A 56556-nucleotide genomic window follows, 5' to 3' on the forward strand; every position below is an offset into this window, starting at 1 on the left:
AGTCGGCCATAGTGATCCGGTGGTCCCGAGTGGAAGGGCCATCGCTCAACGGATAAAAGGTACGCTGGGGATAACAGGCTGATGATGCCCAAGAGTCCATATCGACGGCATCGTTTGGCACCTCGATGTCGGCTCATCTCATCCTGGGGCTGGAGCAGGTCCCAAGGGTACGGCTGTTCGCCGTTTAAAGAGGTACGTGAGCTGGGTTTAGAACGTCGTGAGACAGTTCGGTCCCTATCTGCCGTGGGTGTAGGATACTTGAGAGGAGTTGCCCCTAGTACGAGAGGACCGGGGTGAACGTTCCACTGGTGGACCAGTTGTCGTGCCAACGGCAGTGCTGGGTAGCTATGAACGGACAGGATAAACGCTGAAGGCATCTAAGCGTGAAGCCCCCCTCAAAACAAGGTATCCCTTGAGAGCCGTGGAAGACCACCACGTCGATAGGCCGGAGATGTAAGCGCAGCAATGTGTTCAGTTGACCGGTACTAATGGCTCGATTGGCTTGATTTGATCCGGAAGAAGGCAGATCTTCTTCCAAAAGCATCCTTGGACAACCAATCCTCGCAAGAGGACAACGCTGATCTGTTTCTTTCCCGGTCTGGTGGCTACAGCACGAGCGAAACACCCGATCCCATCCCGAACTCGGCCGTTAAGCGCCGTTGCGCCAATGGTACTGCGTCCTAAGACGTGGGAGAGTAGGTCACCGCCAGACCTGGAAAGAAACAGATCTCTCGAACGATCAAAAACAACGCGCTCATCTCAACCGATCTGCGCAAATGGCGCGGGGTAGAGCAGCCCGGTAGCTCGTCAGGCTCATAACCTGAAGGTCGCAGGTTCAAATCCTGCCCCCGCAACCAAAAATATCAAATAAATCAAAGGCATGCACAGCGCCCCTCAGGGCGCTTTTTGCATTCGGACGCCGAACAACAGTAAGCGGTGCATATGACCCCCTAAGTCGGGGCTGAAGCCAGAAGAGCTCCGCTGATAGGCTACCTTCAAATGAGGGGCAGCCATGAGCCGATACGAAACTTTCCAATCTACCGATACCTCACTCGAAATCTTCGGCTTCGAAGTGCCCGTCACCTTCGACGGTCGACGGATTTGGCCGCCTCGCCTGAAAACTTACTTGCTGGAGAAGTTAAAAGCCGGTGATCTGTCTGCTGCCGAAGTTTGTAAGACATGCGATATCTCACCCTTGCAGCTCTCACGCTGGCAATTGGGCTCAGAGCCGTTCATCGCCAAGCCGAAAGCACTCTTTGCGGAGGTCAAGCTGACGGAAGCGCAGGTACCGGAGGATCTGGCAGGTCCGAGCATGAGCCTCGAGGAGATTGTTTTGCGGACAAGCCGATGTGAGCTCAGATTTCCCGTCAACTATCCTGTTGAACGTTTTGCTGTTCTGCTTGAGCTCATGGAGCGTGAAGGATGATCGCACCATCACACAATCTCAAGATTTATGTCGCAACTGATCCAGTCGATTTCAGAAAAGGCATGGACGGCTTGGCGGCGCTCGTTCAATCGGAGTTTGATCTTGATCCGTTTTCCGGAGCTCTATTTATCTTTCGCGCAAAGAGGTCTGATAGGCTGAAAATTGTGTTGTGGGATGGGACGGGCCTTGTCCTCATCTACAAACGGATCGAAGGCGCGGGCTTCGTGTGGCCGCGCATGCGCGATGGTACCGTTGAACTCAATCGTGCCCAATTTGAGGCGCTGTTCGAAGGTCTAGATTGGACCGTTGTGAGAAGTCGGCTTCATCTTCGGCCACGGGTAGCGTAACACATCACCCGGAACGGCCCATTGCGGTCACTCAACCTGGCCTCAAAATGCTGCGTAGCGGTCTGCCAGACCGGACCTTCGCTGCACTCCAAAGGCGGGTGGAGTGCTAGGTTTCGCGCTCTACATTCAAGGCAGACCATGCGTTGGCCTCATGAAGTGACACATGCAACCCCTCGGGAAACTCTGCAGTGCCGACGATCACCATTAAGAATGCATTCAAATCATGCTTTGATCGCGCGAACAAGTCAGCCATTGATGAAAGGTCAGTTCCAGAAGGGATGGGAACGTATTGTGGGTGAGTGTGCCAATCTCCGAGATAATGCAGCCCCGACTTGTGCAGCGCGCTGATCTCCAGACGTTCCGCAAGACGGTCCGCGATAAAAAAGAAGCGTCCTCGTCGGTCGGAACGCCTCGGACCTGTTGCAAGCTTGACTTTGACGCGTTGACCTTCGACCGCACCAAATAGCTGCCCACCTGCTTCAGGCATTTTCAGGTCCAGCTGTCGCCATTTAACAAAGTGATCGAGAACATTCTGTTCTAAGGTCAGAAATTGTCCACTTTCTCCAATGGGGTAGAGAATGCTCATCCTCCCCCGCAAAAAGCACAATCTCCCTTTCGCCTCCACTCGAGTTGCCTCGTTCCGCCAAATTCAGGAACATCCGGAAAGAAATTTAGAAATTCCCGGGTAAAACGTCCACCTTGCTCGACAATTTCGTCCTTAGAAGCCCAGTAAACGGCCTCGGTTCCAGGGGTCATCTCACCAAGCAGTGCTTTGGTTGTGGTCTTGGCCACCAAAGCTGCTACGCCTGACAATGATACCGGCCCGTATGGTTGGAAACTGGCCCCACAATGAGGTTGTTTGCGGGTCGTCTTGGTATCCCACTCGCAAATTGCTCGTAGGGTGCTTCCGAAATGGTCCATCCCGCAGGCAAAACACGGGCCGTCGGAGCCGATCAACGCGGCGTGTCCTGCGACAGAAAAAGGCTCTGCCCACCCATAGATCACAGGGGGAAAGTCTGGTTCGTTCCTAGCCAATTGGTTAAGCCTGCCTTCAGCCTCCCAACTACCCACCGTAGACACAATCAAATCGGTGTTGTGGAAAACCTCTGGATCTTTGCCATAGAGCGTTTGCCAGTCCTCGTTAAAATACTTGATCGAGCGCATATGTGGGAACCTGCGAGCCAACTCTTCTGCAAGTGATTTGGCTTTATACGTGCGGACCTCCGCGACCCCCAGCACATGACGACCGACATTGGGATAGTCCAGAACTTCCGGATCGACCAGTGTGATTGAGCCAACTCCAGTCTTGGCCAGAAGCAAAGCAGCCTCGCTTCCCAACGACCCCGCGCCGACCATCAGAACACGCTTGTCAAACAATGGGGCAACTGTAGGGGTATCACGTCCATGTATCCACGATGGGTCCGCGCGCACAACCTCATGGCGCTCGACCTTGTTCCCTCCGAACAGCCGCTGCATTCGGATATGCGTCGGCACCTTTCCAGGCCGAAAGCCCTTCTGCACCATGTTTGGCCTTCGCCCAGCCTTCATACCACGTTTATTGGGAGGCATAACCTCAATGGCGAAAAGCACTGGCCCGTCATCCGTACACCCCTCGAAGGAAACGGTGAACTTGTCGTCTGCAGCTTCGGCCGCATCTTCCAGTTGTTCTATGGATTCGGGGGCCAACTCTCGCAGAAAGCGTAGCACTGCCGCGCCAGACTTCGGATATTCCGAAGGCAGAATGGGTCTTTTTAGCACGATGTGCGATGCGGTGGTGAACCTGAAGTCCTCCTTGTTCCCCGGAAAGCGGTTGCGAAGCCAATTCTCCAGAGCTGCGTCGTCATCCCCTAAATAGTAATGAACCGTGCTGCACCACAGGGAAACCTTGCGAGAGACACCCCCAGGGGAAAGCAGGCTGACGATGTTCTTTCCTCCCTCCGTTTTGCTCCAATAGGAATCGAACTCGTCCGCGAAGTCACTGAGAAACGCGTCGTTGTATGAAGCGACGATCAATCGAGTAGCTTCTTTGATCGCATCCCATATTAGCCCTTTGGGGTTCACAGGGCTGTGCTCTGTCCCCGGTGGGTAAAGGCAAAATGCACCATCTTTTTCGATGTGTGGAAACTGCAAAAATTTAAATTTATCGGCGCAGTACACTCGTGGCTTTGTCCACGGGAAATGCCGAAAGAGTACTACTTGCAGATCAAAGCGGTCAGCTTGATGCTCGAATGGGACAACCCATCCGTGGATTGGGGCCTTGTCCAGCTGGCCGCAAAGCCGCCATCCGCCAGCGTCGACAGGCTGATCGCGCGCGAGGAGGCTCCGTCCGCAGCGCTGATGATCGTCTCGGTCCCCAGCCGGACCCCCGAGGCTGAATAGCGCTGCATCGCGACATAGGTCGTGACGACGCCGTTATCATCATAATTGTTGAAGTAGCTTTCCCAGGCGATCACGAAACCGCCATCATTCAAAGCCGTGATGGCCGGATCACTCTGCCAGTTGCTCTGGTAGGTGTTCACCCGAAACTCGTTGCCCATTGCACCCTCGTCACTTTTACCAGGGAAGTGGTGACAGATGGGCGCGGCACAGGCAAGAAAATGCCGGATGGGGCAAGGCGCAAAGGCGGGGCTGCGCAACGGATTGCGATTTGCATCGCGGCGCCTTCTTCGGCACAGCATCGGCTTAAGCCACCCTTAAGGTTTGACCTGCAGGGACGAGCAAATTCGAACTCACGCGGCCACATGGCCGCCTAGGAGGAACAGATGATGCAACGTCGGACCTTTATCCGTGCAGGCGCCGCCCTGCTGGCACTGCCGACGCTGGGGCAGTTCGCGCAGGCGCAAGAGGCAGGCAGCAACCCCATGCCAGCCGAGCTGCGCAAGGCGCTGGAGCGTGACCCGACCGCCCCGGTTCTGGGCAATCCGAACGGCGATGTGACCCTGACGGAATTCTTTGACTACAACTGCCCCTTCTGCCGCAAGATGGTCGAGCCGCTGCACCAGCTGATCCAGTCGGACAAACAGCTGCGCGTGGTGTTCCGCGAATGGCCCGTCTTCGGGGACGATTCCGACTATGCGGCGCGGCTTTCGCTCGCCTCGCTGAAGCAGAGGAAATACTGGCAGCTGCACACCGCCATGTTCCGCACCCGTGGCCGCGTGACCGAGGCCGCCGCGCTGCGCGCCGCGCGCGAGGTGGGTCTGGACATCGCACAGCTGGAACGCGACATGGCCGCGCCCGAGGTCGACAAGCACATCAACTCCAGCCATATGCTGGCCGATCACATGGGGCTGGTCGGCACCCCCACCTTCATCGCGGGGGATGAGGGGGCGTTCGGCGAATACAGCCTCAGCGACATGCGCGAGCTGGTGCAGCGCGCGCGCGAAACCACCTCGTAAACGCCCGCGCCGGATCGGAAGACTGCGATGCGCCTGCTGATTGTCGAAGACGACCCGGTGCTGGCCGACGGGCTTTCGGTGGGCCTTGGCCTCTCGGGCTTCACCGCCGATGCCGTGGGCACGCTGGCCGATGCCCGTGCGGCGCTGGCGGCGGGGGGCTTTGCCGGGATCGTGCTGGACATCATGCTGCCCGACGGCTCGGGCCTCGATCTGCTGGCAGAGCTGCGGCAGGCGGGCTCCCGGCTGCCGGTCCTGCTGCTGACCGCGCGCGACCGGGTGCGCGACCGCGTGACCGGGCTGGATGCGGGCGCTGACGACTATCTGGGCAAGCCTTTCGACCTTGAGGAACTGGCCGCCCGGCTGCGCGCCATGCTGCGCCGGCATGAAGGCCGCGCCTCGGCGGTCATCGAATGGAACGGGCTTTGCCTTGACCCCGCCACGCAGAAGGGGCGGCTGGAAGGGCGCGAGTTGCGCTTTTCCCGGCGCGAATTCACCATCCTGCAGGCGCTGGCTGAAAACCCCGGCCGGATCATGTCGAAGGCCCAGCTGGAGGAACGGCTTTACGGCTGGCAAGAGGATGTCGAAAGCAACACGGTCGAGGTGCATATCCATCACCTGCGCGCGAAGCTGGGCCGCGACTTCATCCTGACGGTGCGCGGTCTGGGCTATCGGCTGACGGAGGGCTGACCCCATGTCGATCAAGCTGCGCCTCTTTCTGATCCTGATCCTCGCCACCGGGGCGATCTGGCTGTCGGCGCTGTTCTGGATCGACCGCTCGACCCGGACCGAGGTCGAGCGGGTGTTGGACGCCCGTCTGGCCGAGGCCGCCAATATGGTCAGCTCGCTGATCTCGGATCGGCGGATCGCGGTCGGCGCGGTCGAGGAATTGCGGCCATGGTCCCCCGATGCGCCCGACTATTCGCGCCAGCTCTTCTGCCAGATCTGGTCGCTGCATGGCGATCTGGTCAGCGCCTCCTCGGGCGCGCCGGATGAGCAGATGACACATGAGGAAGGCTTCTCGACCAACCTGATCGAGGGCGAGGAGTGGCGTGTCTATTCCGTCCACAATCAGGAACTGGGCGTCTGGGTCATGGTGGGTGACCGCATGCTGGTCCGCGACCGGCTGGTCTTTGACGTGGTGAAGGGGCTTTTGAAGCCCGCGCTGATGATCGTGCCGCTTCTGGCGCTGATGATCTGGATCAGCGTCAGCCGGGGGCTGGCCCCTCTGGCCCGGCTGGAAACTGCGCTGAGCGGCCGTTCCTCGCATGATCTGGGGCCGCTGCCCGAGGGTCCCGCGCCGCGTGAAATTCGCCCGGTGCGCCACGCGCTGAACCAGCTTTTCGCCGCCGTCGAACGCGCCCGCCATGCCGAGCGTGACTTTACCGCCTTCGCCGCGCATGAGTTGAAGACCCCGCTGGCCGGGCTGCGCACGCAGGCGCAGATTGCCCGCATGGCGCCCGATGCCGCGACCCGCGACCGCGCGCTGCAAAGCATGATCGCCTCGGTCGACCGTACCGACCGGATGGCGCGGCAGCTTCTGGAACTGGCCACCGTCGAAGGCGATCAGGCCGAAATCGCACCCCTTTCGCCGCAAGATCTTGCAGAAGAGGTGTGCGAGGAACTGGCCGCGCTGGCCGCTGCGCGTAAAGTGACGCTGGACCTTCGCATCCCCGCCGATCTGCGGGTGCGCGCCAACCGGTTGCTGCTGTATGCTGCCCTGCGCAATGTGGTCGAAAACGCGGTTCTCGCCTCGCCCGCAGGGGGCGTGGTCACGGTCGACAGCGCGCAATCGGGCGGCATGTTGCGGCTGTCGGTCCGCGATCAGGGGCCGGGCATCGCGCCCGAAGAGCGCGACCGGATTACCGAGCGCTTCTATCGCGGCCCTCAGGCGGTCGCGGGCGGCAGCGGGCTGGGCCTTGCCATCGCCTCGGCGGCGATGGAGCGCATGGCCGGGCGCGTCGAGTTCAGCCACCTGACCCCGGGGCTTGAGGTCGGGCTGGTCCTGCCGCTGGCCTGATGGCCCTTGGGCAAGCGCCCCGGGGGTGCGATAGTCGCGCATGGGGGCAATCGGCCCCGCTACCTGCTGGGAGGCAATGGCATGGCACGCGGTTACAAGGAAATGCTGGACGAGGCCGACGCCCAGGTCCAATCCGTCACCACCGAGGAAATGGCCGCGCGTCTGGGCGACGACGGCCTCGTGATGGTCGACATTCGCGACCCGCGAGAGTTGGAGCGTGAGGGCATGGTCCCCGGCGCCTTCCACGCCCCGCGCGGCATGCTGGAATTCTGGATCGACCCGGAAAGCCCCTATCACAAGCCCCGTTTTGCCGAGGGGAAGACCTATGTCTTCTATTGCGCCTCGGGCTGGCGCTCGCTTCTGGCGGCGAAGCTGGCGCAAGAGATGGGGCTGGAGGCGCGCTCGATGCGGGGCGGTTTCAAGGACTGGCATGCCTCGGGCAAGCCGGTGGCCGAGATGCCCCGGAAATCCTGAGATCCGACGCCGGGACGGTCGGTTTCCGCTGGTCGCCGAGGGCCCGGGATGACTTTGGCGGCATCCCGATGCTAGGCTGCCCTCGACAGCCAGTTTGCGGAGTGCCGATGATGCGCGAACCTTCTTGCTTGCCTTGTCCGTGGCGATGCCTCTGGCCGCCTGCGTGCCGACCGAGGGGGCGGTGACCTCCCCCGATGATCTGCGGTTGCGGCAACAGGCCGCCTGCAGCGCCCAGATTGCCGCCCATATCCGCCGTCCGGTGGCCGAGGTGACGTCCCGCTGGATCTCGGAAACCGACGGCATTGCGACCATCGAGGCGCGGGACGGCAACCGCCCGCATCTGTGCCGGGTGGACGCGACGGGGCACGTTCTGGGCTTTGTTCACCCCGGCGCCTAGCCGGTCGCGCCGCTGGCTGCTGCCGGTTCCGGACTTCGAGCCTTGCCCATCGGCAGCATGACCGCACAGGCGGCCAGCGTCATCAGGATCAGCCCGGCGAAATCGGTTGCCGTGGGCCGCTCTCCCAGCAGCAGGACCGAGCTGATGACCCCGATGGCCGGGACCAGCAGCGTCGAAAGACTGACCGTGCCCGCAGGCAGGCGGCCCAACAGGTTATACCAGATCAGGTAGGCGAACGCCTGAGAGAAAACAACATGATGGAAAAGTGCGATCCATGTTCGGGTCTGGAACCCCTGCCAGTCCAGCCCGTCCCGCAGCACCTGAGGCTCGAACAGTGCCATTCCGATGGCCGCGACGAATGAGCCCGCTGCCAGCTGCCATGCGGCGGCCGAGATCGGCGGCACGCTGACCGGGAAGCGCTTGATGACGATGGTGCCAAGCGCCCAGCTCATCCCCGCGATCAGCGCCAGCACCAACCCGTAGGAGAATGTGCCCGCAAGGATCAGCGGCCAGCCCAGACAGATCAGCCCGGCGACGCCGAAGGCCAGCCCGATCTGGCGTCGGCGGTCCAGCCGCTCGCCCAGAAACAGGCGGGCAAAGATCACCGTCCAGACGGGCAGGGTGAAGGTCACGATCACCGCCCGCGTCGTCGGTGCGGCCAGCTGGGCAAAGGCCAGAAGCAGGTTGAAAAGCGTGATCGTCAGGAAGCCCGCGCCCAGAATGGGCAGCCATTCGCCGCGCTTCAGCCACAGCCTCTGGCCCTGGATCAGGGCGACGATCAGCAAGAACAGCGCCCCCGCGCCCATGCCGATGGCGCGCAGGGTCCAGGGTGGCAGGTCAAACAGCGCCGCCCGCACGGCAGGCCAGTTCAATCCCCAGAACAAGGCCAGCATCAGGATGGCAAGCTGGTCGAACCCTTTCCGGGGGGCTGTCATCGCAGGTCCTTTCGGAAGTCTTCCTGCCTGCAAGGACATGCGCGCGACCCGCCCGGGTCAAGGCGGATCGCATCAGGTCTTATGGATTGGCGGCAACTGGACCTAAACGCTCGCCTCGCGTTCCAGCAGCGCGCGCTTGCGCTCGACCCCCCAGCGATAGCCGGACAGCCCGCCGTCATGGCGCACGACCCGGTGGCAGGGAATGGCCACCGCGATCTTGTTCGAGGCGCAGGCCTGCGCCACCGCGCGCACCGATTTCTCGTGGCCGATCTGGCGCGCGATGTCGGAATAGCTGGCTGTCTGGCCTGCCGGGATCTCGCGCAGGGCCTGCCAGACGCGTTCCTGAAAGGCCGTTCCGCGAATATCCAGCGGCAGGTCCAACCCGATGGCCGGAGCCTCGACAAAGCCCACGACCTGCGCCACACGCTGCTCGAAAGCGGCATCGCCGCCGATCAGGCTGGCGTTCGGAAAGCGGTCCTGCAGATCGCGCACCAGAGGCTCGGGGTCGTCGCCCAGGGCAATCGCGCAGATGCCCCGGTCGCTTTCCGCGACCAGAATCGCGCCCAGCGAGCCCTGCGCCACGGCAAAGCGGATCACACTGTCCTTGCCGCCCGCGCGATAGGCCGTGGGCGTCATCCCCAGCATCTGGTCGGAGTTCGCATAGAAGCGGCTGGAGGAGTTGAAACCCGCATCCATGATGGCGGTGGTGACGCTGCCGCGCCCCTCGGCCAGCCCGTCGCGCAGCTTGCGGGCGCGGTTGGCCTGCGCCCAGGCTTTCGGCGTCAGTCCGGTGATGGCCTTGAACTGGCGGTGGAAGTGATAGGGGCTCATCCCGATCCGGGCGGCCAGCGCGTCGAGCTGCGGCGGCTCGTCGCTGGCCTCGATCAGGCGGCAGGCCTCGGCCACCAGCGCGGCATTGGCCTGCGCCGGGGATTGGCCGCGCGGGTGGCAGCGCAGGCAGGGGCGAAATCCGGCGGCCTCGGCCTCATCGGGGGTGGCGAAGAAGCGGACGTTCTTCGGCTTGGCCGTGCGCGAGGGGCAGGAGGGGCGGCAATAGACCCCGGTCGTGCGGACGGCATAGACGAAATCGCCGTCGGCCGAGGCGTCGCGCCGCAGCACCTGCTGCCAGCGCGGATCAAGTTCGGTGGTGGGCATGAGCATCTGCATGACGATGGTCCTGATGAATGGTTATGCCCTGACTCTAGCCCCCGGGGGAACCCCGCTCACTCCGCTGCTTGCGGTCAAATCCTAGGGGTCGCGGTTCAGGCGGCGCAGGATCTCGGTCGCGGCGGTGGGGTTGCTGACCTTGTGGCCGCTGATGACATACAGAAACACGTCGCGCGCCGGGGTCTGTGTCGCAGGGGCCGCGACATATTCCAGCCCCTTGGGCAAGCCGCCTGCGGCCCATGTCTGCGCCCGCCCGGTCCACAGATCCAGCGCGTCCGGCGCGTATCCGGCCGCGTGATCGGGCTTCGTACCCATGATGCGGGCATAGGTGAAATCGGCCGTCTGATCGGCGAATTGCGGAAACTCGCCATCCGCAGACAGCACGATGGCCACCCCGCGATCACGGGCCATGTCGATGAATTCGGAGGTGCGGAAGCTTTCATGCCGCACCTCGACCGCATGGCGCAGGGGTAGCCCGCCCAGATCGGGGGGCAGCAGTTGCAGGAAGCCCTGAAAATCCTCGGGGTCGAACTTCTTCGTCGCCATGAACTGCCAGTTGATCGGCCCCAGCTTGCGGCCCAGCCGCTGGAGGCCGGAATCGAGGAAACGCTGGATCGATTCGCCCGCCTCGCGCAGGACCTTGCGGTTGGTGGCAAAGCGCGGAGCCTTCAGCGACAGGACAAAATCCTCGGGCGTTTCGTCATGCCAGCGGGCGAAGCTGTCGGGCGTCTGCGTGCGGTAATAGGTGCCGTTGACCTCGATGGTGGTCAGCAGATGGCTGGCATATTCAAGCTCTCGCTTCTGGGGAAGCTCGGCGGGGTAAAAGCTGCCGCGCCACGGCTCATAGGTCCAGCCGCCGATACCGACGCGGATCCTGCCCTGACCTTCTGCCGTCATGGTCCATCCTTTCCCGAAAGCTGCCGTTGGGGAATGCACGGCGGCCCGCGCGGTTCCATCGGGGCACCGTGTCCCGGCAAAGATCCGCAGAGGGGTGGTTGCCCCCGGGCCACATTTCCTGCTCAAAGCCAAGCCGGGCACGCGCGCCCCTTCGACTTTGCGTGATGCCGATGCTAGATGCAGGTCATGACGCGTCGGCTGGCCGACGACCTCCGGTGGGACGACCCGCTTGGCAGACTCATCCGGGGACGGCCCCTCACATGAGGAGCTATCTGTTGTCGACCACCATCCGGGCCCCGCTGCCCTCACTGATCCCGCCTTCGACCATCCTGCGCCTTCTGCTGTCCTGGGGCGTCGTTGCGGCCTTTCTGATCTTTGGTCACGGCTGGCTGGCCGCGCCCGTTCCGACCGGCGTGGCGGTGACCTGCTTTGTCGTGCTGTTCGCGACCATCCTTTACGCCTCGTTCGGCGTGGTGGCCGAGGCCGACCATCTGGCCCATCAACTGGGCGAGCCCTACGGGACGCTGATCCTGACGATCTCGGTCGTGGCCATCGAGGTCATCCTGATCTCGGCCGTTATGCTGGGACCGGGCGAGACCGCGACCATCGGGCGCGATTCCATCTTTGCGGTCATGATGATCATCATGAACCTTGTCACCGGGCTGTGCCTGCTGCTGGGCGGGCTTCGCCATGGTGAGCAGGAGTATAACGCGCAAGGCGCGGTCAGCTATCTGTCGATGATCGCGCTTCTGACCGGGACGGCGCTGGTGGTGCCGAACCTGCTGAGCGGCACGGGCAGCTTCCTGCCGGTGCAGGCGGTGGTAATCGCGGCGCTGACGATCCTGCTTTATGCGGCGTTTCTGGCGATGCAGATGCGGGGCTATCGCCGCTTCTTCGTCCAGCCCATGCCGGGCCAGATGACTGTTCCCGCAGGCCAGTCGCAGGACAGCGTTCCGCGCGCGGCCATTGACGGGCGTGCCTGCGTCGTGCGCTCGGTCCTGCTGATCGCGCTGATCCTGCCGATCGTGCTGCTGGCGCATGACATGGCGGTGCTGATCGACATGGGGGTCAGCATGGCGGGCGCGCCGGTCGCGGTGGGTGGCGTGCTGATCGCGATCATCGTCTTCACCCCGGAATCGATCACCGCGATCCGCGCGGCGCTGGGCAATGAGATGCAGCGGGTGGTGAACCTCTGCCTTGGCGCATTCGTGTCGACCGTGGGGCTGATGGTGCCTGCGCTGCTGGTGATCGGGCTGATCACCGGCAAGCAGGTGGTGCTGGGGCTTGCCTGGCTGGATGTCTCATTGCTGGTGATGACGGTCCTCTTGAGCATGCTGAGCTTTCTGGGGCAGCGAACCTCGCCCATACAGGGGCTGATGCACCTGATGCTGTTCGCGGTCTATGCGCTGGTGCTGTTCCTGCCCTGAGGGGCTCAGGCCAGCAGAAGGATCAGCCCCAGCCCGGTCACGGCGATGAACGCCGTGGCCAGCGCGCCCAGAAGCAGCGGGCGCAGGCCCTTGCGGCGCAGCTTGTGGACGTCCGTCTCCAGCCCCATGGCGGCCAGCGCGATGGTCAGCAGGAATGAGGTCGCCGTGACGATCTGCCCATGCGTGGCCGGGGGGATCTCGATGACCGAGTTCAGCACGACCACCGCGATGAAGCCGAAGACGAACCACGGCAGGGGCGCGCGGGCCTCGGATTTGCGCCCGTCGCCCTGCGCCCGGCGCGAGGCCATGACGCCCAGCCCGATGATCAGGGGTGCCAGCATCATCACGCGCGAAAGCTTGGCGATGGTGCCGCTTTGGCCGGCCAACTCGCCTTGGGTGAAGGCGGCGGCGACCACCTGTGCGACCTCATGGATCGTGCCGCCGGCCCACAGGCCGAAGCTCTGTGGCGACAGGCCCAGCGGCCCCGCCAGCAGCGGATAGCCCAGCATCGCGATAGAGCCAAAGACGGTGACGCAGGCGATGGCATAGGCCACGTCCTCATCCTGCCCCTGCGTCACCGCATTGCAGGCGACGACCGCCGAGGCGCCGCAGACCGAGGTGCCAGCGGCGATCAGCTCGCTCAGCTTCCGGTCGACGCCAAGCGCACGCCCGGCCAGCTTGGTGAAGACAAAGGTCGACAGCAGCGTCAGCACCACCGCCGCCAGCGCGCCCGGGCCGATGTCGGCCAGATCGCCCAGCGTGATCTGGAACCCCAGCAGGATGATCGCAAAGCGCAGGATCCGGCGCAGCGAGAAGGCGACGCCCGGTGCCGTGCCCGGAACCGCGCCCAGCGTGTTGCGCAGGACCAGCCCCATCACCATCGCCACGACCAGCGGGCTCAGCGCCGCCAGACCCGATCCGCGCTGGACCACAAAGGCCAGCACCGCGATGCCCGTTGTCAGCAACAGTCCCGGCAGCAGCGGGGCGATCTGTTTTTGGCGGGGCAGGGGCGCTGGCGCGGAGGTCGGGGTGGAAAGGGAATGGTTCATCTGTCTGGGCCTTCGAATCTGGATTTATCTTCTTTGCACCCTCGGGCTATCAACAGTAAAACGAGTTATTCTTGTTTGATTGATCGATTGGATTGATGAATCGTGACGCTGGAGCAGCTTCGCATCTTTCTGGCCGTGGCCGGGCAGTCGCATATGACGCGGGCGGCGGGCATGCTGAACCTGACGCAATCGGCGGTCTCGGCTGCGATTGCGGCGCTTGAGGCGCAGCATGGCGTCCAGCTTTTCGACCGCATGGGCCGCGGCATCCGCCTGACGGCCGAGGGTGAGGCTTTCGTGCCCGTCGCCCGCGCGGTCCTGTCCGAGGCCGAAACCGCCCGCATCGTCTTGCAGGATCTGTCGCGCGAAACGCGGGGCACGCTGCGCATCCACGCCAGCCAGACCGTCGCCAGCTATTGGCTGCCGCAGCGTCTGGCGGGCTTTCGGCAGACCCATCCCGGGGTCGAGGTCCTGCTGCATTTCGGCAATACCGCCGAGGTCGCGCAGGCTGTTCTGGCCGGAGAGGCCGATCTGGGGCTGGTCGAGGGCCAGATTGCGCAGACCCAGCTTCTGCGCCGGGTCGTGGCGCAGGATGAGATGGTCCTTGTCATGGCCGAGGGGCATCCGCTGGCCAGCCGCCCCCTGTCGGCGCGCGAGTATACGGCGCTTGACTGGGTGCTGCGCGAACCCGGCTCGGGCACCCGCTCGGCCTTCGAGGCGCATCTGGGGCAGATGGATCTGACCGTGGCCGATCTGCGCATCGCCATGGAAATGCCCTCGAACGAGGCGGTGCTCAGCGCCGTTCTGGCTGGGGATATGGTCAGCATGGTCTCGCAGCGGATGGCGAACCGCTGGCGCGGCGTCCATGCGCGCCAGGTCGACTGGGCACCGCCGCCCTTGCGCAGCTTTACCGTGCTGACCCATCCGCAACGCCACAGCACGCGGGCGGCGCAGGCGCTGCTGGGCATCCTTTGACCGATGCGGTTTCGTCGCGGGTGGTGCGCTGCATCGCGGCCTGCTAAGCCTGCACGGATCAAGGCATCGACCAAGGATGAGGCCCAGATGACCGCGCCGCAGGAAACCCGGTTTTGCACCAATTGCGCGACTTCGCTTGAGCGGATCTCGATTGACGAGGACGGCGGCCCGAAAGAGCGGCTGCGCTGCCCGGCCTGCGGCTGGACCCATTGGAACAACCCCACGCCCGTGCTGGCCGCGGTGATCGAAAACGATCAGGGACAGGTGCTGCTGGCCCGCAATGCGCTGTGGGTCGAAGGCATGTTCGGCCTGATCACCGGCTTCATGGAGGCAGGCGAATCGCCCGAAGAGGGGATCTGCCGCGAGGTGTTCGAGGAAACCGGCCTGCGCGCTATGGCCCTGCGGCCGATGGGCGCGTGGGAGTTCCTGCGGATGAATCAGGTGCTGATCGCCTATCACGTCCGCGCCGATGGCGAGGTGACGCTGTCGCCCGAGCTGGTGGAATATCGCTGGCAGTCCCCGGCCGAGGTCAAATGCTGGCCCGCAGGCACCGGCTATGCTTTGGCCCAATGGGTGCTGGAAAAAGGGCATCAGCCGCGCTTTGACGCCTTCCGCCCCGGCCAAAGCCCCGAGCCCGATCCGGGGAAATGGCCGCCCCGCCCGTGGCAGGCCGACGCCCGGTTTTTCGACGCGCCCGAACTCTGACGGCCTCAGCCGCAAAAAGGGGATGACAGCGGCGTTTCAAGTGCCTATGTTCTGGGGCATGTCGCATATCGCCACCTACACCGCATCGTTTTATTGGTTCCGCTGTCCCCAGCGGATGCGGATTGCTGTGTAAGCTCGATAGGCGCGAAACACCCGATCCAAACAGCCGCTGGTCTGACCGGCGGCTTTTTTGTCAGATGCCCCCCGGTCCGACCTCAGAAACCTCAGAGAGTATGACCCATGGCCCCCATTCAGACTGACAACCTTCGCATCGCCGAGCTGCGCCCGCTGCCCGCCCCGGCGGATCTGGCCCGAGAGATCCCGCGCGATGACGCGATATCGCAGACAGTGACCGATTGCCGCCAGGCGGTGCGCGACATTCTGGCCGGGCGCGACGATCGCCTGCTGGTCGTCGTCGGCCCCTGTTCGATCCACGATCCGAAATCGGCGCTGGAATACGCCCAACGCCTGACCGAGCTGCGCCAGCGTCTGGCCGACCGGCTGGAGATCGTCATGCGCGTCTATTTCGAAAAGCCGCGCACCACGGTCGGCTGGAAGGGGTTGATCAACGACCCGCATCTGGACGGCTCGGGCCGGATCGAGGAAGGGCTGCCGCTGGCCCGCCGCTTGCTGTTGCAGATCAACCAGCTTGGCCTGCCCGCCGCGACCGAATTCCTTGACCCGATCATGCCGCAGTACTTCGCTGACCTGATCGCCTGGGGCGCCATTGGCGCGCGCACCACGGAAAGTCAGATCCACCGGCAGTTGGCCTCGGGGCTGTCCTGCCCGGTGGGCTTCAAGAACGGCACCGATGGCGGCGTGCAGGTGGCGCTGGATGCAATCCGCTCGGCCCGCTCGTCGCATTCCTTCCCGGCCATCACCGCCGAGGGGCGCGCGGCGATTGCGACCACCACCGGCAACCCCGATTGCCACGTCGTCCTGCGGGGCGGCAACAAGGGGCCGAATTTCAGCCCCGCTCATATCGACCAGCTGGCGGCTTCGGCCGCAAAGGACGGGATCGATCCGGGCATCGTGGTTGACGCCAGCCACGCCAACAGCGGCAAGGACCCCGAGCGTCAACCCGAGGTCATCGCCGATATCGCCGCGCGCATCCGCGAGGGCGAAACCCGCATCCGGGGCGTCATGCTGGAAAGCCATCTGGTCGGCGGACGTCAGGATCAGGTGCCGGGCCAGCCGCTGACCTATGGCCAAAGCATCACCGACGGATGTCTGGGATGGGAGCGCACGGTCGAGGTGCTGGAGCTTCTGGCCGAGACGGCCGGATCGCGCCTGCAGCAGGCCGCCTGAGGGCAATGCCCGCTTGCCAAGCGGACTGACCGCTCCTAAGCCAGCCCTGTCCCCTTGGGGGCAGGGCCGACCACTTCTGGGGCCGCGCATGATCTGTGAGAGCTTCGATGACTGACAAAACTCCGGGCTGGGGGGCGCTGCTCTCGGGCAAAGATGGCATTCGCTCGCTGGCACTGGCCGGAGGCGTCGCGCTGCATGCGATCAACGTCTATCTGGTGACGACGATCCTGCCCTCGGTCGTGCGCGACATCGGCGGGTTGGACTATTATGCGTGGAACACGACGCTGTTCGTCATCGCCTCGATTGTCGGGGCGTCGCTGGCCTCGCGTCTGCTGCGCCGGGCTGGTCCGCGCCGCGCCTATGTCATGGCGGCGGCGCTGTTCGGCTTCGGCACGCTGATCTGCGCGCTGGCCCCCAGCATGCCGGTCATGCTGGGCGGGCGGCTGGTGCAGGGCGCGGGCGGAGGCGTCTTGCTGGCGCTGACCTATGCAATGATCCGCATCGTCTTTCCGCCTGCGCTGTGGCCCCGGGCGATGGGGTTGGTGTCGGGCATGTGGGGCGTGGCCACGCTGATCGGCCCGGCGCTGGGCGGCATCTTCGCCGACCTGGATGCGTGGCGCTGGGCCTTCGGCAGCGTCATCCCCGCCGTGATCCTGTTCGCCGTTCTGGCCTTCATGGTGCTGCCTGCCGAAAACCCGGCCGAGACGCCGGACGACCGCCCCGGCCGCCTGCCTGCCTTCCAGCTGGCGCTCTTGTGCGTGATCGTGCTGACCGTCTCGGTCGCCAGCGCCAGCAGCAGTCTGGCGGTGAACCTGTCGGGCATGGTCATTTCGCTGCTGCTGATGGCCGCGCTGGTCATGGCCGAGCGGCGGGCCGAGGTGCGGCTGTTCCCGCGCGGCTCGCTGTCGCTGAAGACCCAGCTTGGCCTTGTCTTTGCCACCATGTCGTTCCTGTCGATCACCGTCACCTCAAGCGAGATTTTCGTGCCCCTGTTCCTGCAGGTGCTGCACGGCCAGTCGCCGCTGGTGGCGGGCTATCTGGCGGCGATCATGGGCGGGGCGTGGAGCGTGGGCTCGATCGCTTGTTCGGGCGCGCGTGGGGCGGCGGTGCCGCGCATCATTCTGGCCGCACCGCTTCTGGCGATTGCCGGCATGGTGGGGCTCGCGATCCTTGTGCCGCCCGGCAGCACCGGGGGCTTTGTCGCCATCGCCTCGATTTCCGTCGCGCTGTCGCTGGTCGGTCTGGGGGTCGGCAGCGGCTGGCCGCATCTGCTGACGCAGGTCCTGCAGGTCGCGCCCGCGGATGAGCAGGTGCTGGCCTCGGCCTCGATCACCACGGTGCAGCTGTTTGCCACCGCCGTTGGTGCGGCGCTGGCCGGGATGGTGGCGAATATGGGCGGGCTGACCGATCCCGGCGGGTTCACCGGGACCAGTGCGGCCTCGCTGTGGCTGTTCGTGGTCTTTGCGATTGCGCCGGTGCTGGGTCTCTTCACCGCGCTGCGCGTGGCCCGAGCGCTGCGCTGAGACCTAAGCGGCGTCGTGAAAGATGATGCCCAGCGTGTGCCGCAGGCCGCTGCGCAGGCTGCTGACTCCGTGGCGCATGTTCACGCGATAGGTGCCGCGCGTGCCCTGCACGGGGCGGTGGTGGACGGCGAAGGCCACGGCATCGCCTTGCTGCAGCGGCACGACCTCGACCCGGCTTTGCATGCGCGGGCGCTGCTCGGTCAGCACGAACTCACCCCCGGTGAAGTCGCGGCCCGGTTCTGACAGCAGGAACGCCACCTGCAGGGGGAAGGATAGGTCGCCGTAAAGGTCCTGATGCAGGCAGTTGAAATCGCCGGGCACGTATTGCAACAGCAGCGGCGTCGGGCGCTGCTGCCCGGCGGCGTGGCAGCTGTCCAGATAGGTCTGATGCGCGGGCGGATAGCGCAGATCAAGGCCCATCCGCTGGTTCCAGCCATTCGCGACCAGTACCAGCCGGGGGTAGAGCGCCTGACGCAGCTCTTGCACCAGCGGCGGCAGCGGATAGCGGAAATAGCGGTACTCGCCCTTGCCGAAGCCGTGTTTCGCCATGTGGATATGGCTGCGGAAATGCTGTTCCTGCGGATAAAGGGCGGCCAGATCGCGGCATTCAGCGGGGCTGAGGACAGAAGGCAGGCGGGCCCAGCCGCGACTGTCCAGTTCCTGCTGAAAACCCTGCCAGTCCATCGCCTGAAAGCGGTCTGCGGAAAATTGGCTGCTGTGGTCCATGGCGTGATCCCTGACATCTGACGGGATCAGGGATGGCATGGGCGCGGGGCGCGGACACCTCGTTCCTTGCGGTCAAACCGCAGGGGGGTGGCCCCGCCTGTGACGGCGGGGCCGGTTTGGATCAGTTGAATTCCATGAACATGCCGGCATGGAATTTCGCGCGCTCGACAAGGCTTTCCTCAAGGATATGTTCGTTGAGGGTGTGCAGCCCCGCCCCGCGCACGCCGGTCGAGTCGATGGTCGGGATGCCCAGAGCGCCGGTGAAGTTGCCGTCCGAGCCGCCGCCCGAGGGTTCGTGCTTCAGCTCGAACCCGATGCGCTTGGCGACATTGGCGGCCACATCGAACAGCGCCAGATCCTGCGGCTGGCCGGGCTTCCAGACCGGGCGGGTGACGCCGCGCGTGACGATGAATTCGACGTCATTCGCGGTTTCGCCCAGATCCAGCATGGCCTTGACGCCGCGCTCCAGATCCTCGTCGGTCTTGGCCATCGACAGCACCTCGGCAAAGCACGAGGAGGACACGCAGTTCACCCATTGCCCGGCATGGATCACGCCGACCGAGAAGGTGCAGTCTTCGGTGGTCATCGCCTCGATCTCGGGGATCTTGCGGGCCATCATGGCGATGGCCGAGCGGCCCTCTTTCAGCGCCCAGCCCGCATGCGAGGGCACGCCGCGGGTTTCCAGGTTGAAGCGGGCGATGGCGAAGCGGCCGATGACGCAGGAATGGTCCTTATGCGCAGGTTCGGGCACGACGACATACCGGTTCATCAGCGCTTCCTGCTCGATCAGGTCGCGCGTCGCGGGGGTGCCGATTTCCTCATCCGGGGTCAGCAGGAAGGTGACGGGCAGGGGCGTGACGATGCCTGCGCGCATGATCTGGCGCATGGCCTCCAGCGCCACGAAATTGCCGCCCTTCATGTCCTGAATGCCGGGACCGTACAGCTTTCCGTCCTCGCGCCGCCAGGGGTTCTGGCTCAGCGTGCCGACCGGATGCACCGTGTCCAGATGGCCCGAGACCAGAATGCCCGGCTTGCCCTGATCGGGGTGCGGGAACTTGACGCGCAGCGAGGGGCCAAGGCCCATGCGGCCCGGAATAACCTCAAGCGAGGCGCCCGCAGCGGCGCAGTCATAGGCCACCACATCGACGACGCGGGCCAAAGCGGCGGCGTCGAAAGTGGGGCTTTCGGTCTCGATCCAGGGCCGAAGACGGCGGATCATGTCCTCATTGTCGAATTTCAGGTCGAGAAATGACATTTCAGGCGGCTTCCTTGCTCAGCGGCATGCGGTGTTCGACAAGACGGGCATAGATGGAGGATCCAATCGGCAGGATCGCGGGATCCAGCACGAAGGCGGGGTTGTGCAGCGCGGCCTGACCGCCATGCATCACGTTGATATAGGCCCCCGGAACGGCGGCGGACATGTCGGCGAAATCCTCGGACCCCATGACCTGCGGGCCGTCGTCCGAGACATTCTCGGCGCCCAGCACATCGGCGGCGGCGGCCAGATAGGCGTCCGAAAGCTCGGGCTCGTTCACCAGCACGTCGAAGACGTTGCGGATGTCGACCTCGATCTCGATGCCATGGGCCAGCGCCAGACCGGCGCAGAGCTCGCGCATGCGCTTGGCGACCAGATCCATGACCTCCTGGTCGAAATAGCGCACGGTGCCGGTGATCGTCGCGGTTTCCGGCACGATGTTATAGGCCGAGCCGGTGTGGAACTGGGTACAGGACAGCACGCAGGGCTTCACCGGGTCGATGTTGCGCGACACGATCGTCTGCAAGAGGCCCACGAGTTCGGCCCCGATGACCAGCGCGTCCTTCGACTGGTTCGGCTGCGCCGCATGGCTGCCCTTGCCCTTGACGTGAATGTCGAAGAATGAGGCCCCGGCCATCATCGCGCCCTTGCGGATGCGCGCGGTCCCCAGTTCTGAAAACGGGGCGTTGTGCATGCCGTAGACCTCATCGACGGGGAGACGCTCGAAAAGGCCCTCGGCGATCATCCGGCGCGCGCCGCCCAGACCCTCTTCGGCGGGCTGGAAGATGAAAACGGCGGTGCCGTCGAAATCCCGCGTCTCGGCCAGATATTGCGCCGCGCCCAGCAGCATCGTCGTGTGCCCGTCATGGCCGCAGGCGTGCATGCGGTCGGGGTTTTTCGAGGTATAGGGCAGGCCCGAGATTTCCTGAATCGGCAGCGCGTCCATATCGGCGCGCAGGCCGATGCGGCGGTTGCCCTGTCCCTTGCCGCGCAGGATGCCAACGACGCCGGTTTCGGCGATGCCGGTGTGGACCTCGTCAAAGCCCCATTCGTTCAGCAGCTTTTCGACCACGCCCGAAGCGTGCTTTTCCTCGAACCCGATCTCGGGATGGGCGTGCAGGTCTTCGAACACCGCGCGCATCTGCGGGGCGTTCTCCTCGATGAATTTGATCAGTGCCATGTCTTTCCTCTCAAATCAGGCAACCAGCGGCTTGTGCGCCGCGAAATCCCAGAAACGGCCCGGGGCCGCGTTGATCAGCGCGCGGGTGTATTCGTGCTGCGGGGCGTGCAGAACTTGCCCGGCGGGGCCCTGTTCGACCACCTCGCCGCGCTTCATCACCAGCACCTCGTCGCAGATCTGGGCGGCGACGCGCAGGTCATGGGTGATGAAGATGATCGCGATGCCGGTCTGGCGCTGCAGTTCGTCCAAGAGGTCCAGCACCTGCGCCTGAACCGAGACATCCAGCGCCGACACCGCCTCATCTGCGACCAGCACGTCGGGGCGCAGCATGACGGCGCGGGCAATCGCGATCCGCTGGCGCTGCCCACCCGAGAACTGGTGCGGATAGCGCTTCAGCGCATCCTCGGGCAGCGAGACGATCTGCAACAGCCGCTTGGCCTCGGCAATCGCCTCGGCATAGGGCACGCCATAGTTCAGCGGCCCCTCGGTCAGCGAACGGGCAATCGTCCAGCGCGGGTTCAGCGAGCGGAAGGGGTCTTGAAACACCACCTGCAGCTTCTTGCGCTTGGGCTTCATGGCCGAGGTCGACAGATGCGCGATGTCATCGCCTTCCAGCAGGATCTGCCCCTCGGTCGGCTCGATCAGGCGCATGATCGAGCGCGCGACGGTCGTCTTGCCCGAGCCGCTTTCGCCCACGATCCCCAGCGTCCGGCCCGGCGACAGGTCGAAATTCACCCCATATGAGGCGCGCACCTCGGATTTCTTCGCCAGAAACCCGCCCGAGCGGTAGGTCTTGCCCAGATCCTTGGTGACCAGCACCGGCGTCGCACCGGCGTCGGGGCGGGGTTCGCGCGGGATCAGGCTGGGCACGGCCGAAAGCAGCTTCTTGGTGTAGTCGTGGCGCGGTTCCTCCAGCACCTGCCGGATGGTCCCCGTCTCAAGGATCTCGCCATGGCGCATGACGCAGACGCGGTCGGCGATCTCGGCCACGACGCCCATATCATGGGTGATGAACAGAACGGCGGTGCCGTGCTTTTCCTGCAATTCGGCGATCAGCGACAGGATCTGCTTCTGCGTGGTCACATCAAGGGCGGTCGTCGGCTCATCCGCGATCAGCAGGGCAGGCTCAAGGATCAGCGCCATGGCGATCATGATGCGCTGGCGCTGGCCACCCGAAAGCTGGTGGGGGTAGCTTTCGAAGATGCGCTCGACATCGGGCAGGTGCACCTGCTCCATGATGTCGATGACCTTCGCCCGCTTTTCCGAGGCCGACAGCCGCGTGTGCAGGTCCAGCACCTCCATGATCTGCGCGCCGACCTTCAGCACCGGGTTCAGCGCGGTCATCGGTTCCTGAAAGATCATCGCCAGATCGCGCGCGCGGCGCTGTTTCATCTGGCCGGGCGACAGGGTCACAAGGTTTTCGCCCTTCAGACGGATCTCTCCGCCCCTGACCTTCAGCGCGTCCTTGGGCAGAAGCCCCATGGTCGCGAGCGAGGTGACCGATTTGCCCGAGCCGCTTTCGCCCACCAGACAGACGGTTTCGCCGTGGCGGATGTCGAAGCTGATGCCCTTCAGGATCGGCGGCAGGACGGATTTGCTGCCGACCTCGACCACCAGATCCTTGATTTCCAGCACGATGGGCTCGGCCGAGAAGTCCTTGTTACGAAGCTCCATCTCAGGCCTCCCGTTTCTTCATGCGCGGGTCAAGGGCGTCACGCGCCGCATCCCCGATGAGGTTGATCGACAGCACGCAGATCGTCAGCAGCAGGCCGGGCCACAGGATGATGCCGGGGTTGATGCGGAAATATTGACGGCCCTCGGCCATGATGTTGCCCCAGGTGGGGATCTCGGTCGAAATGCCCGCGCCCAGGAACGAGAGCAGCGCCTCGGTCAGGATCGCCGAGGCGACGATATAAGTGCCCTGCACGATCATCGGCGCCATGGTGTTGGGCAGAAGATGCTGGAACAGGATCTTCGGCGTCGATGAGCCAAGGGCGAGTGCGGCCTCGACATAGGGTTCCTCGCGCGCGGTCAGCACGACCGAGCGGACAAGGCGCACGACGCGCGGCACCTCGGGGATGGTGATGGCCATGATGACCGACCCGATCGAGGGGCCGTTCAGCGCCACCAGCGCGATGGCGATCAGGATCGAGGGCATCGCCATCAGCGCATCCATGGCGCGCATGATGATCGCATCGGCAATGCGGAAATAGCCCGCAACCAGACCGATCAGGATGCCAAAGCCAAGCGCGACCACCGCCGCGCAAAGGCCGATCAGCAACGAGATCCGCCCGCCCAGCACCATGCGCGAAAAGAGGTCGCGGCCAAAGCCGTCGGTGCCCAGGATATGCTCCTCGGAGGGCGGCTTCAGCCGCATCAGCGGGTCCATGGCCAGGGGATCATGGGTGGCGATCCAGGGCGAGAAGATCGTCACCAGCACGACCGCCAGCAGCATGATCGCGGCGATGAACGGCCCGAAGCCGGTGTGCGAGGGCGAGATCTGGGAAAGCAGACGCAGCGTCAGAGGCTTGTCCGCAGCGGAACGAGACGTGTTCATCAGTAGCGGATCCTCGGGTCAAACAGTGAATAGGACAGGTCGATCAACAGGTTGACCGCGACGTAAAGGGTCGCGGTCAGCAGGATCAGCGCCTGAATGACGGGATAGTCGCGCGCCAGCACCGCATCGACGGTCAGACGCCCGATGCCGGGGATGTTGAAGATCGTCTCGGTCACCACCACGCCCGAGATCAGCAGCGCAAACCCCGCGCCGACGATGGTCGCGATGGGCACGGCGGCGTTCTTCAGCGCGTGGACGAACAGCAGCCTGCGGTCACCGACGCCCTTGGCGCGGGCGGTGCGGATGTAATCCTCGTTCAGAACGTCCAGCATGGCGGCGCGGGTCATCCGCGCGATCAGCGCGATATAGATCGAGGCCAGCGTCAGCGCGGGCAGGATCGCGCGCTCCATGAACGGGGCGATGCCTGCGCTGAGCGGCTTGAAGCCCTGCGGCGGCAGCCAGCCCAGCTTGACCGAGAAGATCAGCAGAAGCACATAGCCCACAAGGAAGACCGGGACCGAAAAGCCCAGCACCGAGAATGACATGACCAGATAATCGACCCAGGTGCGGTGCTTCCAAGCGGCGATGACGCCCATTGGAATGGCCACGCAGATGGCGATGATGATGGTCAGCACCGCCAGCGAGATCGACGGGCCCACGCGCTGTGACACAAGGTCCAAAACCGGCACGCTGGAAATCAGCGAGGTGCCGAAGTCTCCATGCAGGATGCCGCCGATCCATTTGACATATTGGGTCAGCAGCGGCTCGTTCAGGCCCATCGCGTCGCGGATGCGCTCCAGCGTTTCGGGGGTGGCGTTGTCGCCCGCCAGAATCGCGGCGGGGTCGCCCGGCGTCAGGCGCAACATCAGGAAAACAAAGACGGATACCAGGAACAGGACCGGAATGACCGACAGGATCCGTTTGAGAATATAGGTCAGCATGAAGGGCTCCGCTGATCTGGAATGAATGAGGATGAGGGGCGCGCGCGGGGGGTGGAGTGCCCGCAACAGTCAGGGCTGGGATCTGGGTCCGAACCGGCCCCGTTCGGTGATGAACGGGGCCGGAAGGGGTCAGGCGGTGATCATTCCTCGGTCTTCTTCAGGCCCCAGAACACCGGCACGGCGGTCGGCGCCATATCGGTCAGGACCGCGCGGCGCGCCTGCGGGAAGTTGTATTCCCCCAGCGGCACATAGTTCACCACGCCGATGGCATGGGCCTGGATCTTGTCGGTCACGGCCTTCTGTTCTTCCGGGGTCTTGGCGTCGATGAATTCCTGACGCAGTTTTTCCATCTCGGGGTCGTCCGGCCAGCCGAACCAGGCCTGATCGCCGCGCCCGTTCAGCATGACGTTGTTGATCGGGCTGGCGATTTCCGAGATCTGCCAGTTCGTGAAGAACATGTTCCAGCCGCCCTGCGCCGGCGGGTCCATCGAGGCGCGGCGGGTGACCAGCGTCTGCCAGTCCATCGGCTGCATGTCGACGGTGAAGCCCGCATCGCGCAGCTGCTGGGCGGCGACGACCGGCTGGGCCTTCAGCGTCGGGCCGTCGGTCGGCTGCATCAGCACGACGGGGGTGCCGTCATAGCCTGCCTCCTCCAGCAGCTTCTTGGCCCCGGCCGGGTCGCCTTTGGCCACCAGCGTCTCGGTTCCGGTGGTGTTCTCGAAAGGCGTGCCGCAACCGAAAATCGCGCCGCAGACCTTGTAATACTCGGGGCTGCCGGTCAGCGCGGCCAGCACCGGTTCTTGCGACATGGCCATCAGCGCCGCCTTGCGGATCTGCGGATTGTCGAAGGGCGGATATTTGAAGTTCATCCGGCCCATGGTCTGGAAGCCGTATTCGGCACGCTTTTCGACGACGACCGTATCATCGCCCTCCAGCAGCGGGATCAGGTCGACCGGCATGGATTCGATCAGGTCGATATCGCCCGATTGCAGCGCGTTCACCGCCGTCTGGCTGTCCGACATGGTGACCCATTGGACCTTGTCGACATTGACGACCTTGCCGCCCGCATAGCCCGAGGCGGGTTCGCTGCGCGGCACGTAATCCTCGTTCTTGGTATAGGTGACGCCGACGCCGGGCTGGAACTCCTCGGGGACGAATTTGAACGGGCCCGAGCCGATATGTTCCTGAATCGCCTGATCGGCGGGGGTTTCGGCGATGCGCTTGGGCATGATGAAGGGCGGCACGCCCGACTGTTTGCCGACCGTCGCAAGGAAGGGGCCGAAGGGCTCTTTCAGCTTCCAGACGATGGTTTTCTCGTCCGGCGCCTCGATCGATTCGGTGACGTCCATGATCATCTGGCCGCCGGTGTCGCGCTTGCCCCAACGCTGCAGCGAGGCGACCACATCCTCGCCGGTCACGGGCGCGCCATCGTGGAACTTCAGCCCCTCGCGCAGGGTGAAGGTATAGGTCAGCCCGTCGTCCGAGGCCGCGACCTCGGCCATCTGCGGCTGGATGTTGAACTGCGCATCCTCGGCCAGCAGCACGTCATAGATCATATAGCCGTGGTCGCGGGTGATATGGGCGGTGGTGATGATCGGGTCCAGCACCCGCAGGTCCGAGTGCATGACCGCGGTCACGGTCGTCTCGGCCAGCGCGCCACCGGCGGCCAGCGCCAGAACGGAGGCGAAAACTCCGGTTTTCAGGGAAATCGTCAGGGGTCGGTTCATTGGCGGTTTCTCTCTCTGTTGGTAGGCTCTTGGTTATTTCTGCTGGCCGAAGACCGGACCCAGCGGGCGCAGCCGCATGCCGGGGCGCAGGCTGGTCCATGGCAGCGACGAGGGGCAAAGCGGCATCGCCCCCGGCGCGGTCGCGACAAGGATGGTTTCGGCAATGGGCTCAAAATCGGCGCGGAAATGGACCGAGCTTTTGTTCACCAGAATTTTCTGGGCCTCGGGCTCGATCCCGACCATGCGGTAGAAGTTGCGGTCGGCCATCTGGGCGATGTGGCTGGTCACCACGACCCGCGTGCCGCCGATCTGCAGCGCGGCCGAGGGGCCCATGTCGATATGCGTGCCGCCGTAATAGGGCCCCGTGGCATGCACCTTGCCGTCTGACAGCGCCGCGACCGTCGCCCGCGTCAGGAAGGGCGCATCCCCCGCAATGCCCGAGCGTCCGCCCAAGGCCACCTCGATCTGCGCGCCGACACCGGCGGCATGGGCGGCCTTGGCGGCTTCGGGGTCGTGGAAATTGCCAAGGGCAGCATCCTGCGCATCGCAGGCGACCAGCGCGCGCAGCATGCCCGTCGTATCGGACGAACCGCCCGCACCGGGGTTGTCCTGCGTGTCCGCGATGATGACGGGCTGGCGGGCCTCGGCCGCCAGTCGCATAGCCACGCGCACGGCATCCTCGGGGTCGAAGGCCTGACCGGCGAAATCGGGCTCGTGCGCCAGAAGCGCGCCCGCGATGGCGTCGGCATGCGCCTCGACCGCCGCCGCGTCGGGGCCATAGGCAAAGACCGCCGGGCCGCAGCCATCGAAATCCGAGGCCGGGAAGCCCATGAACAGCGATGCCGTCGCGACACCTGCGGGCAGGTCGCGGGTCATCTGATAGAGGCCCTGCGCGGGCTGCATATTGGTGTATTGCCAGCTGATCGGGATCAGGTAATCGACCGCGCGCATGGCCTTCGCCCAAAGCTTGCCCGAGCGCAGCATCTGGTCCAGCGCCTCGGCGGCGCGCCAGCCGGTCTCGGCCATGTCGATATGCGGATAGGTGCGGAAGCCCACCATGATGTCGGACAGATCGAACATCTGCGGCGTGATATTTCCGTGCAGATCCAATGAGATCGAGATCGGCACCTCCGGGTGGATCTGGCGGATGCGGGCCAGCAGTTCCCCCTCTCCGTCGGGGTGATGCTCGGCCACCATGGCGCCGTGCAGGTCCAGATAGATCGCGTCCAGCGGCCCGGCGTCGCGCAGGCCCTGCAGGATCTCGGCGGCGATCGCCTCATAGGCGTCGCGCGTCACCGGGGCCGAGGGGATGGCCCCCGTCCACAGAATCGGCACGACCTGCCAGCCGGCCTTTTCGGCAAAGTCGAAGGCACCCGCCATGCCCAGATTGACGCCCCGGATCGCCTCGCGCAGCGCCGCGCCCCTGGTCATCGGGATATATCCGCCGCCTTGCTGAAACGCAGGCAGATCTGCGGGCGCGCTGGCGAAGCTGTTACTTTCGTGCAGGAACCCGGCGAAGGCGACTTTCATGGGCGGTGCGGAACCTTTTCATCAAAATGCGAGATATGTATCGACAGGCGATACAAATATATCGAAGATGATTCCTGTAGACCGACGCTCTGTCAACAAAATTTCCCTGAGGTCAGTTAGGAGGCAGTTTTGTTTCGTGAATTGAACGGCGTACCGGCATTTGACCCGCAGGAAGCCGAAAAATTCGGCAATGATCCCTTGTTCGTTCGTGCCGCCGCGCGGGCCGTTGCCGTCATGTCGGTGTTTGAGTTCGCGCATAAGCCCTTGACCCTGAACGAAATCGGAGAGCTTGCAGGACTGGACCGCAGCGCCGCGCAGCGCATGGTCCACACGTTGCAGCAACTGGGCATGATCGTGCGCGATGAACAGGATCGGGGCTATCTTCCCGGTCGGCGGGTGCTGACCATGGCCTGCTCTCACCTGCGGATGAACCCGGTTCTGCGCCACGCGACCCCGATTCTGCTGGAGTTGCGCCGCCGCACGCGAGAGCGGGTGGATATGTCGCTCTGGGACGATACGCGGATGATCTATGCGCTGCGGATGCCCTCGAAGCATGAAATCTTCACCGCGACGCTGACCGGGAATACGGTGCCGGTCTATTGCACCGGGGGCGGCCTTGCGGTGCTGGCCCATCTGCCCGATGACGAGATCGCCTCGATCTTCGAGCGTTCCGACCGCACGCCCTTCACCGCCGACACCTTCACCACGCTCGACGAGGTGATGGCCGAGGTGACCCGCACCCGCGAGCGCGGCCATTCCGTCGCCGTCAGCCAGCTTCTGCGGCATGAGATCGCCATGGGCGCGGTGGTGACCGATCATTCGAACCGGCCTCTGGGTGCGATCCATCTGGCGGGCTCGCTGGACGAACACACGCCCGAGGAATTCCAGGCGAAATTCGCCCCCCTGCTGCGGCGCGCGGCCCATTCGATGCGCGACTATCGCTGAATGTCGTACTGAGGGGCGGCGGCAGGTTGCGGGGCGCTTCTCTTGGCAAGGGCGCGCGCTTGGGTTAGCGCAGGCTGACCTGACACAGCCGATGAGGGCGCCAGTGCGCATGGAGAACGCCAAGCAGGGCCAGGACGAACTGTCCGGGCAACCGCACGACCTTCGGGACGTGGCTGAAAAGCTGCGCCTGATGCGGACGACCTCATTGCATCAGCGCTATTCGGGGAAACCTGCCCCGGCCCTGCCGTCCCGGTTCGAGATCATGGCGATCTTGACCGATGTGATCGGCGTGCTTTACCCCCGCCATCACGGGCCTGCCGGGCTGCACCCGGATGAAGTTGACGGTTATGTCGATCTGACGCTGCCCTTGATCCGCGACCGGCTGGCCCGGCAGATCGAACTGGAGCTGATGCTGGACGTGACCGCTGACCCGGTCCTTTGCCGCCAGCGGGGCATCGAGGCCGCCGCCAGCTTCATGGACAGCCTGCTGCGCATCCGCGACCTGCATGACACCGACATCACCGCCGCCTATGCGGGCGATCCCTCGGCCAAAAGCCTGGATGAGGTGGTGTTCTGTTTCCCCGGCGTCTCGGCCGTGCTGCGCCACCGCATTGCGCATGAGATCTTCCTGCTGGGCGCGACGATGATCGCGCGGGTGATCTCGGAATATTCGCATTCGGTCACCGGTATCGACATTCATCCCGGCGCACAGATTGCCGCCGCCTGTTTCATCGACCATGGCACCGGCGTGGTGATCGGGGAAACTGCGATCATCGGGCGGAATGTGCGGCTTTATCAGCAGGTCACACTGGGCGCGAAACGCTTCGAGGCGGATGAGGACGGCACTCTGGTCAAGGGCCAGCCGCGCCACCCGGTCATCGGCGATGATGTGGTGATCTATGCGGGCGCGACGATTCTGGGCCGCATCACCATCGGGCAGGGCTCGATCATCGGGGGCGGGGTCTGGCTGACGAATGACGTGCCGCCCGGGTCGAATGTGATTCAGGCGCGGCCCAAGCTGACGACATTGCGCAGCAAGGGCTGACGCGGACAGTTAGTCCTGAAACTTCAACCTGTTGCGGGTCCGGAAAGGTGACAAAAACCACCCACGCGGCAGCAGGGATCGTGTTTTCTCACAATAAAGACGATAAAAGCGATAGACATTAACATAAATTCAGAGAATACTTTTCCCCGCCAAGACCGACTACGCAGGGAGCGAGGGGCAATGACCGACCTGGATCTGATCGACCGCAAGATCGTCGCGGAGCTTATGCAGGATGCGTCCCTGCCCATCGCCCAGATCGCGGACAAGGTCGGGCTGTCCCAGACCCCGTGCTGGAAGCGCATCCAGAAGCTTGAGGCGAACGGCATCCTGGTCAAGCGCGTCGCGCTGGCCGACCCGCATCAACTGGGCTTCGGCATCGTCGTCTTTGTGGAAATCGAGGCGCCGAACCATACCAGCGAATGGCGCGAGACCTTCACCACCGCCGTCAACACCCTGCCCGAAATCATGGAGGTTTACCGCATGGCCGGGCATATGGATTATCTTCTGCGCGTGGCCGTGCCCTCGATGGAGGCGTTCGATGGGTTCTACAAGCGGCTGACGGATGCGGTGCCGATCAAGAATGTGACCTCGCATTTCTCGATGGAGCGCATCCATTTCACCACGGCCTATCCCGTCGACACCCGCAACCGCTAAAGATCCTTGACCAGCCGCAGCGCGTCATAGATTGCGGCATGGGTGTTGCGCGCCGCGACCGCGTCGCCGATCCGGAAGACGCGGAAGCTGCCCTCGGGATTGGCCGCCACCGTTTGAGGCGCGCCCGCGATCAGCGCGTCATAGTCAACCTCGCCCAGATTGCGCGACAGCGGCTTCAGGTCGAAATAGAGGTCATCCAGAGGCCGCGTGCCGTGGTTCACCACGACCTGATCGACGATGCGGTCGCGGGTCATGTCACCGTAATCGCTGCCCAAAGTGGCGCGCAGCTGATTGCCCTCGCGCACCACCGATTGCAGCCGCCAGGTGACGGTGAAGGTGGTGTCCAGCCGCTGCAGGCTGCGCATATAGGGCACAAGGTTCATCGCCATCACCTCGGGCGAGAAGGCGCGGTCGGGGGTCACGATTTCCACCTTCGCGCCGGTCTGCGCGATCAGATCGGCGGCCTGCAGCGCCGCATGATCGCCCGCATCGTCATAGACCAGCACATTGCTGCCCGGCTTCACATCGCCCGACAATATGTCCCAGGCCGAGCAGACAAGGTCATTGCCCGCGCCCAGCACCTCGGTATGGGGCAGGCCGCCGGTCGCGATGATGACCTCATCGGGGGAGGTCGCCAGCACCTCATCGGCATCGGCGAAGGTGTTGAAGCGGAAGTTCACGCCATGCTTTTCGCATTGGGCCATGCGCCAGGCGATGATCGAGATCATCTCGCGCCGCCGTTCCTGCAGGGCGGTCAGGCGAATCTGGCCGCCGGGCTTGTCGGCGGCCTCCAGCACGGTGACCGCATGCCCGCGTTCGGCGGCGACCCGCGCGGCCTCGACCCCCGCCGGACCCGCGCCGACGATGGTCACGCGCTTTTTCTCAGGTGCCACCGGGATTGTGTGCGGCATGGTCTCTTCGCGTCCCGTGGCGGGATTGTGCAGGCAGAAGGCCAGCCCGCCCTGATAGATCCGGTCGAGGCAATAGTTCGCGCCGACGCAGGGGCGGATGTCATCCTCGCGCCCCTCGATCACCTTCCGCACCAGATGCGGGTCGGCCATATGCGCCCGCGTCATGCCGACCATATCCAGCTTGCCGCTTTCGATCGCATGGCGCGCCGTGGCCACATCGGGGATTTTCGCGGCATGGAAGGTCGGGAAGCCGGTGGCGGCGCGAATCTCGCCCGCGAAATCCAGATGCGGGGCGTTCTTCATGCCCTGCACCGGGATCACATCTGTCAGGCCCGCGTCAGTGTCGATATGGCCGCGAATGACGTTCAGGAAATCGACCAGACCGCTGTCTTTCAGCATCTGGGACACCTGCACGCCCTCGGCCTTGGTCATGCCGCCCGGTTGCGCCTGATCGCCGGTATAGCGCAGGCCGACGATGAACTCCTCGCCGCAGCGCTGGCGGATCTCGCGCAGGACGTCGAAGGTGAAGCGCAGCCGGTTTTCCAGACTGCCGCCATAGGGCGCGTCCAGATCATTGGTCAGCGGCGACCAGAACTGCTCCAGCAGGTGGCCATAGGCCTCCAGCTCGATCCCGTCGACGCCCGCGGCCTTCATCCGCTCGGCGGCATCGCCGAAATCCTTGATGATGCGGGCAATGTCCCAATCCTCGATGCGCTTGGGGAAGGCGCGATGGGCGGCCTCGCGTTCATGGCTGGGGGCGACGACCGGCAGCCAGTCGGCTTTGTCCCAGCGGGTGCGGCGGCCCAGATGGGTCAGCTGGATCATCACCGCCGCGCCATGGTCGTGGCATTCGTCGACCAGCTTCTTCATCCAGCCGACGACCTCGTCCTTATAGGCGAGGATATTGTTGAAGACCGGCGGGCTGTCCTTCGCGACCGCAGCCGAGCCCGCCGTCATGGTCAGCGCCACCCCGGCCTTCGCCCGCTCGACATGATACAGCCGATAGCGGTCCTTCGGCATCCCGTCCTCGGGGTAGGCCGGTTCGTGGCTGGTGATCATGATCCGGTTGCGAAGCGTCAGATGCTTCAGCTTGTAGGGCTGGAGAAGAGGGTCGTTCGTCATCTCTGGCTGCCTTGGATAGGGGTGATTTCGGAACGCTGCCGGAAATGTTCACTTGTGTCAATTTAAACTACGCATGTGTACCCTGCTTGGGCGGCGACGCACATTCCGGTTGCGCGCCGGGGGCCGCGCCATTAGCGATAGGGCATGGCAGAAGATGCACCCTCCGAGACGGGCTGGCGCGGGTCGCCGGAAGGCTGGCTTGAGGCCGCCTATGAGGCGCTGATCGACGGCGGCATCGACGCGGTCAAGATCATGCCGCTGGCGCAGCGGCTGCGGCTCTCGCGCACCAGTTTCTATTGGTTCTTCAAGGATCGTGAGGCGCTGCTGACCGCGCTTCTGGATCGCTGGGACCAGCGCACCACGCAGCCCCTGATCGCGGCGGCCACTGCCTATGCCGAAACCCAGGCCGAGGCGATCCTGAACGTCATCGGCAGCTTCCTTCCGCCCGAGACCTTCGATGCCAGGCTGGAATTCGCGGTCCGCAGCTGGGCTTTGCAGGATGCAGGCGTCATGTCGCGCCTGCATGCCGCGGATGAGCACCGGCTGACTGCGCTGCGCGATCTCTTGATGAGATGGGGTCATGCGCCGCTTGACGCCGATGTTCGGGCGCGCACGATCTATCTGGTGCAGATGGGCTATATCTCGATGCAGCAGCGCGAGCCTCTGGCCCTGCGGCTGGAGCGCATCCCGGCCTATGTCGAGATCTATGGCGGCATCCGCCCCGAACCGCGTGAGATGGCGCGGTTCCACGCCCGCCACAGCGAAGCGGATGACATTGCCACAAGCGGGGTCGCTGGTCCAAGCTGATCCGAACAACCGGACAGGGGGACAGATCCGATGCGGCTTCGGCAGAAAACCATTCTCGTGACAGCGGCGGGTCAGGGCATTGGTCGCGCAAGCGCCATCGCTTTGGCCGCCGAGGGTGCAAGGGTCATCGCGACCGACCGCGATGAGGGCCTGCTGGCGGGCCTCGACGGGATCGAGACCCGCGTGCTGGACGTCACCGACGCGGGCGCGGTCAGCGCCATCGCCGCCGATCTGGGGCCGCTCGACGGGCTCTTCAACTGCGCGGGGGTGGTCCACAACGGCACGCTGCTGGACATCACCGATGCCGATTGGGACTTCGCCTTCAGCTTGAACGTCACCGCGATGATGCGTCTGGCGCGCGCCTGCCTGCCGGGCATGCTGGAACGCGCGTCGCAGACCGGGACGGCCTCGATCCTGAACATGGCCTCGATGGCGTCATCGGTGAAGGGGTTCACGAATCGCACGGCCTATGGGGCCTCGAAAGCGGCGGTGATCGGGCTGACCAAGGCCATCGCCGCCGATTTCGTCACGCAGGGCATCCGCTGCAACGCGCTGTGCCCGGGCACGGTCGACACGCCCTCGCTTCAGGGCCGGATCGCGGCCTCGGCCGATCCGGTGCAGGCCCGGCGCGATTTCATCGCCCGCCAGCCCATGGGGCGGCTGGCAACGGTCGAGGACATCACGCCGATGGTGGTCTATCTGCTGTCCGATGAAAGCCGTTTCGTCTCGGGTCAGGCGGTTCTGGTGGATGGCGGCGTGACCATCTAGGGCGGGCCGCTTGCGCATCGGCATCGCTTGTGAGGTAATCGCCCGATGCCACGAGCGCATGCAACCGATGAAGGCTTCGATGACCACTGATTTCAACGCGACCCGCGCGATGTTCGACCTGCCCGAGGGCGTGGTCTATCTGGACGGCAACTCTCTGGGGCCGTTGCCGCGCGGGGTCGAGGCGCGGCTGGCCTCGGCCGTGCGCGAGGAATGGGGGCGCGAACTCATCAAGGCCTGGAACACCGCAGGCTGGATGGAGATGCCGCGCCGCATCGGTGACCGCATCGCCCGACTGATCGGGGCCGAGGCGGGCCATGTCGTCATGGGCGACACGCTGTCGATCAAGGTGTTTCAGGCGCTGGCGGCATCGCTGAAGATGAATCCGGAACGGCGGGTGATCCTGTCGGACACCGGGAATTTCCCGTCCGATCTTTATATCGCGCAGGGGCTTAGCGAATTGCTGGGGCAGGGCTATATCCTGCGCACCGTCGCGCCCGAGGACGTGATGGCGGCGATTGACCCCACCATCGCCGTCACCCTGATTACCGAGGTCGACTACCGCACCGGTCGCCGCCACGACATGAAGGCGCTGACCGCACGCGCGCATGAGGTGGGGGCGCTGGCGATCTGGGATCTGGCGCATTCGGCGGGCGCCGTGCCCTTGCAGGTGGCGGCGGATGGCGCGGATTTCGCCGTGGGCTGCACCTATAAATACCTGAACTCGGGCCCCGGCGGTCCGGCCTTCATCTATGTCGCGCCGCGCCATGCCGATCTGGCGCGCCCGGCGCTGGCGGGCTGGATGGGGCATGAGGCGCCCTTTGCCTTCGATCAGGACTATCGCCCCGGTCACGGGATCGAGCGGATGCGCGTCGGCACCCCGCCGATCCTGCAACTGGCCGCGCTGGATGCCGCGCTGGATGTCTGGGACGGCGTCGACATGCAGGATCTGCGCGCGCGCTCATTGCAGCTGGCCGACCAGTTCATCGCGGGGGTCGAGGCCGCTTGCCCGGATCTGGTGCTGGCCACGCCCCGCGATCCGGCGCAGCGCGGCTCTCAGGTCAGTTTCGCCCACCCCGAGGGTTATGCCATCATGCAGGCGCTGATCGCCCATGGCGTGATCGGCGATTTCCGTGCGCCGGACATCCTGCGCTTCGGCTTTACGCCGCTGTATCTTGGGACCGAGGATGTGGCGAAGGCCGTCGAGATTCTGGCGCGCATCATGGCCGAAAAGCTGTGGGACCGGGATGAATACAGGACCCGTGCCCGCGTGACCTGAGGAAGACGCCCACCGGCCCGAAGAAAGCGTGGAAATCGCACAGGTTGAGGCCTAGTGCGATTTCCTGATGGCGCTTTAGCCCTTACTTCCCGGCCAACCGGGTCGCGAGGCTTTGCTTCGTCCAGTCGTCCAGCGCCTGATCCGAGGCAGCGTTGCGCACGGCCAGCCACGCCGGATCATTGCCAAAGCGCTGGTCGATCCGCTTCAGCAGCGATTGCGACGGGCCGTCGCCCGCGGCTGCCGCCAATGAGCCCAGCCGCCATGCCAGCGCGTAGCTGCGCGGCGCGCCCTGACCGTCCTCATAGGCGCGGGCCTGATCGCGCAGGCTGATCACTGAGGCGAAGGCGGTGTCCGGCAGATCGGCATCCGCCGCCAGCTGCGCCTTGAACAGATCCGCCGTCGCGAGGCGAGCTTCGGCGCGGTCAAGTGCGGCGGCAGCGCCGATGGCCTTGGCCTCGGCCGCACGCAAGGCGTGCTGATAGGAGGCGGCGGCATCGCTGTCGGCGGTCAGATCGGCCAGCGCCAGCGCGACCTCTCCGTCCTCTTGCAGCGGCGTCAGCAACTCGATGGCGCGGCCAATGTTCTGCGGCACGCCCTGACCGGTGGCGAAGGCCAGGCCCATCGCGCGCGGGTCGGTCTGGTCCGACGGGTCGGCGATCAGCGGCAGCGGCGGGGTGGGCGCCGCGTTCGAGATGACCGGCTGAAGTGCAGCAACCGCATCCTGCGGCGTCTTCCAGGTGGTCGTGCTGATCTCGACAGGCTTCGCGGGCCGGATTTCGGCGGTGACGCGGCCGGGGGTCGCGACGAAATTGTTCAGCGCTGTGGCCAGCTGACTGGTGAAGGCGGGGTCGATCACGGCGGGATCGGCCTGCAGGGCCTCATTGATCGCGGCGGGGGTGATCATGTCGGGCGGGATCATCGGCTGCATGCGCTCCCAGATGCCCAGATTCTCGACCGAGACATGGGCCGCGCGCAGCGTGCCATGCACGCCGAAGCTGGGCTCGCGGGCCGAGCTGTCATAGGTGTAATTCGGGTCCGAGTAATCCGGCGTATAGTTCAGCTTCTGGAAGAAATCGGGCGAGAACAGGCTGAAATAGTCGAAGTCAGCGGTCCCTTCGATCCGCGCGATCGAGGGGCTGACAATCTCGAACGCCAGCGAGGCCGCGCCGCTGCCGACGGTCTGCGTCGATTCAATCGTCAGATCCGAGATCTGGATAAGGTCGCCGCCCGCCACCATGCCGATGACCGGGGCCTGACGGCCGAAGCAATTCGTCGAAACCACGATGTCCGAGGCGTCAAGGCGCGAGCGCGTATCCTCGGCCAGCCAGAACGAGATGCCGTTCATGGTGATCTGGCCCAGCGTGACCGTGCATTTCCCGTCCGGCCCGATGCCCGAAACCGACAGGTCGCGCATGGTCAGCGCGCCGCGCTTGGCGTCAATCTCAAGCGCGCCGTATTTCACATCGGCCACCACACGGGCATAGGTCACCAACAGGCGAATTACGCCGCCAACGACATTGGCGGGGGCAAACATGCTGGTCGATTCAGGCTGGGTCTGGGCAGAGACGGGGGTGGCCAAAGCCAAACCCAATGCAGTGCTTGCAACCAGACCGCGGGTAAACAGGGACATCAACGCTCTCCAACGAAACATGGCAGCAAGGGTGCACAGACCGCCGGGAATTGCCACCGCCAATTTGCCCGAATTGTTCAGGTCAGGCACAACCCAAAGGCGCAACCGGGAATCAGCGCGGCGCCCGCCGATGGCGGTGCGACAACCGGCGGGCGTGTTGAATTTGCTACCCTTGGCCTGTTTGGGCTGGAAACTCGCCAAAATATGCGGCTTTGAACGCCCGGATCGGCTTTGCTATCACCTCGGTGTCATGCGGCAATGTTGTTCAGGTGGCGAAGGCGTCACTGATTTTTACGAAGGTTTTAGGTTATGGGCGTACGCAATCCGGGACTCGATCAAGCTCAGATGGCGATCGTGTCCCATCAGGACGACGATATTCTTTTCATGAGCCGGGATCTGCAGGCTCAGATCAATTCGGGCAATCCGATGACCACGGTCTTCATGACGGCGGGCGACGCGGGGCTGGACCCGAACTATTGGCAAGAGCGGGAAAACGGGGCCAAGGCCGCCTATGCCGCGATGGCGGGCTGCGACGCCTGGGTCGATGAGACCATCCAGATCATCGTCGACGGCGAGATTTTCGAGGTCGCGACCTCATTTCTGGCCGACCGGCCCGAGATCCGCCTGTATTTTCTGCGCCTGCCCGACGGCCCCGGTGGCAATGGCACGGAAACGCAGGGCTATCAGAGCCTTGAGAAGCTGTGGATGGGTGAGATCGAGCATGTGACCTCGGTCGATGGCACCACGGAATACAGTCGGCAGGATCTGCTTGACGTGCTGAACGTGCTGATGGACACGCATCAGCCGGGCGGTCTGATGGTGCAGGACCCCTACAGCCGTTTTTCGGCGGGCGATCACTCGGATCACCAATATGCCGCGCGGTTTTCGATGCTGGCGCAGCAATATTACGACGCCCCGCATACGGTCACGTCCTATATCGGCTATGCGATCCGCAACCTGCCCGAGACGGTGTTCGGCGCGGATTACGAACGCTCGCTGTCGATCTTCCGCGAATATGCCGTGCATGATTACCGCACTATCCGCGGCTATGACATCTATGACACGCCGCTGGTCCGGCGCAGCTATGAGGGCTATCTGGCGCGGCAGCATGTGGTCGACGACTATGGCACCTATTGGCTGAACGAATTCGGCGTGCTGTCCGGCAACTGGAGCCGCACCAATACCGAGCGTCTGCTGGCCGATGTCAGCGGTGATGGCGTGGCCGATCTGGTGGGGTTTGGGACCACCGGCGTCCGGGTTTCGGGCGCGACGATGATCGGCTTCAACGAAAGCCGGGAATGGAGCGCCGATTTCACCCAGCGGGCCGGGTGGCGCGTCACCCGGCATGAACGAGAGCTGGGCGATGTGAACGGCGATGGTCGCGCCGATGTCGTGGCCTTTGGCGAACATGGGGCCTATGTCGCGCTGTCGAACGGCGCGGGCTTTGATGCGGGCCAGCTTTGGCTGAATGATTTCGGCTATGTCGCGGGCTGGCGCGTGGGTCGCAACGAACGGCTGGTGGCCGATGTGAACGGCGACGGGCTGGACGATATCGTGGGCTTTGCTGCGCAGGGCGTCCGCGTGGGCCTGTCGACCGGCACCGCCTTTGGGCGCGGGACGCTCTGGACCGACGAATTCATGTTCCGCGCCGCCAATATCGACCCCACCCGGCACGAGCGTGAGGCGGCAGATGTCAACGGCGATGGCCGCGCCGACCTGATCCTGTTCGGAGAGCAGGGCGCCTATGTCGCGCTGTCGAATGGCACGGGCTTTGACGCGGCCGAGCTGTGGATCAACAATTTCGGCGCGCAGCCCGGCTATGGCGGCTGGAAGGTCGGCACGAATGAGCGGCACGTTGCGGATGTGAACGGCGACGGCATGGCCGATATCGTCGGTTTCGGCGCGGGCGGGGTCTGGGTGGCGCTGTCGAACGGCCATTCCTTCGAGCCCGGGACGCGCTGGCAGGTGGGCGCCTTTGCCCGGGCCGAAAACTGGGACCCTGCGCGCCATCTGCGGCAGGTTGCGGATGTGAATGGCGACGGCATGGCCGATATTGTCTGGGTCGACGACTATGGCGCCCGGGTCTCGATCTCGACCGGGAATTCCTTCGTGCTGCAGACCTACGACGATTTCGTCTTCTGAGACGGAAAAGGGTCCGCCCGACGCTTTGTCAGGCGGCCCCGGTTCAGATCAACGCTCGGGCGCGGGGATGAATTCGTGATCATCGCCCGGCGGCAGATGGAACATGCCGTTGCGGAAATCCTCGTTCCGCCAGGCTTCCTTGGCCTCCTCGATCTTTTCCATCGAGGAGGAGACGAAGTTCCACCACACATAGCGCGGACCGTTCAGCGTCTCGCCGCCAAGGGCCATCAGCCGCGCGCCCTGTTCGCCCGCGCGGATGGCGATGCGGTCGCCGGGGCGGAAGACCATCATCCGGCCCTTCTCGAACACTTGCCCGGCCACGACGATGCTGCCTTCGGTCACATAGATGCCGCGATCCTCGTGATTGTCGGGCAGCGGCAGCACGGTGTTCGGCTGCATGACGACATCGGCATAGAAGATCTCGCTATGCATGGTGACGGGGGCCTTTTCGCCCCAGGCGTCGCCCAGGATCAGCCGCGCCGAGACGCCGTTGTCGTTCAGGAAGGGCAGGGCGCTTTGCTTGTGATGCTCGAACGAGGGGGCCAGATCCTCCTTGTCCTCGGGCAGCGCCACCCAGGTCTGGATGCCGAACAGCGAATGCTGTTTGACCCGCGTTTCGGGGCTGGTGCGCTCCGAATGGGTCACGCCCTTGCCGGCCAGCATCCAGTTCACCTCACCGGGATAGATCATCTGGCTGGTGCCAAGGCTGTCGCGGTGCTGGAATTCGCCTTCATAGAGGTAGGTCACCGTGCCCAGCCCGATATGCGGGTGCGGGCGCACGTCGATGCCGCCTTCGGTCAGGAATTCGGCAGGGCCCATCTGGTCGAAGAAGATGAACGGCCCGACCATCTGCCGCTTCGGAGAGGGCAGCGCACGCCGCACGTCGAACCCGCCAAGGTCGCGGCTGCGGGGAATGATCAGCGTCTCGATGCTGTCCATCGAGGTCGTGTCGGGGCAATCGGGGGCGAGGGTCGGGTTCCAGCTCATCTTGCGTCCTTTCCTTGACTTGGGGATCGGCGGGGCGGCTGTGGATCAGCCCCGCCGGTCGAGAGTGTCGTTCAGCCTTGGCCCTGGCCGAAGAATCTGGCGATGGCCTGAACCTCGGGCTGGTCGATGCCGTGGCCGCCCTCGCTCCAGTATTCGGTCAGATCTGCGCCTTGCGCGGCCAGATAGCTGTTCAGCTGCCGCGTCAACTCGGGCGGGCAAATCGGATCGCGCTTGCCTGCGGTCACCAGAATGCGTCGTCCGGCCAGACCCGGCTGCGGTTGCGGCTGCCACGGGATCAGCGGGTGCAGAAGTGCGGCCTCATCAACCACCTCGGGATGGGTCAGCATCACCGAGGCCAGGATGTTGGCGCCGTTCGAGAACCCCATCGCAATCACGCGGCTTGCCCCTGTCCTTTGCTTCTGCTCGGCAATGAAACGCGCCATCGCCCCGGTTCGTTCAGCAAGATCCTTCATATCATACACGCCCTCGCCGGTCCGGCGAAAGAAACGTGCCGCGCCATGCTCTGACACGTCCCCGCGCGCAGAGATCACATGCGCGCCCGGAACCAGCTGCGAGGCAAAGCCGTGAAACTGGTTTTCGTCGCCGCCGGTGCCGTGGAAGGTCAGGAACAGCGGTGCGCCTACTGCGGCGCCTTCGGTCTCGATATAGTGATAGCTGGCCATGACTTAACCTTCGATCGGTTGCAGGTTCTGTTCAAGTTTCGCACGAAGATGTTCGTGCTGGCGGGGCAGTTTCAGCGCCTCGCCCAGATGCGCGGTATCCTCGTCCCGGTCGAAACCCGGTTCATTCGTGGCGATTTCGAACAGCACACCACCCGGCGTGCGGAAATAGATCGCCCAGAAATAGTCGCGGTCGATGACCGGGGTCACCTGATAGCCGGTGTCCATCAGCGCCTTGCGCACCTCAAGCTGCGCGGCCCGGTCGGGCACGGCGAACGCCAGATGGTGGACCGAGCCCGCACCTTGCCGGGCCGCTGTCGCGCCGGGCAGCGTCTCGATATCGACGATATCAGCGCCGTTGCCGCCTTCGCGGATCAGCCGGGTCATGTCGCCCTGATGGTCAAGGACCTGATAGCCCATGTATTTCAGCAGTTCCGAGGTCGCGCCTTCATCCCGCAGCCGCAGCTGGGCCGAATGGAAGCCGCGAATGGCGGCCTCGGCCGGGACATCGGTGCCTTCCCAAGGGGCGCGGGCGTCATCCTCGACCTCGATCAGCGCGAAGTCGTCGCCGTCGGGGCCCTGAAAGCTCAGGCGTTCCTGCCCGAATGAACTGCTGCGGGCCAGCCCCGCCGTGCCCATCGCGGCCAGACGGTCCTGCCAATAGGGCAGCGCGCCCTTCGGCACGGCAAAGCCGGTCAGTCCGACCTCACCCGCGCCACGCTTGCCGCGCGCCGCATGGGGGAAGGGGAAATAGGTCATGACCGTGCCGGGCGTCCCCTGCTTGTCACCGTAATAGAGGTGATAGACGTCGGGGGCGTCGAAGTTCACGGTCTTCTTCACCCGCCGCAGGCCCAGCTCATTGGTGAAGAAATTGTTGTTCGTCCGCGCGTCACTGGCCAGCGACGTCACGTGGTGCAGGCCCTGAATCTGATTGATCATGATTGGCTCCTGTTGTTTTGGCATCATGGCGATGTCCTTGCTGGCAATGTGGGCGCAGGCGTGCCGGCAAGCCAGTCGCGGATTGCGAAAGATGGTGTTGCGATATTTGGAACGGCTCGGGTCGCTGGTATTTCGCCCGGAAACCGGCAGAGTGGTGCCGATTTCCCTTCCATGAGGCATGACATGGGGCTTCCTTTGCACGCGCGCGTCGATCTGGGGCGCTTCTGGACCACGATCGAGCGTTCCGCCCAGATCGGGCAGGGCCGACCGGGCGGTCTGGCGCGCCTGACCCTGACCGATGACGACCGCGAGATGCGCGACCAGTTCCGCGACTGGTGCCATGAGGCGGGGCTCGAGGTCACCGTCGACCGCATGGGCAATATCTTTGGCCGCCGCACGGGGCGCGAGGATGACCTGCCGCCCATTCTGATCGGCAGCCATCTGGACACGCAGGTCAACGGTGGCCGCTTCGACGGCATCGCGGGCGTTCTGGCGGGGCTGGAGCTGGTGCGCAGCCTCAACGATCTGGGCCATGTGACGCGCCGCCCCATCGTGATCGTCGACTGGACGAATGAAGAGGGGGCGCGCTTCTCTCCGCCCATGGTCGCCTCGGGCTGCTTCGTCGGTCGCTATGAAGAAGCCTGGTGCCACGACCTGACCGCCGATGATGGCGCGCGCTTCGGCGACGAATTGCAGCGCATCGGCTATCTGGGCGATGCGCCCAGCAAGGGCGGCCCGGTTGACGCGTATTTTGAGTTGCACATCGAACAGGGCCCCATTCTGGATGCCGAGGGGCGGCAGATGGGCGTCGTCACTGGCGGCTATCCCAGCCACGGCATGCGCGTCCGCTTCGAGGGTGAGACCGCCCATACCGGCCCCACGCCCATGGACCTGCGCCACAATGCGCTGATCGCGGGCGCGCGCTTTCTTACGGCGGTCGATGACATCGGCTGGGATTTCGCGGTGCATGACGGCAAGGCCACGGGCTCTCGCCTGACGGCATGGCCGAACAAGGCGGGGATCCTGTCCGAGACCGCCGAATGCGTGGCCGATGTGCGCCATCCCGACCTGATCACCGCCCGCGTCATGGCCGAGAAGATGCGCCGCGCCGCGCAAGAGGCCGCCGCGCGGGCAGGCTGCACAGCGGTGGTCGAGGATGAATGGTTCTGGGGCGGCGACATCTTCGATCCGGCGCTGATCGCGCTCGTGCGGGATGAGGCGGTGCGGCAGGGCTGGAACTGGCGCGACATCAAGTCTCAGGCGGGCCATGACGCCTATCACATGGCACTGCATTGCCCGACGGTGATGATCTTCACCCCCTGCAAGGGCGGGATCACTCATAACAACCGCGAATCCTGCGAGCCCGAGGATTTGGAGGCCGGGCTGAACGTCCTGTTGCACGCGGTCGTCCAGCACGCCGACCGCTAGGCGGACATGAAAACGGGCGCCGCAAGGGCGCCCGTTCGATTTTGGCCGGTCCGCTTACTGCAGGTCGAAGCGGTCCGCGTTCATCACCTTGGTCCAGGCAGCGGCGAAATCACGCAGGAATTTGCCGCGATTGTCGGCCTGGGCATAGACCTCGGCCAGCGCGCGCAGGATCGAGTTCGCGCCAAAGACCAGATCGGCCCGGGTCGCGGTCCATTTCTGCTCGCCCGTCTTGCGGTCGGTGCCGTTGAACAGGTCCGCCCGCTCGGAGGTCGGGGCCCAGGCGGTGCCCATGTCCAGGATGTTGACGAAGAAATCATTCGTCAGCTGGCCCGGACGATGGGTCAGCACGCCATGCGCCGTCCCGCCGTGGTTCGCGTTCAGCGCCCGCAGACCGCCAACCAGAACGGTCATCTCGGGTGCGGTCAGGTTCAGAAGCTGTGCGCGGTCGACCAGCATTTCCTCGGTCGGCGTGCGGTAGGCGCCGCGCTGCCAGTTGCGGAAACCGTCGGCCTCGGGCTCCATCGGCTCGAAGCTTTCGGCATCCGTCTGCTCCTGCGAGGCATCCATGCGGCCCGGCGCGAAGGGCAGCTCAAGGCTGTCGCCCGCGGCTTTCGCCGCCGCCTCGATGGCCGCATTGCCGCCCAGCACGATCAGATCGGCCAGCGAGACCTTCTTGCCGCCAGCGGCGCTGGCGTTGAACTCGGCTTGAATGGCCTCCAGCGCGGCCAGCACCTTCTGCAGCTGCTCGGGCTGGTTGACCTCCCAATCCTTCTGCGGTGCCAGACGGACGCGGGCACCATTGGCGCCGCCGCGCAGGTCCGAGCCGCGGAAGGTCGAGGCCGAGGCCCATGCGGTCGCGACCAGCTCGGACGTGCTGAGACCCGAGGCGAGGATCTTGGCTTTCAGCGCCGCGATATCGGCCGCGTCGATCAGCGCGTGATCGACCGCCGGGATCGGGTCCTGCCAGATCAGGTCCTCGGCCGGGACTTCCTTGCCCAGATAGCGCGATTTCGGCCCCATGTCGCGGTGGGTCAGCTTGAACCACGCGCGGGCGAAAGCCTCGGCAAAGAGGTCGGGGTTTTCATAGAAGCGACGCGCGATCGGCTCATAGACCGGGTCGACCTTCAGCGCGATGTCCGAGGTCAGCATCGACGGCGCGATGCGCTTGTTCGGGTCATGCGCATCCGGCACCGAGTTCGCGCCCATGCCGTGCTTGGGCTGCCATTGCTTGGCGCCTGCCGGGCTGGTCGTCAGTTCCCAGTCATAGCCAAAGAGGTTCCACAGGAAGTTGTTCGACCATTTCGTCGGCGTCGAGGTCCAGACGACCTCCAGCCCCGAACCGATGGTGTCGCCCGCATTGCCGGTGCCCTGAGAGTTCTTCCAGCCCAGACCCATCTGCTCGATGGGCGAGGCCTCGGGGTCGGGGCCGACCTGCGCGGCATCGCCCGCGCCATGGGTCTTGCCGAAGGTGTGGCCCCCGGCGATCAGCGCCACGGTTTCCTCATCATCCATGGCCATCCGGGCGAAGGTTTCGCGGATGTCGCGGGCCGAGGCCAGCGGGTCGGGGTTTCCGTCCGGGCCTTCCGGGTTCACATAGATCAGGCCCATCTGCACGGCGGCCAGCGGGTTCGCCAGATCACGCTCACCGCTGTAGCGGGTCGATTCCAGCCATTTGCCCTCATCGCCCCAATAGATGTCTTCCTCGGGGGCCCAGACGTCTTCGCGGCCACCGGCAAAGCCGAAGGTCTTGAAGCCCATCGACTCCAGCGCGACGTTGCCCGCCAGAATCATCAGATCGGCCCAGCTGAGCGCATTGCCGTATTTCTGCTTGACCGGCCACAGCAGGCGGCGGGCCTTGTCGAGGTTGACGTTATCGGGCCAGCTGTTCAGCGGCGCGAAGCGCTGCGTGCCCGAGCGCGCGCCGCCACGACCGTCGGCGGTGCGGTAGGTCCCGGCGCTGTGCCAGGCCATGCGGATGAGGAAGGGGCCATAGTGACCCCAGTCCGCCGGCCACCAGTCCTGGCTGTCGGTCATCAGCGCGGTCAGGTCGGCCTTGACGGCGTCCAGATCCAGCGCCTCGAAGGCCTTCGCATAGTTGAAATCCGGGTCCATCGGATTTCCCTTGCGGTCATTCTGATGCAGAATCGCGATGTTCAGGGCATTGGGCCACCAGTCGCGGTTGCTGCGCCCGCGCGAGCCCGCAATCGGGTTGCTGCCGTGCATGACCGGGCAACCGCCCGTCGAAGCTGGGTTCTGATCCATTGTTCTCTCCGTTCACATGTCGCCGCCACCGGGGGGGAATCGTCCTGAAACCGCCCGGCTGGAATTCATTTGACGACAGGCTATCAGCCCAATTCGATTGCGATAAGTTAATTGTTGTGATGCCAATGATAGCTGCAAGTTATCGACGCGGCAGGCTTGCGCGCAGGCGGCGATCCTGCTTGGCTGGGGCGGTCCAGCACAGCCGAAAGCCATAGCCATGTCCGACAACCTCTCGATTCTTGAACGCCGCCGCATAGAGGCGATGATCCTGAAAAACGTCCATGAGGTGATCGAGGCGCGCTCGGGCCGGGATGAGGCTGATGCCGTCATCGGCGCGGCGGTGACGCAATCGGCGATCCAGCAGGGGCAGGCCTTTGCGGCGACGCTGGATCATGCGCCGGACCTTCAGGACTTCGCCGATATCCTGCCCAACTGGACCCGCGATGGCGCGCTGGAGATCGAGACGCTGCATGCCTCACCCGAGCGGCTGGATTTCGACGTCCGCCGCTGCCGCTATGCCGAGATGTATCAGGAAATGGGTCTGGGCCGGATCGGCCATCTGCTGTCCTGCAGCCGCGATGGCGATTTCTGCATCGGCTACAATCCCGACATGAAGCTGACGCGGACGCAGACGATCATGAAGGGCGCCAGCCATTGCGACTTCCGCTATCGGATGGAAAGCGACGAATAGGCAGCGAAAAGGGGCCTTGCGGCCCCTTCCGGAAACTCAGTTTTTGGCGCGTTCCACATAAGAACGGTCTTCGGTGTTGATGACCACCCGGGTGCCCACGTCGATATGCGGGGGAACCATCACGCGCACGCCATTGGTCGCCATCGCAGGCTTATAGCTTGACGATGCGGTCTGGCCCTTCACCACCGGCTCGGTCTCGGCGATTTCGACGACGACACGCTGCGGCAGTGACATCGAGATCGGGATGCCGTTGTGGACCTGCAGATAGACGCGCACGCCTTCGCCCAGGAAAACCTCATCGTCGCCGATGACGTCATTGGCGGCGACGACCTGCTCGTAGCTGACCGGCTCCATGAAGTGGAAGCCCTCGTCATCGTTGTAAAGATAGTCGTATTCGCGTTCGTCGACATGCGCCTTCTCCACCTGCTCGGTGGTCTTCCAGCGTTCCGACACCTTGACCCCGTCCGAGATGCGACGCATGTCGATCTGGGTGGTCGGGGTGCCCTTGCCGGGGTGGAAGCTGGCGGCGGTCAGGACGACGTAAAGTTTGCCGTCGAGTTCGACGACGTTGCCTTTGCGAAGGCTCGAGGCGATGACTTTCAAGGTGTTTCCCTTGTCTGCTTTTCAATGAACCGATGGTCGGCTAGGTGAAACGCCGACGAAGATGCCGCCCTTTAGCCTATTCGATGCGAAATCGCCAGCGATTAGCGTGCGCCACGCAGGAGGCCTTTGATGAGCAAGCCCGCAGATCTTTCCAGCCCCTGGTGGGACCGCAACCGCCACGCCGACCGGCGTCCCTTGCTGCTGGCGCGCAACCGCATCCAGCGCGCGATCCGCGACTGGCTGGAGGCGCAGGATTTTCTGGAGATCGACCCGGCCGCGCTGGTCATCAGCCCCGGCAATGAGGTGCATCTGCACGCCTTCCAGACTGTGCAGATCGGCAACGATGGTGCGACGCGGCCCATGTATCTGCACACCAGCCCCGAATTCGCCATGAAAAAGCTGCTGGCGGCGGGCGAAGAGCGGATCTTTTCCTTCGCCCATGTCTGGCGCAACCGCGAACATACCGTCACCCACAGCCCGGAATTTTCCATGCTGGAATGGTATCGCGCGGGTCAGGACTATCGCGTGCTCTTTGACGATTGCGCGCATTACCTGCGGCTGGCCGCCGAGGCTGCCGGGGCCGAGGAGTTGCGCCACCGCGAGGCGAGCTGCGACCCCTTCGCTACGCCCGAGATCGTCAGCGTGGCCGAGGCGTTTCGCGAATTCGCCAAGATTGACCTGCTGGCCACCTGCGACGGGGCCGAGACGGATGAGCCCGCCCTGCGCGCCATGGCCGAGGCGCAGGGCATCCGTACCGCGCTCGATGACAACTGGTCCGACATCATGTCCCGCATTCTGGTCGAGAAGGTCGAGCCGCATCTGGGCCATCACCGTCCGCTGATCCTTGACCGTTATCCCGCTGCCGAGGCCGCTCTGGCCCGCCGCGCCGCCGATGATCCGCGCGAGGCCGAGCGATTCGAGCTTTACGCCTGCGGGGTCGAGCTGGCGAACGGCTTTGGCGAATTGACCGACCCGGCCGAGCAGCGCCGCCGCTTCATTCTGGAAATGGTCGAGAAGCAGCGCGTCTATGGCGAACGCTATCCGCTGGATGAGGATTTTCTGGCCGCTCTGGCCTTCATGCCGCCCGCCTCGGGCTGTGCGCTGGGCTTTGACCGGCTGGTGATGCTGGCCACCGGCGCGCCGCGTCTGGATGAGGTCATCTGGACCCCGGTTGCGGGCTAGGGGCAGCGCCGGAAGGCCTCCGGCGCTGCGATGGGCAACGGTTCAGCCCGCGCTGAAGCGGTTCCAGCGATCGGCGTGATCGCGGCGGAACTCGGTCACCAGATCGATGCAGGCCGGGTCCTGATAGACGGCCAGCTCGACCTCTTGCGTCTGCAGCCAGTCATGCGCGCCGCTGTAGTGATGCGTCTCGCCAATCACGATCCGCGACACGCCCGCGACGATGGCCGCGCCTGCGCACATCGGGCAGGGGGCCTCGGTTGCGGCCAGCACCACATCGCCCTTCAGCGGGCCGGGGTGGGACTTCAGGAACGCACCCAGACAGGTCATCTCGGCATGGGCCAGAAAGTCGCCGTCCTGGATCTGCCGGTTGTGACCCCGGCTGACGATCCGATCGCCGATGACCAGCACCGCGCCGAAGGGCATCCCGCCCGAGGCGACGCCCTTGCGGGCCTCCTCCAGCGCTTCCGCCAGCAGGTGCTGATCGCTCAGGGTGCCGCTCATGCCCGGGCCTTCTGGCCGGACAGCAGATAGTGGAAGAGGCCACCCGCCGCTGCGCCGAAGAACCACGAGAATGCGGCCAGCCCGCTGAACTCCGACAGCTGCGAGATCGACAGCGCAACCGCCGCCGCCAGCACCAGCGCGATGATGGCGTTCACGTTGAAGCCGCTGGAATACCAGTATTTCCCGCGCGGATCCTCGCTATAAAGGCTGTCCAGATCGATCTGCTGCCTGCGGATGAAGTAGTAGTCGCAGATGATGACGCCGAAGATCGGCCCGATGAAGGAACCCAGCGTGCCCAGCGTGTACTGCACCATGACCGGATCGGAATAAAGCTTCCACGGCATCACGGCGACCGACAGCAGCGAGGCCAGCACGCCCGCCCGGCGGAAGGTCAGGTATTTGGGCGCAAGGTTCGTCAGGTCCATCGCGGCCGACACGAAGTTCGCCACGATATTGGTCGCGATCGTCGCCGTCATGAAGGTCAGCGCGCCCAGCATGATCGCGGTCACGTTGTCCAGACGCGCGACCAGATGCACCGGGTCGGTGATCAGCTCGCCAAAGACTTTCAGCGCGCCCGAGGTGGTCACGACCGTCACCAGCGCAAACAGCGCGAAGTTGATCGGCAGGCCCAGGAAGTTCGCCTGCTGCATCGCCTTGCGCGATTTCAGGAAGCGCGAGAAGTCGGCGAAGTTCAGCGTTGTCCCGGCAAACCATGCCACGGTGAAGGCGACCGCCGTGAACCAGGCCGAGATCGCCTGCCCGCCGGTCAGTTGCTCCGAACTCAGGCTGAAGTCGATGTGCTGAAGCCCGCCGGCTTTCCAGACGATCCAGCCCGCCAGCAGGAACATCACCAGATAGATGGCCGGACCGGCCCAGTCGGTGAATTTCCGGATGGCCTCCCAGCCGTAGTAAAAGACCGCGAGTTGCGAGAACCACATCACGAGGAAGCAGATCCAGCCCAGCGTCGACATGCCGAGGATCGAGTTGTCGTTCAGCGCAGCCGAGCCGGGGGCCAGCCGCAGCGTGACCACGACCAGCGCGGTCGAAGCGACCCAGGTCTGGATCCCGTACCAGCAGGTCGCCGTCGAGGCCTTGATCATGCTGGGGATGTTCGCGCCGAAGACGCCGAAGGCGGGGCGGCAGAAGGCGGCGAAAGCGATGCCGTATTTCTGCCCGGCGCGACCGGCGAGGTTGGTGAAGACATAGATCAGCATGATCCCGGCGATCAGCGCCGAAAACACCTGAAAACCGCCCAGACCCAGCGTGAACAGGCTGGCGGCGAACACATAGCCCGCCACGCTGTGGACGTTCGACATCCACATGGCCGAGAGGTTGTAGACCCCCCAGTCCTGATTTTTCACGGGGGCGATGTCGTGGTTTGACAGGCGGTCGCTGACGGGCAGCGCGGGGGATGAGGGTGAGTTTGAATGCAAGTGGGCTCTCCGCGGCCGTATGACGGCGCAAATGTTGGAAGAATCGCAATGGCGGGAAAGGCTGTGCGCGGGCTAAGTCGGGTTCAGGTCGACCTCATGACAATGGCGGCACCAGCCCATGTAACAGACTGATCGTGATGGCCCCCGCGTTCACGAAGGCGAGAGCGCGCCGACTTAGCCCTAAATCCGCAAGGCTGACCAGAGGGAAATATAAACAGCTTATAAAAATAGAAGATAATTGGTACGGGCCGCGATTTTCCACGACCTAGGTATGGGAACGCCGGTCGGTTTCCCTGCCCGGCGCGTTGTTTTGCCTCTGTCAGAGGGGTCGAATCGCTACAGGCTGCGGGCGATGACCAGCCGCTGCACCTCGCTGGTGCCTTCGTAAATCTGGGTCACGCGGACGTCGCGATAGATGCGTTCGACCGGGTAATCGCGCAGATAGCCATAGCCGCCATGGATCTGGATCGCGTCCGAGCAGACCTTCTCGGCCATTTCCGACGCCACCAGCTTCGCCATCGAGGCTTCGGTCAGGCAGGGCAGGCCCGCTTCGCGCAGGGCGGCGGCATGCAGGACCATCTGATGCGCGGTCTCGATCCGGGTGGCCATATCGGCCAGCATGAAAGAGATCGCCTGATGCTGGGCGATGGGCTTGCCGAAGGTGATGCGTTCCTTGGCATAGGCCTTCGCATGCTCGAACGCCGCCCGCGCCATGCCGACGGATTGCGCGGCGATGCCGATGCGCCCGCCTTCAAGGTTCGCAAGCGCGATCTTCAGCCCCTCGCCTTCCGCGCCCAGCAGGTTCTCTGCAGGCACGCGCATGTCGGTGAAGGAAATCGCGCAGGTGTCCGAGCTCATCAGGCCCAGCTTCTTCTCGACCGTCATCACCTCATAGCCGGGGGTGTCGGTTTCGACGATGAAGGCGGAAATGCCCTTCTTGCCCGCCGCCGGATCGGTCACGGCAAAGGTGATGATGACCTTGCCGTTCTTGCCCGAGGTGATGAACTGCTTCGAGCCATTCAGCACGTAATGGTCGCCGTCCCTGACCGCGCGCGTCTTGATTGCGGCGGCGTCCGAACCGGTCGAGGGTTCGGTCAGCGCGAACCCCCCGATCCATTCGCCCGAGGCCAGTTTCGGCAGGTATTTCTGCTTCTGCGCTTCGGTGCCGTATTTCACGATGGGCATGCAGCCGACCGAGCTATGCACCGACACGATGGTCGAGCAGGGGCCGTCGCCCGCCGCGATTTCCTCCAGCGCCAGCGCATAGGCAATCGTGCCAAGGTCCGAGCCGCCGTATTCCTCGGGGACCAGCATGCCAAGGAAGCCAAGCTCGCCCATCTCGGTCAGTTCTTCGCGCGGGAAGCGGGCCTCGGCGTCGCGTTCGGCGGCACCGGGGGCCAGACGCTCCTGCGCAAAGTCACGGGCTGCGTCGCGGATCTGTTCCTGCAGTTCGGTCAGTAGCATCAGATGATCCTTTCGATGGCGACAGCGGTGGCTTCGCCCCCACCGATGCAAAGCGAGGCGACGCCGCGCGTCAAGCCATGCGTTTCCAGCGCATTGAGCAGCGTCACCATGACGCGCGCGCCAGAGGCCCCAATCGGGTGGCCAAGGGCGCAGGCGCCGCCGTGGATGTTCACCTTGTCATGCGGCAGGTCCAGATCGCGCATCGCGGCCATGGCGACGACGGCAAAGGCCTCGTTCACTTCGAACAGATCGACGTCCGAGAGGTTCCAGCCGGTCTTCTCGGCCAGCTTCCGCATCGCGCCAATGGGCGCGGTCGGGAACAGGTTCGGCTTGTCGGCATGGGTGGTGTGGCCGACCAGCACGGCGCGCGGGGTCAGGCCGCGCTTTTCGGCCTCGGATGCGCGCATCATCACCAGCGCCGCCGCGCCGTCCGAAATGGACGACGAGTTCGCCGCCGTCACCGTGCCGCCTTCGCGGAAGGCGGGGCGCAGCGTCGGGATCTTGTCCAGACGCGCCTTGCCGGGCTGTTCGTCGATGCGGATCACCGCCTCGCCCTTGCCGGCGCGCACGGTCACCGGGGCGACCTCATTGGCGAAAAGCCCGTCCTCGATGGCCTTCTGCGCCCGCTTCAGCGAGGTGATGGCGTAATTGTCCTGAGCCTCGCGCGTGAACTGGTAGGCTTGCGCGCAATCCTCGGCAAAGGTGCCCATCAGGCGGCCCTTGTCATAGGCGTCCTCAAGCCCATCGAGGAACATGCTGTCCATGACCTGACCGTGGCCCATGCGGAAGCCGCCGCGCGCCTTCGGCAGCAGATAGGGGGCGTTCGTCATGCTTTCCATGCCGCCCGCGACGATCACGTCAGCGCTGCCTGCCAGCAGCAGGTCATGCGCCAGCATCGCGGCCTTCATGCCCGAGCCGCACATCTTGTTCACCGTGGTCGCGCCCGCGCCCAGCGGCAGACCGGCTTTCAGGGCCGCCTGACGGGCCGGGGCCTGACCCTGACCTGCGGGCAGGACGCAGCCCATGATGATTTCCTCGACGGCCTCGGGCGCAAGGCCCGCGCCTTCCAGCGCGGCGCGGATCGCGACCGCGCCCAGATCGGCGGCCTCGGTCGAGGCGAAGTCGCCCTGAAAGCCGCCCATGGGGGTGCGGGCTGCTCCGGCGATGACGATGGGGTCGGAATTTGCCATGATCTTCTTCCTTATTTCGCGGCCATGCGAAGGGCACCGTCCAAGCGGATGACCTCGCCGTTCAACATCTGGTTCTCGGCGATATGCCGGACCATGGAAGCATATTCCGCCGGATCTCCCAGGCGGGGCGGGAAGGGGACCGAGGCCCCCAGGCCATCCTGCACCTCTTGCGACATGCCCGCCATCATCGGGGTCTTGAATATGCCGGGGGCAATGGTCACGACGCGGATGCCATGGCGCGCCAGTTCGCGCGCGGCGGGCAGGGTCAGCGCGGCGACCGCGCCTTTGGACGAGGCATAGGCCGCCTGTCCGATCTGCCCGTCATAGGCCGCAATCGAGGCGGTGTTGATGATCACCCCGCGTTCGCCGCTGGCGTCGGGCTGGTTTTTGGTCATCGCCTCGGCGGCCAGACGCAGCATGTTGAAGGTCCCGATCAGGTTGATCGAGACGGCGCGCGCGAAACTCTCCAGCCGATGCGGACCATCGCGACCGACGATCTTTTCGCCCGGCGCGACGCCTGCGCAATTCACCAGCCCGTCGATGCGGCCAAAGGCGTCCAGTGCGGCCTTGATGGCGGCCTGACCGTCCTCGTCGCTGGTCACATCCGTCTTCTGGAACCGCGCATTCGCGCCCAGTTCGGCTGCAGCGGCCTCTCCGGCCTCGGCGTTGATGTCCAGCAGCACGACCTTGCCGCCATTCTCGACCACCATCCGGGCGACCGCATTGCCCAGACCCGAGCCTGCGCCGGTCACCAGAAATACCTTGTCAGTCAATTGCATGGCTCAGGCCTTTTCTGCTTGCTGTTTCTCGACCTCGGCCTTGCGCAAAAGGAAGCGCTGGATCTTGCCGGAGGGCGTCTTGGGAAGTTCGGTGACGAAATCGATCAGGCGCGGATAGGCATGGGCCGAAAGGCGCTTCTTGACATGCTGGCGCAGCTCTTCGGCCAGCGCCTCGCTGCCCTGCTGGCCTGCGGCCAGAATGACATAGGCCTTCACGATCTCGGTCCGCTCGGGGTCGGGGACGCCGACGGCGGCGGCCTCGGTGACCGCAGGATGCTCCAGCAGCGCGCTTTCCACGTCGAATGGCCCGATCCGATAGCCCGAGGAGGTGATCAGGTCATCCGCACGCCCGATGAAGCTGACCGAGCCATCGGGCTCGAACTCCACGCTGTCGCCGGTGCGGTAATAGCCGCCTTCAATCGCGGGCGTGTCCTTCTGGTAATAGCCGGTGAACCACAGGATCGGAGAGTTCGCGATGTCGATGGCCAGGACGCCCGGCTGGTTCGGCCCCTGCTCATTCCCGGCCTCATCCAGCACGGCCACGCGATAGCCCGGCATGGCAAACCCGGCCGAGCCCGCGCGCACCGCATGCGACAGGCCGTGGTGGTTGTTGACGACCATCCCGGTCTCGGTCTGGCCGTAATGGTCAAAGATCGGCACGGCCAGATTTTCATCGAACCAGCGGATGACTTCCGGGTTCAGAGGCTCGCCCGCCGAGGACACGACCCGCAGCTTGCCCTTCACCCGCAGCGCGGCCTCAGGACCCGCAGCTAGCAGCAGACGGAAGGCAGTCGGTGAACCGGCAAGGCTGGTGACGCCCAGACGCTCGATCAGGTCATAGGTCGATTCGGCGGTGAAGCCGCCTTCGTAAAGCGTCGTCGCGACGCCCAGCAGCAAGGGGCCGGTCACGGCATAGTAAAGCCCATAGGCCCAGCCCGGATCGGCGATGTTCCAGAAGATGTCGTCGGACCGCAGCCCGACCGCCTCGCGCATATAGGCACCAAAGGCCAGCAGCGCGCGCAGCGGCACCGGCACGCCCTTCGGCAGCCCCGTCGTGCCCGAGGTCGACATCATCATGAACAGATCATCGCCCTTGCGCATCACCGGCGCGAACTCGACCGAGGCGGTCGCCAGCGCGGCCCCAAGGTCCAGATCTCCGGTCCGCGGCGCATCGCCCGAGGCCAGCACCGTTGCCACGCGGGGCAGATCGGCGATCTCGTCCAGCTTGCTGCGGTTGGCCGAATTGGTGACCACCAGCCGCGTGCCGCCAATCTGGAAGCGGTGCTCGATGGCCTTCGGCCCAAACGCGGTGAACAGCGGCTGATAGACCGCGCCCAGACGCCAGGCGCCCAGGATCGTCGCCACCAGATCGACCGAGCGCGGCAGCAGTCCCGCGACCACATCGCCCGCCTTCACGCCCTGCGCTGCCAGCACATTCGCCATGCGGGCCGACAGATCGCGCAGATCCTCGAAACTGTATTCGCTCAGCGTGCCCTCGGCCGAGATCGCCCGCAGCGCCAGACGGTTCTGCCCGGTGTGGCGGTCGACGCATTCGACGCAGGCGTTCAGCGCGTCCAGATTGCCGGACAGGCGCGCAATCTCGGTCTCGATGCGAAAGTTACGGCTGGCATCTGCATAGCTTGGCGTTGCCGCTGCAACTGGCGTGTCGGTCATCCGTTGATCCTCCAATGCCGCGCCTTTCCCCTCAAAGGCGCAAGATGGCGAAAGGTTAATGGCAACTGTCTTGCAAACAATGACATTGAGTGGCCAAATACCTGATCGGTTTTGCAATAGGTGAGGAATGGCCGAACGCCACAACATCGCGCCGGGCTTCGTGCAGGATGCGCTGGATTGCCTCAGGGCGCGGCAGATCCCGACCGCGCCGCTGCTGCGCGCGGTGGGCCTGCCCGAGACCGTCACGCAGCCGGTCACCAATGTGCAATACGGGCGGTTGTGGTGGGGGATTGCGCAGGAAATTCAGGACGAATTCTTCGGCCTCGGCGCGCGCGCCATGCGGCCGGGCAGCTTTGACCTGATGTGCCACGCGGTGCTGCATTCGGGCAATCTGGAACGTGCGCTACGCCGCTCGCTGCAATTCCTGAACGTCATCCTGGATGAGCCCTCGGGCGAGATGCGCATCCGTGACGGGGAAGCCGTCATCACCCTGACCGATGCCCACCCCCGCCCGGCCTTTGCCTATCGCGCCTATTGGCTGATTCTCATGGGCGTGGCCTGCTGGCTGATCGGCCGCCGCGTCCCGCTGCGCCTTCTGGACTTCGCCTGCCCTGCGCCGCAGGACCGTCAGGATTATCGCAGCTTCTTCGGCGCGCCCGTCCGGTTCCAGCAACAGACCACCCGCCTTGTCTTCGATTCCTCCTACCTCACCCTGCCGGTCGTGCGCAGCGAAACCGCGCTGGAAACCTTCCTGCGCGAGGCCCCGGCCAATATCCTGATCCGCTACCGCCACGACCACGACATGTCCTCGCGCGTGCGCGCACGCCTCGGGGCAGAGCCGCCCGTCGACTGGCCCGACTTCGACACCATGGCCGCGCGGCTCGGCATGTCCGCGCCCACCCTGCGCCGCCGCCTTCAGGCCGAGGGGCAAAGCTTCGGCGCCATCAAGGATGAGCTGCGCTCGGTCCTGGCCCAACGCCTGCTGCCCGACGCCAGCCTCAGCGTGGCCGAGGTCGCCGCACGGCTGGGCTATAGCGAGCCCAGCGCCTTCCACCGCGCCTTCCTGAAATGGACCGGCCAGACGCCCGGCTCCTATCGCCGCAGCGCCTGACTTCTTTCATGCCGCAAATATCCTCGGGGGTCCGGGGGCAGACAGCCCCCGGCGCGGCCGCTCAACTGGCCTGCTTCTGTTCCAGATAGCGGGTGTGCTTCCAGATCGCGTCGACAAATTCGAAGATCTCATCGGGCGTCAGCGCCGCATCTTCAGCGGTCTCGGGATAGCTGGCGAAGCTTTCGTCAAATAGGGTGGCCCGGTCCAGATCGGCGAAGAAGGTCTCGCGCACCCAGGCGTTCCCCTCGGTGAAGGCGGCATAGAACGCCTCGGCCTCGGGCCGTGCCGGACGGTAGGGCGCGGATTGCCCGACCTTGCTGATCACGCTGAAAATCGGCCCGCGCTGCGGGTTGATCTTGTTGTTGACCACCAGGGGA

Annotated in this window: 52 protein-coding genes, 1 tRNA gene and 2 rRNA genes (2 of these 55 running past the window's edge); 26 read left to right on the forward strand and 29 right to left on the reverse strand. The window is 64.6% G+C overall.

From position 1 onward, the window contains the following. The 5 genes from IQ24_RS10370 to tnpB form a co-directional block, all read left to right on the forward strand. Positions 1-510: ribosomal RNA gene (locus IQ24_RS10370) — 23S ribosomal RNA — on the forward strand (it extends 2324 nt beyond the left edge of the window). A gap of 87 nt (positions 511-597) precedes the next feature. Further along, positions 598-712, forward strand: a 5S ribosomal RNA gene (gene rrf, locus IQ24_RS10375). A 68-nt stretch (positions 713-780) separates the two neighbouring features. Further along, a tRNA-Met gene (locus IQ24_RS10380) sits at positions 781-857 on the forward strand. A 155-nt stretch (positions 858-1012) separates the two neighbouring features. Beyond that, positions 1013-1426 (forward strand): helix-turn-helix domain-containing protein, encoded by a 414-nt coding sequence (locus tag IQ24_RS10385; protein ID WP_145397893.1) that lies wholly within the window; start codon positions 1013-1015, stop codon positions 1424-1426. Next, positions 1423-1773: an IS66 family insertion sequence element accessory protein TnpB gene (gene tnpB, locus IQ24_RS10390; RefSeq protein ID WP_145397894.1), complete on the forward strand. Its 351-nt coding sequence runs from the start codon at positions 1423-1425 to the stop codon at positions 1771-1773. The genes IQ24_RS10385 and tnpB overlap by 4 nt, the downstream gene beginning before the upstream one ends. 106 nt (positions 1774-1879) lie before the next feature. Here the strand turns inward: tnpB and IQ24_RS10395 are convergent, their stop codons facing one another. Genes IQ24_RS10395 through IQ24_RS10405 form a run of 3 tightly spaced genes read right to left on the reverse strand, consistent with a single transcriptional unit; the run spans position 1880 to position 4310 of the window. Beyond that, positions 1880-2359, reverse strand: coding sequence for a Mov34/MPN/PAD-1 family protein (locus tag IQ24_RS10395; RefSeq protein ID WP_145397895.1), 480 nt, complete (start codon positions 2357-2359; stop codon positions 1880-1882). After that, positions 2356-4038: a ThiF family adenylyltransferase gene (locus IQ24_RS10400; RefSeq protein ID WP_338419473.1), complete on the reverse strand. Its 1683-nt coding sequence runs from the start codon at positions 4036-4038 to the stop codon at positions 2356-2358. Before IQ24_RS10400 ends, IQ24_RS10395 begins: the two co-directional genes overlap by 4 nt. Then, positions 3966-4310, reverse strand: coding sequence for a hypothetical protein (locus tag IQ24_RS10405; RefSeq protein WP_145397897.1), 345 nt, complete (start codon positions 4308-4310; stop codon positions 3966-3968). Before IQ24_RS10405 ends, IQ24_RS10400 begins: the two co-directional genes overlap by 73 nt. A gap of 228 nt (positions 4311-4538) precedes the next feature. On the opposite strand from IQ24_RS10405, the gene IQ24_RS10410 reads away from it, so the two are divergent. The 5 genes from IQ24_RS10410 (at position 4539) to IQ24_RS10430 (ending at position 8056) form a co-directional block, all read left to right on the forward strand. After that, the gene (locus tag IQ24_RS10410) at positions 4539-5168 is read left to right on the forward strand and encodes a DsbA family protein (RefSeq protein WP_145397898.1); all 630 of its coding nucleotides are present in this window, start codon (positions 4539-4541) and stop codon (positions 5166-5168) included. Between the two features lie 27 nt (positions 5169-5195). Continuing rightward, the gene (locus IQ24_RS10415) at positions 5196-5855 is read left to right on the forward strand and encodes a winged helix-turn-helix domain-containing protein (RefSeq protein WP_145397899.1); all 660 of its coding nucleotides are present in this window, start codon (positions 5196-5198) and stop codon (positions 5853-5855) included. Positions 5856-5859: 4 nt separating this feature from the next. After that, positions 5860-7185, forward strand: a complete 1326-nt coding sequence (locus IQ24_RS10420) for an ATP-binding protein (RefSeq protein ID WP_145397900.1) — start codon at positions 5860-5862, stop codon at positions 7183-7185. A gap of 81 nt (positions 7186-7266) precedes the next feature. After that, positions 7267-7659: a rhodanese-like domain-containing protein gene (locus tag IQ24_RS10425; RefSeq protein ID WP_145397901.1), complete on the forward strand. Its 393-nt coding sequence runs from the start codon at positions 7267-7269 to the stop codon at positions 7657-7659. A 124-nt stretch (positions 7660-7783) separates the two neighbouring features. After that, positions 7784-8056: a hypothetical protein gene (locus tag IQ24_RS10430; protein WP_145397902.1), complete on the forward strand. Its 273-nt coding sequence runs from the start codon at positions 7784-7786 to the stop codon at positions 8054-8056. On the opposite strand, the gene IQ24_RS10435 is transcribed toward IQ24_RS10430, so the two are convergent. The 3 genes from IQ24_RS10435 to IQ24_RS10445 form a co-directional block, all read right to left on the reverse strand. After that, positions 8053-8991, reverse strand: a complete 939-nt coding sequence (locus IQ24_RS10435; RefSeq protein ID WP_158637506.1) for a DMT family transporter — start codon at positions 8989-8991, stop codon at positions 8053-8055. The two genes, IQ24_RS10430 and IQ24_RS10435, sit on opposite strands and share 4 nt — an antisense overlap. A gap of 102 nt (positions 8992-9093) precedes the next feature. Further along, complete coding sequence (ada, locus tag IQ24_RS10440; protein WP_145397904.1) at positions 9094-10158, reverse strand: bifunctional DNA-binding transcriptional regulator/O6-methylguanine-DNA methyltransferase Ada; 1065 nt, start codon at positions 10156-10158, stop codon at positions 9094-9096. A gap of 81 nt (positions 10159-10239) precedes the next feature. Beyond that, positions 10240-11055, reverse strand: a complete 816-nt coding sequence (locus tag IQ24_RS10445; protein ID WP_145397905.1) for a DUF72 domain-containing protein — start codon at positions 11053-11055, stop codon at positions 10240-10242. A 275-nt stretch (positions 11056-11330) separates the two neighbouring features. Here IQ24_RS10445 and IQ24_RS10450 point away from each other — a divergent pair, with 275 nt between their 5' ends. Beyond that, positions 11331-12482, forward strand: coding sequence for a calcium:cation antiporter (locus IQ24_RS10450; RefSeq protein WP_199756542.1), 1152 nt, complete (start codon positions 11331-11333; stop codon positions 12480-12482). Positions 12483-12487: 5 nt separating this feature from the next. Here the strand turns inward: IQ24_RS10450 and IQ24_RS10455 are convergent, their stop codons facing one another. Continuing rightward, the gene (locus IQ24_RS10455; protein ID WP_145397907.1) at positions 12488-13531 is read right to left on the reverse strand and encodes a YeiH family protein; all 1044 of its coding nucleotides are present in this window, start codon (positions 13529-13531) and stop codon (positions 12488-12490) included. Positions 13532-13633: 102 nt separating this feature from the next. Here IQ24_RS10455 and IQ24_RS10460 point away from each other — a divergent pair, with 102 nt between their 5' ends. From IQ24_RS10460 to IQ24_RS10475, 4 genes are all read left to right on the forward strand, one after another. Further along, positions 13634-14503, forward strand: a complete 870-nt coding sequence (locus IQ24_RS10460) for a LysR family transcriptional regulator (protein ID WP_145397908.1) — start codon at positions 13634-13636, stop codon at positions 14501-14503. Between the two features lie 87 nt (positions 14504-14590). Then, on the forward strand, positions 14591-15208 hold the full coding sequence (locus IQ24_RS10465; protein ID WP_145397909.1) for an NUDIX hydrolase: 618 nt from the start codon (positions 14591-14593) through the stop codon (positions 15206-15208). 240 nt (positions 15209-15448) lie between these two features. Continuing rightward, positions 15449-16516 carry a 3-deoxy-7-phosphoheptulonate synthase gene (locus IQ24_RS10470; RefSeq protein WP_145397910.1) on the forward strand — a complete coding sequence of 356 codons (1068 nt, stop codon included), beginning with the start codon at positions 15449-15451 and terminating at the stop codon, positions 16514-16516. Between the two features lie 107 nt (positions 16517-16623). Next, positions 16624-18039, forward strand: coding sequence for an MFS transporter (locus IQ24_RS10475; RefSeq protein WP_145397911.1), 1416 nt, complete (start codon positions 16624-16626; stop codon positions 18037-18039). Between the two features lie 3 nt (positions 18040-18042). Here IQ24_RS10475 and IQ24_RS10480 read toward each other — a convergent pair whose 3' ends face one another. The 8 genes from IQ24_RS10480 to IQ24_RS10515 all read right to left on the reverse strand — a co-directional run bounded on the left by IQ24_RS10480 (position 18043) and on the right by IQ24_RS10515 (position 27955). Then, the gene (locus tag IQ24_RS10480; protein ID WP_145397912.1) at positions 18043-18765 is read right to left on the reverse strand and encodes a 2OG-Fe(II) oxygenase; all 723 of its coding nucleotides are present in this window, start codon (positions 18763-18765) and stop codon (positions 18043-18045) included. 121 nt (positions 18766-18886) lie between these two features. Next, complete coding sequence (locus IQ24_RS10485; protein ID WP_145397913.1) at positions 18887-20020, reverse strand: M20/M25/M40 family metallo-hydrolase; 1134 nt, start codon at positions 20018-20020, stop codon at positions 18887-18889. A 1-nt stretch (position 20021) separates the two neighbouring features. Then, on the reverse strand, positions 20022-21200 hold the full coding sequence (locus tag IQ24_RS10490; RefSeq protein ID WP_145397914.1) for a M20 aminoacylase family protein: 1179 nt from the start codon (positions 21198-21200) through the stop codon (positions 20022-20024). A 15-nt stretch (positions 21201-21215) separates the two neighbouring features. Continuing rightward, entirely contained in the window at positions 21216-22874 is a 1659-nt protein-coding gene (locus tag IQ24_RS10495) for an ABC transporter ATP-binding protein (protein WP_145397915.1), read from the reverse strand. 1 nt (position 22875) lies between these two features. Further along, complete coding sequence (locus IQ24_RS10500; RefSeq protein WP_145397916.1) at positions 22876-23757, reverse strand: ABC transporter permease; 882 nt, start codon at positions 23755-23757, stop codon at positions 22876-22878. After that, entirely contained in the window at positions 23757-24698 is a 942-nt protein-coding gene (locus tag IQ24_RS10505; protein WP_145397917.1) for an ABC transporter permease, read from the reverse strand. The genes IQ24_RS10500 and IQ24_RS10505 overlap by 1 nt, the downstream gene beginning before the upstream one ends. A 140-nt stretch (positions 24699-24838) precedes the next feature. After that, positions 24839-26425, reverse strand: coding sequence for an ABC transporter substrate-binding protein (locus IQ24_RS10510; RefSeq protein WP_145397918.1), 1587 nt, complete (start codon positions 26423-26425; stop codon positions 24839-24841). A gap of 33 nt (positions 26426-26458) precedes the next feature. Next, positions 26459-27955, reverse strand: a complete 1497-nt coding sequence (locus IQ24_RS10515) for a M81 family metallopeptidase (RefSeq protein WP_145397919.1) — start codon at positions 27953-27955, stop codon at positions 26459-26461. Between the two features lie 129 nt (positions 27956-28084). Here IQ24_RS10515 and IQ24_RS10520 point away from each other — a divergent pair, with 129 nt between their 5' ends. From IQ24_RS10520 to IQ24_RS10530, 3 genes are all read left to right on the forward strand, one after another. Further along, complete coding sequence (locus IQ24_RS10520; RefSeq protein ID WP_145397920.1) at positions 28085-28900, forward strand: IclR family transcriptional regulator; 816 nt, start codon at positions 28085-28087, stop codon at positions 28898-28900. A gap of 91 nt (positions 28901-28991) precedes the next feature. Next, the gene (epsC, locus tag IQ24_RS10525) at positions 28992-29945 is read left to right on the forward strand and encodes a serine O-acetyltransferase EpsC (protein ID WP_242008075.1); all 954 of its coding nucleotides are present in this window, start codon (positions 28992-28994) and stop codon (positions 29943-29945) included. A gap of 180 nt (positions 29946-30125) precedes the next feature. After that, on the forward strand, positions 30126-30599 hold the full coding sequence (locus IQ24_RS10530) for an Lrp/AsnC family transcriptional regulator (RefSeq protein WP_145397921.1): 474 nt from the start codon (positions 30126-30128) through the stop codon (positions 30597-30599). Here the strand turns inward: IQ24_RS10530 and hpbA are convergent. Continuing rightward, a complete protein-coding gene (gene hpbA, locus IQ24_RS10535; RefSeq protein ID WP_145397922.1) occupies positions 30596-32632 on the reverse strand; it encodes an N-methyl-L-proline N-demethylase HpbA in 2037 nt (678 codons plus the stop codon). The genes IQ24_RS10530 and hpbA overlap by 4 nt on opposite strands. Positions 32633-32776: 144 nt before the next feature. Between hpbA and IQ24_RS10540 the strand changes: the two genes are divergently transcribed. The 3 genes from IQ24_RS10540 to kynU all read left to right on the forward strand — a co-directional run bounded on the left by IQ24_RS10540 (position 32777) and on the right by kynU (position 35483). Next, positions 32777-33439 carry a TetR/AcrR family transcriptional regulator gene (locus IQ24_RS10540; protein WP_145397923.1) on the forward strand — a complete coding sequence of 221 codons (663 nt, stop codon included), beginning with the start codon at positions 32777-32779 and terminating at the stop codon, positions 33437-33439. A 30-nt stretch (positions 33440-33469) separates the two neighbouring features. Further along, positions 33470-34207: an SDR family oxidoreductase gene (locus IQ24_RS10545; RefSeq protein ID WP_145397924.1), complete on the forward strand. Its 738-nt coding sequence runs from the start codon at positions 33470-33472 to the stop codon at positions 34205-34207. Positions 34208-34286: 79 nt separating this feature from the next. Next, a complete protein-coding gene (gene kynU, locus IQ24_RS10550) occupies positions 34287-35483 on the forward strand; it encodes a kynureninase (RefSeq protein WP_145397925.1) in 1197 nt (398 codons plus the stop codon). A gap of 82 nt (positions 35484-35565) precedes the next feature. Here the strand turns inward: kynU and IQ24_RS10555 are convergent, their stop codons facing one another. Further along, positions 35566-37113 carry an SEL1-like repeat protein gene (locus IQ24_RS10555; RefSeq protein WP_145397926.1) on the reverse strand — a complete coding sequence of 516 codons (1548 nt, stop codon included), beginning with the start codon at positions 37111-37113 and terminating at the stop codon, positions 35566-35568. Between the two features lie 345 nt (positions 37114-37458). Here IQ24_RS10555 and IQ24_RS10560 point away from each other — a divergent pair, with 345 nt between their 5' ends. Beyond that, positions 37459-39255, forward strand: coding sequence for an FG-GAP-like repeat-containing protein (locus tag IQ24_RS10560; protein ID WP_277872878.1), 1797 nt, complete (start codon positions 37459-37461; stop codon positions 39253-39255). A gap of 48 nt (positions 39256-39303) precedes the next feature. Here IQ24_RS10560 and IQ24_RS10565 read toward each other — a convergent pair whose 3' ends face one another. From IQ24_RS10565 to IQ24_RS10575, 3 genes are all read right to left on the reverse strand, one after another. Further along, a complete protein-coding gene (locus tag IQ24_RS10565) occupies positions 39304-40242 on the reverse strand; it encodes a pirin family protein (RefSeq protein WP_145397928.1) in 939 nt (312 codons plus the stop codon). 71 nt (positions 40243-40313) lie between these two features. Next, a complete protein-coding gene (locus IQ24_RS10570; RefSeq protein WP_145397929.1) occupies positions 40314-40925 on the reverse strand; it encodes an alpha/beta hydrolase in 612 nt (203 codons plus the stop codon). Positions 40926-40928: 3 nt separating this feature from the next. Next, positions 40929-41861, reverse strand: a complete 933-nt coding sequence (locus IQ24_RS10575; RefSeq protein WP_145397930.1) for a VOC family protein — start codon at positions 41859-41861, stop codon at positions 40929-40931. A gap of 183 nt (positions 41862-42044) precedes the next feature. Between IQ24_RS10575 and IQ24_RS10580 the strand changes: the two genes are divergently transcribed. Continuing rightward, entirely contained in the window at positions 42045-43289 is a 1245-nt protein-coding gene (locus tag IQ24_RS10580) for a Zn-dependent hydrolase (RefSeq protein ID WP_145397931.1), read from the forward strand. A 54-nt stretch (positions 43290-43343) separates the two neighbouring features. Here IQ24_RS10580 and katG read toward each other — a convergent pair whose 3' ends face one another. Then, the gene (gene katG, locus IQ24_RS10585; RefSeq protein ID WP_145397932.1) at positions 43344-45551 is read right to left on the reverse strand and encodes a catalase/peroxidase HPI; all 2208 of its coding nucleotides are present in this window, start codon (positions 45549-45551) and stop codon (positions 43344-43346) included. 217 nt (positions 45552-45768) lie between these two features. On the opposite strand from katG, the gene IQ24_RS10590 reads away from it, so the two are divergent. Beyond that, the gene (locus tag IQ24_RS10590; RefSeq protein WP_145397933.1) at positions 45769-46242 is read left to right on the forward strand and encodes an L-2-amino-thiazoline-4-carboxylic acid hydrolase; all 474 of its coding nucleotides are present in this window, start codon (positions 45769-45771) and stop codon (positions 46240-46242) included. Between the two features lie 36 nt (positions 46243-46278). On the opposite strand, the gene efp is transcribed toward IQ24_RS10590, so the two are convergent. Further along, complete coding sequence (efp, locus tag IQ24_RS10595; RefSeq protein WP_145397934.1) at positions 46279-46845, reverse strand: elongation factor P; 567 nt, start codon at positions 46843-46845, stop codon at positions 46279-46281. Between the two features lie 129 nt (positions 46846-46974). Between efp and epmA the strand changes: the two genes are divergently transcribed. Then, positions 46975-48027 (forward strand): EF-P lysine aminoacylase EpmA, encoded by a 1053-nt coding sequence (gene epmA, locus IQ24_RS10600; protein ID WP_145397935.1) that lies wholly within the window; start codon positions 46975-46977, stop codon positions 48025-48027. Between the two features lie 42 nt (positions 48028-48069). Here the strand turns inward: epmA and IQ24_RS10605 are convergent, their stop codons facing one another. The 6 genes from IQ24_RS10605 to IQ24_RS10630 all read right to left on the reverse strand — a co-directional run bounded on the left by IQ24_RS10605 (position 48070) and on the right by IQ24_RS10630 (position 55068). Next, the gene (locus tag IQ24_RS10605) at positions 48070-48528 is read right to left on the reverse strand and encodes a nucleoside deaminase (protein ID WP_145397936.1); all 459 of its coding nucleotides are present in this window, start codon (positions 48526-48528) and stop codon (positions 48070-48072) included. After that, on the reverse strand, positions 48525-49961 hold the full coding sequence (locus IQ24_RS10610; protein ID WP_199756543.1) for an NCS1 family nucleobase:cation symporter-1: 1437 nt from the start codon (positions 49959-49961) through the stop codon (positions 48525-48527). The genes IQ24_RS10605 and IQ24_RS10610 overlap by 4 nt, the downstream gene beginning before the upstream one ends. A 336-nt stretch (positions 49962-50297) precedes the next feature. After that, on the reverse strand, positions 50298-51425 hold the full coding sequence (locus tag IQ24_RS10615) for an acyl-CoA dehydrogenase family protein (RefSeq protein ID WP_145397937.1): 1128 nt from the start codon (positions 51423-51425) through the stop codon (positions 50298-50300). Continuing rightward, on the reverse strand, positions 51425-52615 hold the full coding sequence (locus IQ24_RS10620) for an acetyl-CoA C-acetyltransferase (RefSeq protein ID WP_145397938.1): 1191 nt from the start codon (positions 52613-52615) through the stop codon (positions 51425-51427). Before IQ24_RS10620 ends, IQ24_RS10615 begins: the two co-directional genes overlap by 1 nt. Positions 52616-52626: 11 nt before the next feature. Then, positions 52627-53394 (reverse strand): 3-hydroxyacyl-CoA dehydrogenase, encoded by a 768-nt coding sequence (locus tag IQ24_RS10625; protein ID WP_145397939.1) that lies wholly within the window; start codon positions 53392-53394, stop codon positions 52627-52629. A gap of 3 nt (positions 53395-53397) precedes the next feature. Further along, the gene (locus IQ24_RS10630) at positions 53398-55068 is read right to left on the reverse strand and encodes an acyl-CoA synthetase (protein WP_145397940.1); all 1671 of its coding nucleotides are present in this window, start codon (positions 55066-55068) and stop codon (positions 53398-53400) included. A gap of 127 nt (positions 55069-55195) precedes the next feature. Here IQ24_RS10630 and IQ24_RS10635 point away from each other — a divergent pair, with 127 nt between their 5' ends. Beyond that, entirely contained in the window at positions 55196-56179 is a 984-nt protein-coding gene (locus tag IQ24_RS10635) for an AraC family transcriptional regulator (RefSeq protein WP_145397941.1), read from the forward strand. A gap of 61 nt (positions 56180-56240) precedes the next feature. On the opposite strand, the gene IQ24_RS10640 is transcribed toward IQ24_RS10635, so the two are convergent. After that, positions 56241-56556, reverse strand: partial view of a hypothetical protein gene (locus tag IQ24_RS10640; RefSeq protein ID WP_145397942.1) — the end only. Its footprint extends 716 nt past the window's final position; only the last 316 of its 1032 coding nucleotides appear in the window; its start codon lies beyond the right edge, outside the window; its stop codon occupies positions 56241-56243.

Source organism: Paracoccus sulfuroxidans (assembly GCF_007830335.1).
GTDB lineage: Bacteria > Pseudomonadota > Alphaproteobacteria > Rhodobacterales > Rhodobacteraceae > Paracoccus > Paracoccus sulfuroxidans.

Bases quoted from the DNA above. Each gene is read 5' to 3' on its own strand.
- IQ24_RS10385 (WP_145397893.1), top strand. From the start codon at position 1,013: ATGAGCCGATACGAAACTTTCCAATCTACCGATACCTCACTCGAAATC.
- tnpB (WP_145397894.1), top strand. From the start codon at position 1,423: ATGATCGCACCATCACACAATCTCAAGATTTATGTCGCAACTGATCCA.
- IQ24_RS10395 (WP_145397895.1), bottom strand. From the start codon at position 2,359: ATGAGCATTCTCTACCCCATTGGAGAAAGTGGACAATTTCTGACCTTA.
- IQ24_RS10405 (WP_145397897.1), bottom strand. From the start codon at position 4,310: ATGGGCAACGAGTTTCGGGTGAACACCTACCAGAGCAACTGGCAGAGT.
- IQ24_RS10410 (WP_145397898.1), top strand. From the start codon at position 4,539: ATGCAACGTCGGACCTTTATCCGTGCAGGCGCCGCCCTGCTGGCACTG.
- IQ24_RS10415 (WP_145397899.1), top strand. From the start codon at position 5,196: ATGCGCCTGCTGATTGTCGAAGACGACCCGGTGCTGGCCGACGGGCTT.
- IQ24_RS10420 (WP_145397900.1), top strand. From the start codon at position 5,860: ATGTCGATCAAGCTGCGCCTCTTTCTGATCCTGATCCTCGCCACCGGG.
- IQ24_RS10425 (WP_145397901.1), top strand. From the start codon at position 7,267: ATGGCACGCGGTTACAAGGAAATGCTGGACGAGGCCGACGCCCAGGTC.
- IQ24_RS10435 (WP_158637506.1), bottom strand. From the start codon at position 8,991: ATGACAGCCCCCCGGAAAGGGTTCGACCAGCTTGCCATCCTGATGCTG.
- ada (WP_145397904.1), bottom strand. From the start codon at position 10,158: ATGCAGATGCTCATGCCCACCACCGAACTTGATCCGCGCTGGCAGCAG.
- IQ24_RS10445 (WP_145397905.1), bottom strand. From the start codon at position 11,055: ATGACGGCAGAAGGTCAGGGCAGGATCCGCGTCGGTATCGGCGGCTGG.
- IQ24_RS10455 (WP_145397907.1), bottom strand. From the start codon at position 13,531: ATGAACCATTCCCTTTCCACCCCGACCTCCGCGCCAGCGCCCCTGCCC.
- IQ24_RS10465 (WP_145397909.1), top strand. From the start codon at position 14,591: ATGACCGCGCCGCAGGAAACCCGGTTTTGCACCAATTGCGCGACTTCG.
- IQ24_RS10470 (WP_145397910.1), top strand. From the start codon at position 15,449: ATGGCCCCCATTCAGACTGACAACCTTCGCATCGCCGAGCTGCGCCCG.
- IQ24_RS10475 (WP_145397911.1), top strand. From the start codon at position 16,624: ATGACTGACAAAACTCCGGGCTGGGGGGCGCTGCTCTCGGGCAAAGAT.
- IQ24_RS10480 (WP_145397912.1), bottom strand. From the start codon at position 18,765: ATGGACCACAGCAGCCAATTTTCCGCAGACCGCTTTCAGGCGATGGAC.
- IQ24_RS10485 (WP_145397913.1), bottom strand. From the start codon at position 20,020: ATGTCATTTCTCGACCTGAAATTCGACAATGAGGACATGATCCGCCGT.
- IQ24_RS10490 (WP_145397914.1), bottom strand. From the start codon at position 21,200: ATGGCACTGATCAAATTCATCGAGGAGAACGCCCCGCAGATGCGCGCG.
- IQ24_RS10495 (WP_145397915.1), bottom strand. From the start codon at position 22,874: ATGGAGCTTCGTAACAAGGACTTCTCGGCCGAGCCCATCGTGCTGGAA.
- IQ24_RS10500 (WP_145397916.1), bottom strand. From the start codon at position 23,757: ATGAACACGTCTCGTTCCGCTGCGGACAAGCCTCTGACGCTGCGTCTG.
- IQ24_RS10505 (WP_145397917.1), bottom strand. From the start codon at position 24,698: ATGCTGACCTATATTCTCAAACGGATCCTGTCGGTCATTCCGGTCCTG.
- IQ24_RS10510 (WP_145397918.1), bottom strand. From the start codon at position 26,425: ATGAACCGACCCCTGACGATTTCCCTGAAAACCGGAGTTTTCGCCTCC.
- IQ24_RS10515 (WP_145397919.1), bottom strand. From the start codon at position 27,955: ATGAAAGTCGCCTTCGCCGGGTTCCTGCACGAAAGTAACAGCTTCGCC.
- epsC (WP_242008075.1), top strand. From the start codon at position 28,992: ATGAGGGCGCCAGTGCGCATGGAGAACGCCAAGCAGGGCCAGGACGAA.
- IQ24_RS10530 (WP_145397921.1), top strand. From the start codon at position 30,126: ATGACCGACCTGGATCTGATCGACCGCAAGATCGTCGCGGAGCTTATG.
- hpbA (WP_145397922.1), bottom strand. From the start codon at position 32,632: ATGACGAACGACCCTCTTCTCCAGCCCTACAAGCTGAAGCATCTGACG.
- IQ24_RS10540 (WP_145397923.1), top strand. From the start codon at position 32,777: ATGGCAGAAGATGCACCCTCCGAGACGGGCTGGCGCGGGTCGCCGGAA.
- IQ24_RS10545 (WP_145397924.1), top strand. From the start codon at position 33,470: ATGCGGCTTCGGCAGAAAACCATTCTCGTGACAGCGGCGGGTCAGGGC.
- kynU (WP_145397925.1), top strand. From the start codon at position 34,287: ATGACCACTGATTTCAACGCGACCCGCGCGATGTTCGACCTGCCCGAG.
- IQ24_RS10555 (WP_145397926.1), bottom strand. From the start codon at position 37,113: ATGTCCCTGTTTACCCGCGGTCTGGTTGCAAGCACTGCATTGGGTTTG.
- IQ24_RS10560 (WP_277872878.1), top strand. From the start codon at position 37,459: ATGGCGATCGTGTCCCATCAGGACGACGATATTCTTTTCATGAGCCGG.
- IQ24_RS10565 (WP_145397928.1), bottom strand. From the start codon at position 40,242: ATGAGCTGGAACCCGACCCTCGCCCCCGATTGCCCCGACACGACCTCG.
- IQ24_RS10570 (WP_145397929.1), bottom strand. From the start codon at position 40,925: ATGGCCAGCTATCACTATATCGAGACCGAAGGCGCCGCAGTAGGCGCA.
- IQ24_RS10575 (WP_145397930.1), bottom strand. From the start codon at position 41,861: ATGATCAATCAGATTCAGGGCCTGCACCACGTGACGTCGCTGGCCAGT.
- IQ24_RS10580 (WP_145397931.1), top strand. From the start codon at position 42,045: ATGGGGCTTCCTTTGCACGCGCGCGTCGATCTGGGGCGCTTCTGGACC.
- katG (WP_145397932.1), bottom strand. From the start codon at position 45,551: ATGGATCAGAACCCAGCTTCGACGGGCGGTTGCCCGGTCATGCACGGC.
- IQ24_RS10590 (WP_145397933.1), top strand. From the start codon at position 45,769: ATGTCCGACAACCTCTCGATTCTTGAACGCCGCCGCATAGAGGCGATG.
- epmA (WP_145397935.1), top strand. From the start codon at position 46,975: ATGAGCAAGCCCGCAGATCTTTCCAGCCCCTGGTGGGACCGCAACCGC.
- IQ24_RS10605 (WP_145397936.1), bottom strand. From the start codon at position 48,528: ATGAGCGGCACCCTGAGCGATCAGCACCTGCTGGCGGAAGCGCTGGAG.
- IQ24_RS10615 (WP_145397937.1), bottom strand. From the start codon at position 51,425: ATGCTACTGACCGAACTGCAGGAACAGATCCGCGACGCAGCCCGTGAC.
- IQ24_RS10620 (WP_145397938.1), bottom strand. From the start codon at position 52,615: ATGGCAAATTCCGACCCCATCGTCATCGCCGGAGCAGCCCGCACCCCC.
- IQ24_RS10625 (WP_145397939.1), bottom strand. From the start codon at position 53,394: ATGCAATTGACTGACAAGGTATTTCTGGTGACCGGCGCAGGCTCGGGT.
- IQ24_RS10630 (WP_145397940.1), bottom strand. From the start codon at position 55,068: ATGACCGACACGCCAGTTGCAGCGGCAACGCCAAGCTATGCAGATGCC.
- IQ24_RS10635 (WP_145397941.1), top strand. From the start codon at position 55,196: ATGGCCGAACGCCACAACATCGCGCCGGGCTTCGTGCAGGATGCGCTG.